At 69.7% G+C, this 56382-nt stretch carries 53 protein-coding genes and 3 pseudogenes (1 of these 56 only partly in view); 17 read left to right on the forward strand and 39 right to left on the reverse strand.

Annotated elements, in window-relative coordinates:
• Positions 1-123 precede the first annotated feature (123 nt).
• Genes ABZW60_RS39835 through ABZW60_RS39845 form a run of 3 tightly spaced genes read right to left on the reverse strand, consistent with a single transcriptional unit; the run spans position 124 to position 1936 of the window.
• Positions 124-870, reverse strand: coding sequence for a ferredoxin reductase (locus ABZW60_RS39835; RefSeq protein ID WP_355485858.1), 747 nt, complete (start codon positions 868-870; stop codon positions 124-126).
• Positions 840-1439, reverse strand: coding sequence for a sulfite oxidase-like oxidoreductase (locus ABZW60_RS39840; RefSeq protein WP_355485859.1), 600 nt, complete (start codon positions 1437-1439; stop codon positions 840-842). The genes ABZW60_RS39835 and ABZW60_RS39840 overlap by 31 nt, the downstream gene beginning before the upstream one ends.
• Complete coding sequence (locus ABZW60_RS39845) at positions 1439-1936, reverse strand: DNA starvation/stationary phase protection protein (protein ID WP_355485860.1); 498 nt, start codon at positions 1934-1936, stop codon at positions 1439-1441. Before ABZW60_RS39845 ends, ABZW60_RS39840 begins: the two co-directional genes overlap by 1 nt.
• A 304-nt stretch (positions 1937-2240) precedes the next feature.
• On the opposite strand from ABZW60_RS39845, the gene ABZW60_RS39850 reads away from it, so the two are divergent.
• Positions 2241-5072, forward strand: a complete 2832-nt coding sequence (locus ABZW60_RS39850; protein WP_355485955.1) for an AAA family ATPase — start codon at positions 2241-2243, stop codon at positions 5070-5072.
• Positions 5073-5091: 19 nt separating this feature from the next.
• Here ABZW60_RS39850 and ABZW60_RS39855 read toward each other — a convergent pair whose 3' ends face one another.
• The 3 genes from ABZW60_RS39855 to ABZW60_RS39865 form a co-directional block, all read right to left on the reverse strand.
• Positions 5092-7839, reverse strand: coding sequence for an AAA family ATPase (locus ABZW60_RS39855; RefSeq protein WP_355485861.1), 2748 nt, complete (start codon positions 7837-7839; stop codon positions 5092-5094).
• A 165-nt stretch (positions 7840-8004) separates the two neighbouring features.
• Positions 8005-8778: an SDR family oxidoreductase gene (locus ABZW60_RS39860; RefSeq protein WP_355485862.1), complete on the reverse strand. Its 774-nt coding sequence runs from the start codon at positions 8776-8778 to the stop codon at positions 8005-8007.
• Complete coding sequence (locus ABZW60_RS39865) at positions 8775-9704, reverse strand: alpha/beta hydrolase (RefSeq protein WP_355485863.1); 930 nt, start codon at positions 9702-9704, stop codon at positions 8775-8777. Before ABZW60_RS39865 ends, ABZW60_RS39860 begins: the two co-directional genes overlap by 4 nt.
• 197 nt (positions 9705-9901) lie before the next feature.
• On the opposite strand from ABZW60_RS39865, the gene ABZW60_RS39870 reads away from it, so the two are divergent.
• Positions 9902-11341, forward strand: a complete 1440-nt coding sequence (locus tag ABZW60_RS39870; protein WP_355485864.1) for an ATP-binding protein — start codon at positions 9902-9904, stop codon at positions 11339-11341.
• A gap of 27 nt (positions 11342-11368) precedes the next feature.
• Here the strand turns inward: ABZW60_RS39870 and ABZW60_RS39875 are convergent, their stop codons facing one another.
• The 10 genes and pseudogenes from ABZW60_RS39875 to ABZW60_RS39920 form a co-directional block, all read right to left on the reverse strand.
• A complete protein-coding gene (locus ABZW60_RS39875) occupies positions 11369-11923 on the reverse strand; it encodes a glutamate-cysteine ligase family protein (RefSeq protein WP_355485865.1) in 555 nt (184 codons plus the stop codon).
• Positions 11924-11930: 7 nt separating this feature from the next.
• Positions 11931-12206, reverse strand: a pseudogene (locus ABZW60_RS39880) (glutamate-cysteine ligase family protein); the annotation flags it as partial.
• Entirely contained in the window at positions 12173-12439 is a 267-nt protein-coding gene (locus ABZW60_RS39885) for a glutamate-cysteine ligase family protein (RefSeq protein WP_355485866.1), read from the reverse strand. The pseudogene ABZW60_RS39880 and the gene ABZW60_RS39885, both read right to left, overlap by 34 nt.
• A gap of 71 nt (positions 12440-12510) precedes the next feature.
• Positions 12511-13449 carry an urease accessory protein UreD gene (locus ABZW60_RS39890; RefSeq protein WP_355485867.1) on the reverse strand — a complete coding sequence of 313 codons (939 nt, stop codon included), beginning with the start codon at positions 13447-13449 and terminating at the stop codon, positions 12511-12513.
• On the reverse strand, positions 13446-14162 hold the full coding sequence (ureG, locus tag ABZW60_RS39895) for an urease accessory protein UreG (protein ID WP_355485868.1): 717 nt from the start codon (positions 14160-14162) through the stop codon (positions 13446-13448). Before ureG ends, ABZW60_RS39890 begins: the two co-directional genes overlap by 4 nt.
• 18 nt (positions 14163-14180) lie before the next feature.
• Positions 14181-14912: an urease accessory UreF family protein gene (locus ABZW60_RS39900; RefSeq protein WP_355485869.1), complete on the reverse strand. Its 732-nt coding sequence runs from the start codon at positions 14910-14912 to the stop codon at positions 14181-14183.
• Positions 14912-16630, reverse strand: a complete 1719-nt coding sequence (gene ureC / locus ABZW60_RS39905; protein ID WP_355485870.1) for an urease subunit alpha — start codon at positions 16628-16630, stop codon at positions 14912-14914. Before ureC ends, ABZW60_RS39900 begins: the two co-directional genes overlap by 1 nt.
• Positions 16631-16710: 80 nt before the next feature.
• Positions 16711-17007 (reverse strand): annotated as a pseudogene (locus ABZW60_RS39910) (urease subunit beta); the annotation flags it as partial.
• A gap of 8 nt (positions 17008-17015) precedes the next feature.
• Positions 17016-17318, reverse strand: a complete 303-nt coding sequence (locus ABZW60_RS39915) for an urease subunit gamma (RefSeq protein WP_355485956.1) — start codon at positions 17316-17318, stop codon at positions 17016-17018.
• Positions 17319-17373: 55 nt separating this feature from the next.
• Positions 17374-18600 carry a beta-propeller fold lactonase family protein gene (locus tag ABZW60_RS39920; protein ID WP_355485871.1) on the reverse strand — a complete coding sequence of 409 codons (1227 nt, stop codon included), beginning with the start codon at positions 18598-18600 and terminating at the stop codon, positions 17374-17376.
• Positions 18601-18818: 218 nt separating this feature from the next.
• On the opposite strand from ABZW60_RS39920, the gene ABZW60_RS39925 reads away from it, so the two are divergent.
• From ABZW60_RS39925 to ABZW60_RS39940, 4 genes are all read left to right on the forward strand, one after another.
• A complete protein-coding gene (locus ABZW60_RS39925; protein WP_355485872.1) occupies positions 18819-19367 on the forward strand; it encodes a carboxymuconolactone decarboxylase family protein in 549 nt (182 codons plus the stop codon).
• 113 nt (positions 19368-19480) lie between these two features.
• The gene (locus tag ABZW60_RS39930) at positions 19481-20590 is read left to right on the forward strand and encodes a beta-propeller fold lactonase family protein (RefSeq protein ID WP_355485873.1); all 1110 of its coding nucleotides are present in this window, start codon (positions 19481-19483) and stop codon (positions 20588-20590) included.
• A 544-nt stretch (positions 20591-21134) separates the two neighbouring features.
• Positions 21135-21797 carry a hypothetical protein gene (locus ABZW60_RS39935; protein WP_355485874.1) on the forward strand — a complete coding sequence of 221 codons (663 nt, stop codon included), beginning with the start codon at positions 21135-21137 and terminating at the stop codon, positions 21795-21797.
• Positions 21798-21800: 3 nt separating this feature from the next.
• Complete coding sequence (locus ABZW60_RS39940) at positions 21801-22499, forward strand: class F sortase (RefSeq protein ID WP_355485875.1); 699 nt, start codon at positions 21801-21803, stop codon at positions 22497-22499.
• Positions 22500-22508: 9 nt separating this feature from the next.
• On the opposite strand, the pseudogene ABZW60_RS39945 reads toward ABZW60_RS39940, so the two are convergent.
• The 3 genes and pseudogenes from ABZW60_RS39945 to ABZW60_RS39955 form a co-directional block, all read right to left on the reverse strand.
• Positions 22509-22814 (reverse strand): annotated as a pseudogene (locus ABZW60_RS39945) (prolyl oligopeptidase family serine peptidase); the annotation flags it as partial.
• A gap of 36 nt (positions 22815-22850) precedes the next feature.
• A complete protein-coding gene (locus ABZW60_RS39950) occupies positions 22851-24053 on the reverse strand; it encodes a sigma-70 family RNA polymerase sigma factor (RefSeq protein WP_355485876.1) in 1203 nt (400 codons plus the stop codon).
• Positions 24054-24093: 40 nt separating this feature from the next.
• A complete protein-coding gene (locus ABZW60_RS39955) occupies positions 24094-24465 on the reverse strand; it encodes a YciI family protein (RefSeq protein ID WP_355485877.1) in 372 nt (123 codons plus the stop codon).
• A gap of 183 nt (positions 24466-24648) precedes the next feature.
• On the opposite strand from ABZW60_RS39955, the gene ABZW60_RS39960 reads away from it, so the two are divergent.
• Both ABZW60_RS39960 and ABZW60_RS39965 read left to right on the forward strand, forming a co-directional pair.
• The gene (locus tag ABZW60_RS39960; protein WP_355485878.1) at positions 24649-25047 is read left to right on the forward strand and encodes a hypothetical protein; all 399 of its coding nucleotides are present in this window, start codon (positions 24649-24651) and stop codon (positions 25045-25047) included.
• A gap of 94 nt (positions 25048-25141) precedes the next feature.
• The gene (locus ABZW60_RS39965; protein WP_355485879.1) at positions 25142-25351 is read left to right on the forward strand and encodes a hypothetical protein; all 210 of its coding nucleotides are present in this window, start codon (positions 25142-25144) and stop codon (positions 25349-25351) included.
• A gap of 78 nt (positions 25352-25429) precedes the next feature.
• Here the strand turns inward: ABZW60_RS39965 and ABZW60_RS39970 are convergent, their stop codons facing one another.
• The 3 genes from ABZW60_RS39970 to ABZW60_RS39980 all read right to left on the reverse strand — a co-directional run bounded on the left by ABZW60_RS39970 (position 25430) and on the right by ABZW60_RS39980 (position 29186).
• Positions 25430-26401: a chemotaxis protein CheB gene (locus ABZW60_RS39970; protein WP_355485880.1), complete on the reverse strand. Its 972-nt coding sequence runs from the start codon at positions 26399-26401 to the stop codon at positions 25430-25432.
• A gap of 284 nt (positions 26402-26685) precedes the next feature.
• On the reverse strand, positions 26686-27888 hold the full coding sequence (locus tag ABZW60_RS39975) for an acyl-CoA dehydrogenase family protein (RefSeq protein WP_355485881.1): 1203 nt from the start codon (positions 27886-27888) through the stop codon (positions 26686-26688).
• Complete coding sequence (locus ABZW60_RS39980; protein WP_355485882.1) at positions 27888-29186, reverse strand: acyl-CoA dehydrogenase family protein; 1299 nt, start codon at positions 29184-29186, stop codon at positions 27888-27890. Before ABZW60_RS39980 ends, ABZW60_RS39975 begins: the two co-directional genes overlap by 1 nt.
• Before the next feature lie 63 nt (positions 29187-29249).
• Between ABZW60_RS39980 and ABZW60_RS39985 the strand changes: the two genes are divergently transcribed.
• Genes ABZW60_RS39985 through ABZW60_RS40000 form a run of 4 tightly spaced genes read left to right on the forward strand, consistent with a single transcriptional unit; the run spans position 29250 to position 33359 of the window.
• The gene (locus ABZW60_RS39985) at positions 29250-30233 is read left to right on the forward strand and encodes a LacI family DNA-binding transcriptional regulator (RefSeq protein ID WP_355485883.1); all 984 of its coding nucleotides are present in this window, start codon (positions 29250-29252) and stop codon (positions 30231-30233) included.
• Between the two features lie 59 nt (positions 30234-30292).
• The gene (locus ABZW60_RS39990) at positions 30293-31297 is read left to right on the forward strand and encodes an alcohol dehydrogenase catalytic domain-containing protein (protein WP_355485884.1); all 1005 of its coding nucleotides are present in this window, start codon (positions 30293-30295) and stop codon (positions 31295-31297) included.
• The gene (locus ABZW60_RS39995) at positions 31294-32271 is read left to right on the forward strand and encodes a Gfo/Idh/MocA family oxidoreductase (RefSeq protein WP_355485885.1); all 978 of its coding nucleotides are present in this window, start codon (positions 31294-31296) and stop codon (positions 32269-32271) included. Before ABZW60_RS39990 ends, ABZW60_RS39995 begins: the two co-directional genes overlap by 4 nt.
• A gap of 23 nt (positions 32272-32294) precedes the next feature.
• Positions 32295-33359, forward strand: a complete 1065-nt coding sequence (locus ABZW60_RS40000) for a methyltransferase domain-containing protein (protein ID WP_355485886.1) — start codon at positions 32295-32297, stop codon at positions 33357-33359.
• Here ABZW60_RS40000 and ABZW60_RS40005 read toward each other — a convergent pair.
• The 8 genes from ABZW60_RS40005 to ABZW60_RS40040 all read right to left on the reverse strand — a co-directional run bounded on the left by ABZW60_RS40005 (position 33349) and on the right by ABZW60_RS40040 (position 42906).
• Complete coding sequence (locus ABZW60_RS40005) at positions 33349-34581, reverse strand: sigma-70 family RNA polymerase sigma factor (RefSeq protein ID WP_355485887.1); 1233 nt, start codon at positions 34579-34581, stop codon at positions 33349-33351. The genes ABZW60_RS40000 and ABZW60_RS40005 overlap by 11 nt on opposite strands.
• 128 nt (positions 34582-34709) lie before the next feature.
• Entirely contained in the window at positions 34710-35117 is a 408-nt protein-coding gene (locus ABZW60_RS40010) for a TIGR03668 family PPOX class F420-dependent oxidoreductase (RefSeq protein WP_355485888.1), read from the reverse strand.
• Positions 35114-36706, reverse strand: a complete 1593-nt coding sequence (locus ABZW60_RS40015) for an NAD(P)/FAD-dependent oxidoreductase (RefSeq protein WP_355485889.1) — start codon at positions 36704-36706, stop codon at positions 35114-35116. Before ABZW60_RS40015 ends, ABZW60_RS40010 begins: the two co-directional genes overlap by 4 nt.
• A gap of 9 nt (positions 36707-36715) precedes the next feature.
• Positions 36716-37543: a CoA ester lyase gene (locus tag ABZW60_RS40020; RefSeq protein WP_355485890.1), complete on the reverse strand. Its 828-nt coding sequence runs from the start codon at positions 37541-37543 to the stop codon at positions 36716-36718.
• A 12-nt stretch (positions 37544-37555) separates the two neighbouring features.
• A complete protein-coding gene (locus tag ABZW60_RS40025) occupies positions 37556-38743 on the reverse strand; it encodes a CoA transferase (protein ID WP_355485891.1) in 1188 nt (395 codons plus the stop codon).
• Positions 38740-40728 (reverse strand): SUMF1/EgtB/PvdO family nonheme iron enzyme, encoded by a 1989-nt coding sequence (locus tag ABZW60_RS40030; protein WP_355485892.1) that lies wholly within the window; start codon positions 40726-40728, stop codon positions 38740-38742. The genes ABZW60_RS40025 and ABZW60_RS40030 overlap by 4 nt, the downstream gene beginning before the upstream one ends.
• Positions 40725-41606: a ribokinase gene (locus ABZW60_RS40035; protein WP_355485893.1), complete on the reverse strand. Its 882-nt coding sequence runs from the start codon at positions 41604-41606 to the stop codon at positions 40725-40727. Before ABZW60_RS40035 ends, ABZW60_RS40030 begins: the two co-directional genes overlap by 4 nt.
• Position 41607: 1 nt before the next feature.
• Positions 41608-42906: an ADP-ribosylglycohydrolase family protein gene (locus ABZW60_RS40040; RefSeq protein ID WP_355485894.1), complete on the reverse strand. Its 1299-nt coding sequence runs from the start codon at positions 42904-42906 to the stop codon at positions 41608-41610.
• A gap of 80 nt (positions 42907-42986) precedes the next feature.
• On the opposite strand from ABZW60_RS40040, the gene ABZW60_RS40045 reads away from it, so the two are divergent.
• Together ABZW60_RS40045 and ABZW60_RS40050 are read left to right on the forward strand one after the other, a co-directional pair.
• Positions 42987-44546, forward strand: coding sequence for an alkaline phosphatase D family protein (locus ABZW60_RS40045; RefSeq protein ID WP_355485895.1), 1560 nt, complete (start codon positions 42987-42989; stop codon positions 44544-44546).
• 12 nt (positions 44547-44558) lie between these two features.
• Entirely contained in the window at positions 44559-45380 is an 822-nt protein-coding gene (locus tag ABZW60_RS40050) for a hypothetical protein (RefSeq protein WP_355485896.1), read from the forward strand.
• A gap of 3 nt (positions 45381-45383) precedes the next feature.
• Here the strand turns inward: ABZW60_RS40050 and ABZW60_RS40055 are convergent, their stop codons facing one another.
• The 9 genes from ABZW60_RS40055 to ABZW60_RS40095 all read right to left on the reverse strand — a co-directional run bounded on the left by ABZW60_RS40055 (position 45384) and on the right by ABZW60_RS40095 (position 54189).
• Positions 45384-46517 (reverse strand): ADP-ribosylglycohydrolase family protein, encoded by a 1134-nt coding sequence (locus tag ABZW60_RS40055; RefSeq protein ID WP_355485897.1) that lies wholly within the window; start codon positions 46515-46517, stop codon positions 45384-45386.
• Positions 46517-47794, reverse strand: a complete 1278-nt coding sequence (locus ABZW60_RS40060; protein WP_355485898.1) for a sugar ABC transporter substrate-binding protein — start codon at positions 47792-47794, stop codon at positions 46517-46519. Before ABZW60_RS40060 ends, ABZW60_RS40055 begins: the two co-directional genes overlap by 1 nt.
• 8 nt (positions 47795-47802) lie before the next feature.
• Positions 47803-48636 (reverse strand): carbohydrate ABC transporter permease, encoded by an 834-nt coding sequence (locus ABZW60_RS40065; RefSeq protein WP_355485899.1) that lies wholly within the window; start codon positions 48634-48636, stop codon positions 47803-47805.
• Positions 48633-49553 (reverse strand): sugar ABC transporter permease, encoded by a 921-nt coding sequence (locus tag ABZW60_RS40070; protein WP_355485900.1) that lies wholly within the window; start codon positions 49551-49553, stop codon positions 48633-48635. Before ABZW60_RS40070 ends, ABZW60_RS40065 begins: the two co-directional genes overlap by 4 nt.
• Positions 49550-50539 (reverse strand): LacI family DNA-binding transcriptional regulator, encoded by a 990-nt coding sequence (locus tag ABZW60_RS40075; RefSeq protein ID WP_355485901.1) that lies wholly within the window; start codon positions 50537-50539, stop codon positions 49550-49552. Before ABZW60_RS40075 ends, ABZW60_RS40070 begins: the two co-directional genes overlap by 4 nt.
• Before the next feature lie 171 nt (positions 50540-50710).
• Positions 50711-51610: a zinc metalloprotease gene (locus ABZW60_RS40080; RefSeq protein WP_355485902.1), complete on the reverse strand. Its 900-nt coding sequence runs from the start codon at positions 51608-51610 to the stop codon at positions 50711-50713.
• 72 nt (positions 51611-51682) lie between these two features.
• The gene (locus ABZW60_RS40085; protein ID WP_355485957.1) at positions 51683-52633 is read right to left on the reverse strand and encodes a potassium channel family protein; all 951 of its coding nucleotides are present in this window, start codon (positions 52631-52633) and stop codon (positions 51683-51685) included.
• Entirely contained in the window at positions 52605-53714 is a 1110-nt protein-coding gene (locus ABZW60_RS40090; protein WP_355485903.1) for a GNAT family N-acetyltransferase, read from the reverse strand. The genes ABZW60_RS40085 and ABZW60_RS40090 overlap by 29 nt, the downstream gene beginning before the upstream one ends.
• An 82-nt stretch (positions 53715-53796) precedes the next feature.
• On the reverse strand, positions 53797-54189 hold the full coding sequence (locus ABZW60_RS40095; RefSeq protein WP_355485904.1) for a hypothetical protein: 393 nt from the start codon (positions 54187-54189) through the stop codon (positions 53797-53799).
• Positions 54190-54247: 58 nt separating this feature from the next.
• On the opposite strand from ABZW60_RS40095, the gene ABZW60_RS40100 reads away from it, so the two are divergent.
• The 3 genes from ABZW60_RS40100 to ABZW60_RS40110 all read left to right on the forward strand — a co-directional run.
• Positions 54248-54862: a hypothetical protein gene (locus ABZW60_RS40100; protein ID WP_355485905.1), complete on the forward strand. Its 615-nt coding sequence runs from the start codon at positions 54248-54250 to the stop codon at positions 54860-54862.
• Positions 54863-55230: 368 nt separating this feature from the next.
• Positions 55231-55980 carry an ABC transporter ATP-binding protein gene (locus ABZW60_RS40105; RefSeq protein WP_355485906.1) on the forward strand — a complete coding sequence of 250 codons (750 nt, stop codon included), beginning with the start codon at positions 55231-55233 and terminating at the stop codon, positions 55978-55980.
• Positions 55977-56382, forward strand: partial view of an FtsX-like permease family protein gene (locus tag ABZW60_RS40110; protein WP_355485907.1) — the 5' portion only. Its footprint extends 2255 nt past the window's final position; only the first 406 of its 2661 coding nucleotides appear in the window; its start codon is at positions 55977-55979; its stop codon lies off the right edge, out of view. Before ABZW60_RS40105 ends, ABZW60_RS40110 begins: the two co-directional genes overlap by 4 nt.

The following is a 56382-nucleotide window of genomic DNA, read 5'->3' on the forward strand; positions in this document are numbered from 1 at the left end:
GTCGGAGATGTCCAGGTCGAGCTTGTCGACCGCGGCGATATCGGTGCCCGGGTAGACCCGGGTGGCTCCCTTGAACGAGACAGTTGCCATGTCGCACTTCCTCTCCTTCGCCGGCGGCATCCTTCACGCAGCGCCGCCGAAGCGCTCGGTCCTGATCCGGCCGGGGTCGTGGCCCAGGGCCACCAAACCTCCGGACGCGGTCTCCACGAACCCGGTCGGTCCGCAGATGTAGGTGAGCGGCCGGTCGGCCGCAGGCCAGGCGACCTCGGCCAGCAACTCCTGATCCAGCCGGCCGCGATACCCGTGCCATCCACTCGGCAGTTCCCGGGTCAGGGTGACCGAGACGTCGAACTGGTCGTACGTCGCGAACTGCATCAGCTCCTCGCGGTAGATCAGCAAGTCCAGCGAACGCGCCGAACTCAGCAGCCTCACCGGCGCCCGGCTGTGCATCGCACGGTGGTGCCACAACATCGACCGCAGCGGGACCACCCCGGAACCACCCGCCACCAGGAACAGCGGGTCGCCGAGAGCCCCGTCCCAGACGAAGTAACCGCCGATCGGGCCTCGCAACTCGAGCTCGTCGCCCACCCGCAGCTCGTCCACGAGGTACGGGGACACCTCGCCGTCGTCGAGCCTCTCGACGGTCAGCATCAGCTGCGTGTCCTCGGGAGCGGACGCGATCGAGTAACTTCGCTGAGCCTGGTAGCCGTCAGGCGCGGTCAGCCGAAGATCGACGTGCTGTCCCGCACGGTGCCCGGTCCAGCCGGGAACATCGAGCGTGATCGTCTTCGCCCGAGGGGTCGCGTAGATCGTGTCGACCACTGTCGCGGTCTGCCAGCTCAGTCGCCGCTGTAGCGCTGTTCCCGCCACGGGTCTCCGTAGTTGTGATAGCCGAACATCTCCCAGAAACCGGGCTGGTCGACGGAACGCAGCTCCAGTCCCCGCACCCACTTCGCGCTCTTCCAGAAGTACAGGTGCGGTACCAGTAGCCGGGCCGGACCGCCGTGCTCGGGATCGAGCGGTTGACCGTGGTACTCGTCGACCACCCACGCCCGCCCGCCCCGCAGGTCGGCCAGAGGAAGGTTCGTCGTGTAACCACCATCGGCGAAGGCCATGGCGAACGCCGCCTCCGTCGGCGCCGCCGCCAGCAACGTGTCAAGAGAGACTCCGGACCAGGTCGTACCGAGCTTGGTCCACTTGGTCACACAATGGATGTCCACGGTGAAGGTCTCTCGCGGCAGCGAGCGGAACTCCTCCCACGACCACGCGACCGGCTCCTCGACAGCGCCGCGGATGGTGAAGCTCCACGAGTCCAGACGTGTCTGCGGCGTCGGGCCGGCCGACAGCACCGGGAAGTCCTTCGTCACGTACTGCCCCGGCGGCACCCGTCCCGTGTCCTCCGTTACGCGCCGGCCGCGAAATCCTCGGGAGATCGCCATCAGACCTTCTCCCCGAACTGGCTGCGCAGCAGCCACTGCTGCTTCTCCAGCGTGCGGACCACGTCGACGAGGACGTCCTGAGTCACCAGGTCCGCCGCGCCGATCGGTGTCAGCCGCTCACGCACCCGCTCCGCCGAACCGGCGACCCTGCGCGCGAGCTCCCAGATCACCGCATGGCCCGCCACGGAACGCACCGGCACCGGCTCGACGCGCGACCCGTCCGCCACCGCCACGGACTGACCGTCGGGAACGAACCCCAGGGTCACCGCGCGTTCGGCCACCAGGTCCGCGAGCTCCCGCCACTCCCCCACCAGCTCGTCCAAGAACAGGTGCAGGCTGTGGGACTCCGGGCCGACGACACTCCAGTGCAACTGCTTGCCGATCAAGGACAGGTCGATCAGGTCCTGAAGCACCGTCTGTAACTCGGCACCCACGGCGTCTCGCTCGTTCGGATTGTCCAACGCCGGCAGGTGGACAGCATTCGCAACGGTTTCCATCGACCCATCTCCTTGACATCGCTCCGGAACGGAGGCCCGCCCTCGTCTCCTGCGATCGGAACCGATCCCACCACTTGCGGCCGTCACTCGCCCCAGGGACCTCACCGGTCCGACCCACGGGTTGTCCTCGGCCAGGGGCCAGGTGCCGTCCATCGGGGTACGTCGTGGTCTCCGTCCAGCGCACCAGCCGCCCGCCCCGGTGACGCACGGTGAACCACGGGTGTCCCCGGTACCCGGGCCCGGGGGTACACCCGTGCTGGACTCGGGCTACAAGACAGCGCGATCACGGCACGGTAGTGACGTGATGACCTTCCTCCCCGACACCGAACGACCAACGGGTCCGTGTGAGGTGCCCCGGCTGTACGGGCGCGCCGCCGAGTGCGCTCGAATGGACCAACTGCTGCAGGACACGTCCACCGTCCGCGCCGGGGCGCTTCGGGTGCGGGGCGAACGAGGCATCGGCACGAGCTCGATGCTGGACTACGTCGCACATCGTGCCGACGGTCACCGGGTCCTGCGGGCGACCGGCGTCGCGGACGGGCTCGATCTCCCCTACGCCGGCCTGCACCTGCTGTGCGCTCCGGTGCTCGAGGACCTGGAACGACTCGAGCCCACTCAGCAGGCCGCGCTCTCCACGGCGCTCGGGCTCAGCGGCGGCGAACCGCCCGACCGCCTCCTGGTGAGCGTCGCCACCTTCAACCTGCTCACCGGCGTGGCCGAACGCGAGCCGGTGTGCTGTCTTGTCGATGACGCACAGTGGCTCGACACGGCCTCCTTGCTGGTACTGGCCTTCGTGGCTCGCCGGGCCGAACGCAGCCGCCTGCTGATCGTGTTCGGCGAACGGGATCAGCAGGGCGTCCCGGATCTCGACGGGCTTGCGGAGATGCGACTCGAGCGGTTGCCCTGGGGCGACGCACGCTCAGTGCTCCTCTCCGCTGCACCGGGCCGGATCGACGCAGCCGTGATCGAGCGGGTCCTGCTCGAGGCGCGCGGCAATCCGCGCGCGCTCCTGGGCGCCTTCGACGGGGTCACCGCGACCGAGCTCGCCGGCGGTTATGCGCTCCCGGCACCGCGCCGCGACTCCCGGGACCGGGAGCACGACTGTGTACGGCGTGCACAGCATCTGCCCGCCGACGCGCGGCAACTGCTGCTGACTGTCGCGGCCGAGCCGACCGGGGACCCGGCGCTGGCCTCGCGGGCGGCCGATTGGCTCGGCATCGGCAAGCCGGCCGCAGAGGTGCTCGAGGCAGAGAACTTGCTGACCTTCGGGCCCCGGGTCGTGTTCGGCTGCGCCACACTGCGGACAGCTGTCTACGCCAGGGCGACACCACCCGAGATCCGTCTGGCCCACCGAGCGCTGGCAGAGGCCATCACCAGTGACACGGACGCCGATCGCCGAGCGTGGCATCTGGCGCTGTCCACCAGCGGACTCGACGAGCGGATCGCAGCCGACCTGGAGCACAACGCGACGACGGCTCAACAACGTGGCGGGATCGCAGCACGCGCCGCCTTCCTCGAACGGGCCGCCCTGCTCACGGCCGATCCGGCTGCCCGTGCCCGCCGCGCGTTGTCCGCCGCACGCGCCAACCACGCAGCAGGCGGCATCTACGACGCGCAGCACCTGCTGACCATCGCGGAGGGTGGGCCCGCCGACCCGGAACGGGAGGCGCAGATCGAGTTTCAGCGGGCCCGCATCGAGTTCGCCACGCGTCGCGATGACGCAACCCCGCAGTTGCTGCTGGATGCGGCCCACCGCCTCCGGGAGCACTCGCCCGCGTTGGCCCGGGACGCACACCTCGAAGCCCTCGCGGCATCGATGTTCTCTTTTCGTGGTCCGGCTGCCCCCAGCGTTCGAGCCGTCGCACAGGCCGCACGTGACTCAGCTGCCGAAGGATCGGCTGACCCGGTCGGTCTACTGCTCGACGCGCTGACAGCCAGGGCACTCGACGCGCCTGGCGCTGCGGCTGATGCCCTCTCCCGAGCGCTCAAGACGTTCGGCGGCGACGGCCTCGACTTCGCGGCACGGGGATGGTCCTGGCTGGCCGGCATGGCTGCTGCTGACGGATGGGACGAGGGCTCCTGGGCGACGCTGACCGCCCGGAACCGTGACGAACGCGGCGATGACCGTGCCGCCGGGCACGTGGCGCCGCCACTGGGCAACCCCTTCACGCAGGCCGCTCTGATCGACCTGTTCCGTGGCCGCTTCCATGCCGCGCACGACATCATCGCTCGCGGAAACACCCGCGCACTGAGCACGGTTGGCGCGGCGCCGACCCCCGCATCTCTGGTGCTCGCCGCCTGGCAAGGAAGAAGGGACTTCCTGCGCGGGGTGCTGCCAACAATTCGCACGCAAGCTCGGCAGCGCGGCGACGCCCTGACACTGGCCGCCGCCCAACTGGCGGAGGCTGTGCTGCACAACGGCGCAGGACACTACGAGCAAGCCCTGGCGGCCGCCCGCGAAGCCGTCGAGGCCGATCAACTCGCCCTGTCCGGCTGGGCGCGCGCCGAATTGATCGAGGCGGGGACGCGCTGTGGGCGGCGCGACCTGGCTGCCGCCGCGTTGTCCCGGCTCGATGCCGATGCCGACGCCGCGCGGACTCCCTGGGTACTCGGCGTGCAAGCGGTCTCGCACGCGCTGCTCGCCGACGCGCCGGCGGCCGAGCCGCTGTACCGGGAGGCGATCGACCGGCTGTCCGAGACCGGCATCCGTGTCCAACTCGCCAGAGCCCAACTGCTCTACGGCGAGTGGCTGCGACGACAGAACAGGCGCGTCGATGCTCGCGAGCCGTTGCGAGCTGCCCAGCAGATGTTCGCAACGATCGGCGCCGAGGGGTTCGCCTTGCGTGCAAACACCGAACTGCTGGCCACCGGCGAGCGGGTCCGCAAGCGCACCGTCGAGACCGGCCGCCAGCTCACGACCCAGGAATCCCGGATCGGGTACCTGGCGCGCGACGGGCTCAGCAACTCCGAGATCGGTGCCCGCCTGTTCCTCAGCCCTCGCACGGTCGAATACCACTTGCACAAGGTCTTCGCCAAGCTCGGAATCACGTCCAGGACGGAGCTTCACCTCGTACTGCAGGCGGCTGCCGACGCCCTGTCCGGCGACGGGCCGGACGTCCTGGCCGCAGGCCGCTGAGGGAGCCGACTGCTCGGCGTCAGCGCTGCAGCTGGCGCCTGGAGGTGAGACCGAGCTTCGCGAAGACTTTCCCGAGGTGCCATTCAACCGTGCGCGGGCTGATGAACAGCCGGTCGGCGATCTCCGCGTTGGACAACCCGTCGCGCACCAGCCGCACGATCTGCGTCTCCTGGGGCGTGAGCGTGCTGGGCACCGGGTCCGGGTCCGGTTTCGCATGCACCTTCTCGCCGGTGGCGCCGAGCTCCCGTGCGGCCCGGGCAGCGAGGACGCTCATCCCCATGTCGGTCAGCATCGAGTGCGCGGTGTGCAACTGGCGGCGTGCGTCGTTGCGCCGGCCACGCCTGCGCAACCACTCCCCGTAGTGCAGGTGAGTGCGGGCCAGTTCGCCGCGGACCCGGGTGCGCGCGAGCCGCGTGATCGCTTCCTCGTAGTAGCGGTCGACGGACCCGGAGTCGGCGTCGCCCTCGGAGCCGGCGACCATCGCCCGGCAGCGGGCTGTGATACCGAGCGCCCAATCGGTGCCACTGGCCTCCGTCATACCGGCCAGCCGAACCAGCGCCCGGGCGGCCGTCGCGGGCTGGTCGGCACGGGTGGCCGCGACCACCAACTCGGCCAGGGCGCACAGCGTGACGAAGCCCATCTCCCGCTCCGGCTCGGTCGCCTGAAGCGCTGCTGTCACTGCCTCGGAGTAGCGACCCAGGTGGTTGAGCAGCAGGGCTCGCATCCACGCGGCGGCGATCAGCGTGACGCCCTCGCCACGACCCGCCGCGTCGTCGGTCATGGCATCGAGCAGAGCGGTCGCGTCCGCCGTGCGTCCGCGCCAGATCGCCAGCAGCACCCCTGCGTAAGGGGCGTCGAAGATACCTGTCGCCTGCAGGACTGCGTCGAAGTCCTCCAGCAGCGACTCGGCCCTGGACAGTTCACCCTGCATGATCACGCAGACGGTCCGCATCGTCAGCGCGATCGGCAGCGACGCGAGGCTCTCGGCCCGGGCCAGCTCCTCGTAGCGCCGGCTGATCAGGTCCCAGCCCTCGTCGTCCCACAGATCCACTGCGACGGTACCCGCGAACCACTCCAGCAGCAGGCCGGACCCACCGGCAGGTCTCACAACGCAGAACTCGTCCAACGCCTGCTTGAGGACGCCGGCCGCGGCCGCGTACCCGTCGCGGTAGCGGATCGCGAGACCATGGATCAGAACGTCCGAGGTCGTCTCCGGTCCCCGCCGAGGGGAACCGTCCGCGGCCTCGGCCATCTCGCGCAGCGTGAGACCGTCGGCGTGGTCGGCGAGGAACCAACTCGCCCGCATGGCCTCCAGATGGGTGTACCGGGCCGCCTGTGCATCGATCGGCTCGAGCCGAGTCGCGGCCTGGAAGAGCGACTCGGTCGCGTCCCGGCCCCGCCCGAGGGCGAACGCGCTCCGCGCGTGGAGTACGTCGACCTGCGCCTTCTCGAGGGCGGTCAACGGACTGGCCTGGGCCAAGGCGAGCAGGCGCGGCGCCGCGGTCGGCGTCCCGCCCTCATAGGTCGCGTGGGCTGCCGCGAGCAGCCGCCGGCCACGTTCCCCCACGTCCGGAGTCAACCCGGCGGCCCTTTCGAGAAAGGCTGCAGCGGCAGTCGCAGCCCCGCGGGCGTGCGCTCGCTGCCCGCACTGCTCCAGTTCGGCCGCGATAGCTTCGTCGGGCGCCTCGGCAGCCTGGGCACGGTGCCAGGCCCGGCGATCGGGATCCGTGCCGGCGTCCGTCACCTCGCCGAGCGCCCAGTGAACTCGTCGCCGTTCCTCGCTCGTGGCCGCGCGATAGACGGCCGACCGCAGCAACGGGTGCCGGAACCGGACTCGTACGTCGAGGTCCACGAACCGCTCCGCCGCCTCCCGCGCCGCCACTTCGGCATCCACCGCGATCCCGAGGCGATCGACCGCGCGCCACACCAGCACCGAGTCGCCGACCGGTTCCGCCGCTGCGACGAGCAGCACCTGCCGGGTCACGGGTTGCAGTGTGGCCATCTGACGCAGGAAGCTCTCTTCGATGCGCCCCGGCAGCACCACCTGGCCGAAAGACCCGAATCCGCCCGCGAGCTCGGCCCGCGTGAAGCCCCGTGGAAGCTCCAGCAGAGCCAGCGGGTTGCCGTGACTTTCCGCTACCAGGCGATCCAGTACCTGCTCGTCGGCCGGGCCCGGCGAGGCCGACTCGAGCAGCAGCCGGGCCTGGTCGTCGGACAGTCCGCCGACGCGCGCATCAGGTAGTCCGTTCAGCTCGGTGACCTCGCCACCGTCCGCGGGCTCGCGGACAGCGAAGATCATCGCCACGGACTCCGCGCGCAACCGGCGCGCCACGAATCCGAGGACCTGCGCCGATGCCTGGTCCAGCCACTGCGCGTCGTCGATCAGGCAGAGCAGCGGACGGTCCCGCGATGCCTCGCCGAGCAGTCCCAGGACCGCCAGACCGACGACGAACCGGTCCGGCGGTTTGCCGGGAGCGAGGCCGAATGCGGTGCGCAGCGCCTCCTGCTGTGGCGTGGGCAGCGTCTCCACGAACTCGAGCACCGGCGCGCACACCTGATGCAGACCGGCGAACGCAAGCTCCTGCTCGGACTCGATCCCACTGGCCCGCACCGAACGCCAGCCGGCCACCCGCGTTGCCACATATTCGATCAGGACTGTCTTGCCGATCCCCGACTCGCCGCGGAGGACAAGCGCCCGGCTCTCGCCCGAGCCCACCTCATCGACGAGGCGGTCGAGCAGATCGCACTCGCCTCGCCGGAAGCGCACCACAGGACTAACGCTTCGGAGCCGGCAGCACCGGACGCCCCAGCCGCGTCGACCTGCCCTTCATCGCGAGACCTCCTACGCTCCCTCGGCCGTGTGCCCGAGCACCCTATTGTGGCGCACAGGTGCTGTGACACGCGAAGCAGCAGGGTTTCGGCTCGCGAACGTCTAGTTGCGTCCGGCCATCACTCCGCCGTCGACGTTCAGGATCGTGCCCGTTACCCAGGCGGCCTGGTCCGAGAGCAGGTAGGTGACGGCCGCGGAGACATCCTCGGCCGAACCCACCCGGCCCAGCGGGTGGAAGCCGTTGAAGCTCTCGATGGTCGCCTCGATCTGCTCCGGCGGGACGAAGGCCCGGTAGATCGGCGTCGCCACGACTGCCGGTGCGACGGCGTTGACCCGGATCTGCTGACCACCGAGCTCGAGAGCCAGGTTGTGGGTCAGCGCGTGCAGCCCGGCCTTACCCATCGAGTAGGCACTGGACGGCGTTGCGGCGACGGCCTGGTGAGCCCACATGCTCCCGATGTTCACGATCGCACCTCCGTGACCTGCCGCGACCATCCCGCGCACCACCGTCTGGGTCAGGAAGAAGATGGCCCGGCTGAGCTCGAGGTAGGAGTCGTAGTCGTCCCCGTCGTGGTCGAGGAACGGCTTCGGGACGAAGACGCCGGCCGCGTTGACCAGAAGCGTCGCGTCGGCGTGCTCCGTCGCCAACTGGTGCTGTGCCCTGGCGACCTGGTCGCGGTCCGCCAGGTCGGCCACGATCCCCCACGCCTGGCCGTCGCCGGACAGGGTCTTCACTGTCTCGTCGACGTGGTCCTGATTGCGGCCGACGACCACCGCTGCACCGCCGCCGCGCACGACGTCGATGGCGGTCTGCCGCCCCATCCCGCTGCTCCCACCGATCACGACCAGCTTGCGACCGTCGAAGTTGTACGTCATGAGTGTTCTCCCATCCCTGTAATTTCCTGTTGTGTTGCGGTCATGGTGTGCTTCCCCAGCGGTGCGTTCCTGCGGCCGAGGAAGTCCCGCACCAGTGCGGCCACCTCGGGGCCGGCGCTCTCCAGGAGGAAATGCCCTCCCTCGAGAAGGTGGATCTCGGCGTCTACAGCGTCTTTCGCGAAGGCCTCTGCGCCGGCCGGGCCGAAGATCTCGTCGCCACGACCCCAGACCGCTAGCACGGGCACACCACTGGAGCGGAGGTACTCGTGCAGATCGGGGTACAGGGCCGGGTTCGTCTTGTAGTCCCGGAACAGCGCCAGCTGAATCTGGTCGTTGCCGGGCCGCGTGAGCAGGTTGTAGTCGTGATGCCACGTGTCCGGACTCACGAGCGTCTCGTCAGGTACCCCTGTCACGTACTGCCAGCGAGTGACCTCGAGGGTCAGTGCCGGCCTGATCGCTGCCTCGGTCTCCGGCGTCTGTTCGCGCTGGTAGTTCCAGACCGTTCGCCAGAAGCTCTCCACGAACCCGGCGTCGTACCCGTTGCCGCTCTGGGTGATGATGGCGGTGATGGCAACCGGGGCGCGCAGGGCCAGCCGCCAACCGATCGGCGCCCCGTAGTCCTGGACGTACAGCGCGTAGCGTTCGGCCCCGAGACCGGCGAGCAGGCCGGCGGTCAGGTCGGCCAGGGTGTCGAAGGTGTAGTCGAACTCGTCCGCCGACGGAGCATCTGACAGACCGAACCCAAGGTGGTCCGGAGCGATGACCCGGTAGTTCTCGGCCAGCACCGGGATGAGGTTGCGGAACATGAACGAACTGGTCGGGAATCCGTGCAGGAGGACGACAACCGGCGCGTCCGGCGGACCGGCCTCCCGGTAGAACAGTTGCCGTCCGGCTACCTCGGCGTACCGGTGGTGTACAGGTGACATGTCCGCTTCTCCTTGGAATCGCCGGTGAGGTGTCGGTGCTGACGAGCTGCACCTGCGGATCCCCTCACCATGGCGGCGGCGTCTCTCCACTCGCCTCCGGCAGTTCCCCGGTGCGCGGCAGGGCCGGTGTACCGGACCGGGTTCAGCCTGGTGTGTTCCCGGATGCGGCCGGCCCGCCCGGCCCTGACGATGTCGGCATGATGATCCGAAGCGTGCCGTGCGACGTGACCGAGCTCAGAACGCTGTTCCTGTTCGAGAGGCTCGACGAGGATCAGCTGGACTGGTTGTGCCGCAACGGGTGCGTGGAGCTCTTCGAGGCCGGCTACATCTACCGGGAGAACGACGTCGCGACCTCGTTCTATGTACTGCTGGACGGCGAACTGGTCATCTCCCGCCGGGTCGGCCACGAGGACACCGAAATCAATCGGACCAGCCAGGTCGGCGCGTACGCAGGAGCCTGGCGACCGTTCTTCGGCGACGGCGTCAGCCAGACACTGGACAACACTCTGCGAGCGACCCGGCCGTCACGGCTGTACGTCCTGGCAGCGGACAAGTTCGCCGCGATCATGCGTGAGTGGTTCCCGATGCCGCTGCACCTGCTGGAAGGCCTGTTCCTCGGCATGAAGAACACGCAGCGGGCGATCAGTGAGCATGAACGGCTGATTGCCCTGGGCTCCTTGTCGGCGAGCCTCATGCACGAGTTGAACAACCCCACCGCGGCAGCGATGCGTGCCACGGCCGCTCTGCGCGAGCGACTCGCCGGCCTGCGACGGGTGGAGTCGACCGTCCGGCAGGGTCTCGAACTTGCCGCGTGGAAGTCACTGGAAGCCCTTCAGCACAAGGCGCTCGGGCACCTTGCCGAGACGCCGTCGCTGAGCCCACTCGACGCGACCGACCGTGAGGACGAGCTGACCGGCTGGTTCGAGGTCCACGGGATCACCACTGGCTGGCGGACGGCTCCCACCTTCGTGCAGGCCGGGTGGGACGTCGAGTGGCTCGAAGCGGTCGTAGAAGCCGTCGGTGACGGCCCGGTCCTCGACGCTGCGTTCGACTGGTTGCACCACACGATCGACCTCGAGCTGTCGCTGAACGAGATCGACGACTCCACGTCCCGGATCTCCACCCTCGTCACGGCAGCACAGCAGTACTCACAGGTGGACCGTACGCCGTACCGGGAGGTCGACCTGAACCAGCTTCTGGAGAGCACCCTGATGATGCTCGCCCACACGATCGGCGACAACATCACGGTCGTCACCGATCTCGACCGCAGCCTGCCCGCCGTTCCGGTCTACGCTGCCGAAATCAACCAGGTGTGGACGAATCTCGTCGAGAACGCCGTCGACGCGATGAACGGCAGGGGCCGACTGACCGTCCGCACCACCCGCGACAACGACCAGGTCCTGGTCGAGATCGGCGACACCGGACCGGGGGTGCCCGAGGAGATCAGGAGCCGCATCTTCGAACCGTTCTTCACGACCAAGCCGGTCGGGGCGGGGCCGGGTCTGGGCCTCGACATTTCCTGGCGGATCGTGGTCGGCAAGCACCACGGCGAGCTGTCGGTCGAGTCGTCGCCAGGAGACACACGCTTTACTGCGCGCCTGCCGTTGACGGCCGAGGCGGAGCAGCTCGAAATCTGACGGGCACCGACTGTGCCCTCGAGAGAGTCAGAGATGCGCCAGCTCGGCGAGCGCGGCCCGCGGGCCGATGTGCTCGATCCGCTCGGCAAGCAGGTCACCGGGCGATCGGCGGGACTCGACCAGCTCCGCCAGCTCGGCCACCGGCGCGGCCAATTCGGCCGGTCCGCGGTCCGCGGCGATCCGCACGCACCTGCGGGCGGCTTCGGCGAGCCGCGGGTCGGTCAGACCGTCGCGTGCCGCCTCGGTCCACAGCGAACTGGTGTGCTCGGTGGCCTCAGCTGCCAAGTCGGCGGCAATCGCGTCGTCCATCAGGGTCGTGGTGACGGCCACGATGCCCGGCCACCAGCGCTGTGATGTCGCGTCCAGGAACCTCAGTTCGAGGTAGCCGCGCAGGCGGACGGGCGGGAACAGCGTAGTGAGATGAAGGTCGAGGTCCAGCGCTGTGGGCAGTCGGCCGGCCAGCAGCGCTTCGCCCCTGGCCCACTGCTCGAAAGTGACGTCCTGACGGACAGCTGAGCGTTCACCCTGGCGGGTGGCGACGAACATCACCGGCGCGCGCAGTGCGAACGTGACCGCTGCCATCGCTGGGTCACCTGTGTCGCCCACACCGCCCACGTCCAGCACGGGGACCAGTGCGCCGATGGTCGAGCTGGAGCCAGGCTCGCTGACGCGCCGACTTCCAGCCCGTCGAGCGTCCGTACAGCCAGGGCGAGTTCGTCGAGATCGCAAGTAGCACGGGACCCAGCCGGTGTGCTTGTGCGACGCGCCGGGACCACTCCGACCGCAGGCCCGCCTCGAGATTCACCTGGAGGGCGGCGGTCGAGTTCATCGTCACCGCACCGGGACCGTGAGCGCCAATCGCCGCGAAATACTCCCTCCATCGCGCGGTACCCTCGCACTCGGGTTCGTCCGGTACGACGGGCGCAGCGGATCGGCTCCGACCTGCACCAGCCCGATCCCGATTTCCGCGACTGCTGCCCGAACGCTGCCGACCTCGGAACGCAGAGCGGCGACCGCGGCGCCGGCCGAGTCGTGCGGCGGCCCCGACAACTCGAGCTTTGCTCGCAGACCTCGGGCAGCGTCAGGGCGCGACGGCACTCGCCGGCCCTGGTCGCTGCCGACTCCAGTGGTGTGGTCACAGTTCCTCCGATCGGTGCGCTGAGGATCCTTCAGGCCTTGCGAAGGTCGGGAGCGGGTGCACCGAGGAGCTCGATGCGCGCCCGCTCCCAGGTCGCACGCATCGCGGCCTGGACTGCCTTGGAGGTGCGGCCCAGAATCCGTACGGCAGCGCCACGGCCCGCAGGCAACTCCGTCACCCCGGCCAGCACCTCCGGTACGGCGGTAAGCGCGTCCCGCAGAACCGTGACCAGGTCGGACGCAGGCGTGCGGGAGCAGAGCACGTACAAGCTCGCCAGCACGTCGTAGCCACCCAGTACTCCCGGCGAGGTCGGACGGTCGAACTCACCGGGCCGCAGGCGCAGTGTGTCGGCGAACCAGAGCGAGCCGTCCGTCCCACGGACCTCGGTGTCGGCCCAGTACACGTCGTACGCATGTCGTTCGCCGCGTGCCGTCCTGCCCGGCAGGAGGACCTCTCCGAAGATGACCGTCGCGTCCGAGTCAACGGTCAGACAAGTCCTCTGGTACAGCCGAGAGCCGCGGAACGGAATGACCGGGTCAGGCAGATACTCAAGCACGCCGTCGGCACCGACGTGCAGGTTCACCAACTGCGTCGCGAAGTTGTCGTACGCCCTGAAGACCTTGGTGGCCGCCTGGGTGGTCAGGTGGACGGCGGCGCCGGGCGCGCACTCGACGTCAACGCGGTACCGGTCGCCCTGGACGAAGCCGTCGCCTTGCTGCTGCAGGAAAACAAAGGCCATGTCCGGCCGCACCGGGTCCAGATAGATCGGCCGATAGACGTACAGCGGCGAGCGCTGGTACTGCCGGACGACCCTGGTACGGCCCGCCCGCAGCGCCAGCGCCAGGTCCAGAACCCCGAGCTTTCCGGCGGCGCCGACGGCCAGCGCGTCCCGCACGTCCGCGCCGAACGCGACCACCTCGGCGGGCAACGCCGTGGGCGCGCACCAGGTCAGGTCGTCCCGTTGCGTCATGCCGGAGCGAACTCGCCGATCACCGCACGGATCCGCCCGACGACCTCGTCGAGACCGTCGCCGGTGAAGCAGTTGGTGAACACGAACGGACGGCCGCCACGGACCGCGCGGGCGTCCCGGTCCATGACCGACAGGTCGGACCGGACCAGGTCGGCCAGGTCGACCTTGTTGATGACCAGCAGATCCGAGTGCGTCACGCCCGGGCCGCGCTTGCGCGGGATCTTGTCGCCCTGGGCAACATCGATCACGAACACGAAGTAGTCGGCCAGGGCAGCGCTGAAGGTCAGAGTCAGGTTGTCGCCACCGGACTCGACGAGAACCACGTCGGCGTCGGCGAAGCGGTCGGTCAGCTCGGCGACCGCGTCGAGGTTCATGCTCGGGTCGTCGCGCACCGCGGTGTGCGGGCAGGAACCGGTCTCGACGCCGACGACCCGCTCGGGCGCCAGCACACCCGCCAGGGTGCGCCGTACGTGCAGCGCGTCCTCACTGGTGAAGATGTCGTTGGTGACGACCACGGGCCGATGGCCCGAAGCGATGAGCATCGGGACCAGGGCCTCGATCAGCGCCGTCTTGCCGGAGCCGACCGGGCCGCCGATGCCGATCCGCGGGATCCCCGGGGCGCGGACCTCGGCGAACGGCCCAGGCTCCTCGTCGTGACTGTGACCATGACCATGACCGTGGCCGTGGCCGTGCGAGTCCGTGAGTGCTTCCATCAGCCTTGTCTCCTTTTCTCAGCTGGCGAACAGCCGCAGCTCGGTTTCCTCGTGCTGCATCGCCATGACGTCCAGCAGCGGTGCGCAGCTGGAGATGTCGGGGATGTCGTTGTCAGCAGCGGAGTTCGCCGCCGCGGCCAGGTCGTCGCGTACGTCGTACAGCACCGCCTGCGCAGTCCTGTGGTCCGTCACGGCCAGCCGCACGGCGGCCGCCACCCAGCCCGCGGCGAACGCGAACAGCTCACCCGCCACCGACTGAAGGCGTGGTACACCAAGACAGGCGCTGAGGACGCCGAGCACCACAGCGTGGTTGCCCGGCGATCGTCGGCTCGCGATCTCCGACGCGAACGTGGTGAGCGCGCCGGCACCGAACACCGGGATCGCGGCCCGCAGCAGCGCACGCCCCGTACGACTCGACGTCTCCCGCGCCTCCCGGGACAGCTTCACAGCGGTCAGCCGCTGGTCAGCACGCGTGACGAGCTCCAGGTCCAACGAGTCCGGACCGGTCGTCGCGCGGTGACCGCAGGCCAGCGCGACACCCTCCGACGGCCCCACGGCCAGACGTACCTGGTCGCGAAGCAACGCTGACAACGTCGCGGGGTCGCTCGGTGTGGCCAGCCGTCCGGACTGCGCCATCGTCTCCAGGCCGTACGACAACGTATATCGGCCGCTGGGAGACGCCGAGTCGCTCAACTGCAGCACGGACAGGAAACCTGCCAGCTCTTCGCGTCCAAGCGGCTGACCGGCCATCAGACGATGTAGTACAGCTGTGACATCGGAACCTCCGCCGACGCGGGCACCACGGCCGGCCGGCCGTCGACCGTCACCTTGTACGTCTCCGGGTCGACGGCGATCTCCGGCGTCAGATCGTTACGCACCATCTGCGCCTTGCCGACCGTGCGGCAGCCGCGCACCGGTTCCGTCCACCGATCGACGCCGAGGCGTTCCACCACCTGTGCCTCCGCCGCGGCCTGCGACACGAACGTCACCGACGTACGCCCTGCTGCCTTCCCCAGTCCGGCGAACATCGGTTGCAGCAGCACCGGCTCCGGCGTCGGGATCGAGGCGTTCGCGTCCCCCATCACCGACCACGCGACGGCACCGCCCTTGATCACGTATTTCGGTTTCACCCCGAAGGTGTTGGTCGGCCACAGGACGATGTCCGCCAGCTTGCCCGGCTCCAGCGACCCGACGACGTGCCCGATCCCCTGCGTCAGCGCCGGATTGATCGTCAGCTTCGCCAGGTACCGCAGAATGCGCTGATTGTCGTCCCCCGTGGCCTCTCCGGACAGGCTCCCGGTCACCTTCTTCATCTTGTCCGCGGTGCGCCAGCAGGTCGACACCGTGTCTCCGACGCGCCCCATGGCCTGCGAGTCCGACGAGTACATGCTGAGCACGCCCATGTCGTGCAGCACGTCCTCGGCCGCCTCGGTCTCGGCGCGGATCCGCGACTGCGCGAACGCCACGTCCTCAGGATTGTCGGGGTTGAGGTGATGCGTCACGATCGTCATGTAGAACAGGTTGTCCGTCGTGTCGGTGGTGTACGGACGGGTCGGGTTGGTCGAGGACGGCAGTACGTTCGGCAGCGAGGCGATCGCCATCATGTCCGGCGCATGCCCACCGCCCGCGCCCTCGGTGTGATAGCTGTGGATCGTCCGCCCATCGATCGCATCGAGCGTGTCCCCCAGGTAGCCGCCTTCGTTGAGAGTGTCGGCATGCAGCGCGACCTGGACGTCGTACTCGTCGGCCACCGTCAGCGCACAGTCCAGCGCCGCCGGTGTGGCACCCCAGTCCTCGTGCACCTTGAGCCCGCACGCGCCCGCCTCGACCTGCTCACGCAGGGCTTCCGGCCGGCTGCTGTTTCCCTTGCCCATGAAGCCCACGTTGACCGGCAGGGTCGCGGTGGCCTCGAACATCCTGGCCAGGTTCCACGGGCCGGGGGTACACGTGGTGCCCTTGGACCCGTCGGCAGGCCCCGTGCCCCCGCCGAGCATCGTGGTCACCCCGCTGGACAGGGCATGTGGTACTTGCGCCGGCGTCAGGAAGTGCACGTGTGAGTCGATCGCGCCCGCGGTGGCGACCAGCCCCTCGCCGGAGATCACCTCGGTTCCTGGCCCGATGAGCAGGTCGGCGGACACGCCGTCCTGCACCTGCGGGTTCCCGGCCTGCCCCACCCCGACGATCCGTCCGTCCTTCACGCCGATGTCGGCCTTCACGATGCCGATCACCGCATCCATCACAAGGACCGACGTGATCACCAGATCAAGCGCCTTGTCGGAGTTGGGTAGACCCGGCACTTGCGCCATCCCGTCGCGGATCGACTTCCCACCGCCATAGATCGCCTCCTCGCCGGGCAGGATCAGGCTGCGCTCGACCCGTGCCACCAGTTCGGTGTCGGCCAGCCGGAACCGGTCGCCCACAGTCGGCCCGTACAGCGACGCGTACTGTCTTCTCGAAACTGTCGTCACGACTGCTCCTCCGCCCGGGCGAACCCGCGTTCGCGGGCCTCGGCCAGTGCCCGGGCTCGCGAACGCGGATTGGCAGCGGCACCGTCGAGCAGCCCGCTGAACCCGATCACCCGGCGGGCCCCACCGAACTCGACCAGGTCGACGTCGCGCTCGTCGCCGGGCTCGAAGCGGACCGACTGACCGGACGGCACGTCGAGCCGCATGCCCAGCGCCGCCTCCCGGTCGAAGTCCAGTGCCCGGTTGATCTCGAAGAAGTGGTAGTGCGAGCCGACCTGGATCGGCCGGTCACCGGTGTTGCGCACCGACAGGCGCGCCGTACGCCGGCCGGCGTTGATCTCGACCGGTTCCTCGGACAGCAGCCATTCGCCTGGAATCATCTCTTCCCCTAAGGAATCGGGTTCGCAACGGCCACGAGCTGGGTCCCGGTCCGGAACGTTGCCTCGACCTGGACGATGTTGACCATCTCTGGCACCCCGGGCATCACGTCGTCGCGGGAGAGGACGTGCTTGCCCAGCTCTGTCACCTCGGCCACCGACCGACCGTCCCGGGCCGCTTCGAGCAGCGCCTCGGTGATCAGTGCGATCGACTCGGGAAAGTTCAGCTTCACGCCGCGTTCCCTCCGCCGGCGAGCCAGCTCGGCGACCTGGTAGATCAGCAGCTTCTCGATCTCCCGCGGGCTCAGCATCATCGACGACACCCAGGTCTCGATGCGTGGCGCGGCAGGACCGGTCTCCGCCATCTCGTCAGAACCCGGCGAGGCCCTGCGGGCTGTTGTACGGGATCTCCACGCTGGTCACCTCGCTGAGCGAGCCGTCCGGCTGGACGGCGTACCCGATCAGCTTCGAGGCGTTCGCGTAGATCTGGTACAGGTAGCTGCCGTCCGGAGTGATCAGGTTGTCACTCGGTCCGCTGCTGACGGTCGCATTCAGCGCCCGGAACGTCCCGTCACCAGGCACCTTGGGGCAAGCCGCGTCGTGCACCAGCGAGATCACGTCACCGTCGATGCGGAAGCTGCTGATGTTGCTGTAGCCGAAGTTCGTCGCGAACACCCACTGGTCGTCCGGCGAGACAGCGAGCCAGCACAACTCCGACGGCAGGCCGGCGCTGGTGTCGATCTTGACGACGGGCCCGGTGCCGATCTTGCCGTCCTCGCCGAGCGTGGCCAGCGCGACGCCGTCCGCGACGGCGTAACCGATCGCGAACTGGTCCGGCCGGTGGTGGAGGAACGCCGGGTAGAACGGCGAACCGCCTCCGCCGTCCTGGAACATTCCCTCGCCCAGCGAGCCGTCCTGCTGCACGTGGAAGACGATGATCCCGTCCGGATCGGGTGCGTTCGACGCGACGGACTTCTTCGTGCCGTCCGGCTGGTCGGCCCAGAGGATCGGGGACCCGTCCGGGTTCGCCTTGGCCGGCTCGTCGAAGGTGGTGCCGACCAGGAGAAACCGCTCGTCCGGCGACAGCACCACCATGGTGGACACACGCCGCGGCTTGTCCGGGGTGTTCACCGTGTATCCCTCGGGGCGGGCCTTGAGCTTGCCGTCGGCATCCACCGACATGAGCCGCACGTGGTCCGGGCCGAACGAGTGCAAGACGAACAGCGTGCCGGTGCTCGGCAGGTACGCCAGCGACTTCGCGGTGCCGCTGCGGCCGGTCACGATGTTGCCCGTCCGTTTGACGTCGATCAGCGTGAGCTTGCCGTCCATACCCACGCCGAAGCTCGAGACCGAGTTGTCGCCGCCGTTGGTCGCGAACAGGAAGCGCTTGTCGGCGGTCAGGATCACGCTGCCCGCGGCCTCGAACGCGTTCGGCGCACTCTCCTGGCCGCTGATCGGCTTGTAGACACCGGATCCGGCGCCGCCGGTGGGGATCCGCTCCACTTCGCTGATCGTCCCGTCCGCCGCACGGGCGTAGTGGATGACGAAGTTCCTGAGCTCGTTCGTCTGGATGTACAGGTGGCCAGGGGCCGACATGCCTCGCTCCATCAGTGTGTCTCCAATTCTTGAGCGGTACATCGCAAGCCTGGAACGCACCAGGGCGCCTCGCATCGGGGTACACCCCGGCCTCCGACCCCAGTCACCCGCCACCCGGCGGTCCGACTCGGCGACGCCCTAGGGGAACACGGATGCGATTCGAACCACCCGCTTGCTTGGCTCGACGAAATGGCCAACAAGCCCGAAAGGAACGGTCGATGTCGACGATCCCCCAGATCGAACTCGCGGACGCCACAGGCGAGGCCGCGAAACTGTTGGGTCAGCTGAAGCAGAAGCTCGGCTCGATTCCCAACATGGCGAAGGCGATGGCGAACAGCCCCGCCACGCTGCAGGGATACATGGCCCTCTCCGACGCGCTGGCGAACGGAGCCCTCCCGGTCGCCGACCGTGAACGACTCGCGCTGGCCGCGGCCGAGTACAACCGGTGCACCTACTGCCTGTCGGCGCACACGTACCTGGGCAAGAACGTGGCGAAACTCGCCGCCGACGAGATCGAGCGCGCACGGCACGCCGAGTCGTCCGACCCCCACTCCGCCGCGCTGCTGACGCTTTCCGACGCCATCGCTCGCAGCCGGGGCGCCGTCGACGACGTCGCGTTGAAGACCGCCCGCGCGGCAGGAGTGACCGACGCGGAGATCGCCGAGGTTGTCGCCAACCTGGCACTGAACATCCTCACCAACTACTTCAACATCGTCGCCGATACCGACGCAGACCTTCCGGTCGTCACACCACACAACCACGGGTGACCTGCGCTCGGCGCTAACGGCCGGCTTACCGATCAGCCGATCCGCCCGACGCCGGCGATTCCGGATCTACTGTCAATCGCGTACATCCCTTTCTGTCAAAGGAATCAATCACCATGCGCAATCCGTTCATCCGTTCCCTGCCGCCGCTAATGGCGGTCGCGGCAGTTGCCGCCGGCGGCACCGGCGTCGCCAACGCTCAGGGGCTGACAGCAACCAACGACACGGAAGTCGTTGGACATGTCTACGAGGCAACCAACGCCGCGACCGGCAACGCCGTTCAGGTATTCGACCGGCTGCGTGACGGCCGGCTGCGTGCGGGACGCGTCGTCGCCACCGGCGGACTGGGGCTCGGAGCATCGCTGGCGTCGCAGAACGCGGTGGTCCGTCAAGGGAACCTGTTGTTCGTGGTCAACGCGGGCGACGACACCATCTCAACCCTCGCGATCACCCGACGAGGCCTCGTGAAGCGAGACGTCGAGCCGAGCGGCGGCGACCGGCCCGTCAGTGTCACGGTCCACGGAAGCACCGTGTACGTCGTCAACCAGGGCAACGGAACCATCAGCGGGCTTCGCCTCGGTCCGGACGGCGAGCTGAGCGTGCTCCAGGGCTCGACCAGGCAGCTCAGCAAGATCGGCGACGCGGACGCGGCAGCCGCGCAGGTCTCCTTCACCCCCGACGGACGCCATCTCCTAGTCACGCACAAGGGCGATCAGACCATCGACACTTTCGCTTTGTATGGCCGTTACGCGGGCCGTGCTGTTCCGAGTCGCTCCGCCGGCTCGACGCCATACGGTTTCGACTTCGACCGGCACGGTCACGCGATCGTCTCCGAGGCGGGCCCGAGCGCGGTGTCGTCGTACGCCGTCCGCTTCGGCCGGCTACACACGATCAGCCCGTCCGTGAGCGACACCCAGGCGGCCGCCTGCTGGCTCGTCACCACCCGGGACGGCCGCTACGCGTTCACGGTCAACGCGGCAAGCTCAACCATCTCGTCGTACAGGATCAGCCCCGACGGACAACTCTCCTTGCAGGAGGCCGTCGCGGCCCGCACCTCCGGCGGCGGCACTGACGCCGCCCTCAGCCCGGACGGCAAGACGCTGCAGATCCGCCTCGGCAACGGCACCATCGCGTCGTATGCCGTATCGCGGAACGGCGATCTGACGCCCCTGCAGGACACTGCCGGCGCCGCCACGAGCGGAACCGCAGGCCTCGCAGCCGACTGACGCCACCGTCTGAACCGCACTGCAACCGCTGCCCGCACACGTAATCCCAACGCGGGCAGCGGGCCGCCGGGCCGAGAGCACAGAACTATTTGCGGCTCGAGCCTATTTGAGCTCGGCGGAGGTCTTGCCGAGGAGTCTTCGGGCGACGATGAGTTGCCGGATCTGTTTGGCTTCCTTCGAAGATGTCGAGGATCTCGGTGGTGCTCATGGCGAGCAGCGGGCAGGACTCCCCGAAATGGCCTCTGACCTGGGGATTCGTTGCTCATTCTGGCTCAGAGGTGATCGACGATTGCCAGCGTTCGACGGACCAGCCCCGTCCGGTGTCCACGTGGTCGGCGAGGGCGCGGGCCTGACCGGTCGGACTGGGATCCGACCCATCTGACGTGACAGCGGCACCGAATGCCTCGTATCCATCCCTCGAGGAGAGGACCTGATGATGAGGTTCCGTCCGATGTTGCTCACGGTGACTGCGGCTGCGGCTCTGTCCGCCGCGGCTACGCTGCCCGCCAACGCGGATCAGACCGTTACATTCAAGTTGCACGAGATGAACGACAGTGGATCCCACGCGACAGCTACCCTGACCGCGCTCGACAACGGCAGTCTCCGGGTGAAGATCACCGGCTCCGGGTTCACACCCAACTCGCCGCATGCCCAGCACATCCACGGCGCTTCCGGCAGCCACGCGTTCATGTGCCCAGGTCCGGGCGCCGACAAGAACGGCGACGGCCAGGTCGCGACCGAGGAAGGCCTGGCGCAGTACGGCGACGTCTTCGTGTCGCTGACGACCAAGGGCGACACGTCGAAGGCGAGCGGACTGGCCGTCGACCGGATGCCGGTCGCCGACACCGACGGGAACCTGGACTACGAACGGACCATTCCCGCGGCCCAACTGCCGAAGGGCACTGTCGACAGCCTGCAGCATCTGCACATCGTGCAGCACGGACTCGACGCCAACGGCAACGACAAGTACGACCTCGCCGCGCTGGGCGAGTCGGTGTTCGCCAAGTCCCTCGGCGTGAAGGGTATTCCCGAGGAGGCAACCAACCCGGCGACCTGCGGCGAGGTCATGCCCAGTGGTGCGGTGGAAACCGGTGGTGCGTCGACCGACGGTATCGAGCAAGCCGGACTGCTCGCCTTCGGCGGGATCGCACTGCTCGGCGCCGGCGCGGCGCTGATCACGCGTCGCCGGATCCGGACGACCGCCTGACCGATGACCGATCCCGCCGCGAACCGCCCGCCGAGCCGGCGCGGCCGGATTCCCGGAATCGTCGCCGCGGTCCTCGGCACCGCCGGGATCGCGGCGACGGCGCTGGCGGTGGCGGCCCAACGGCCGTCACCGCCGGCTCCGGATCCGGACCAGCCACCGCCGGCGGCAGCCAAAGCAAGCAGAGGGCCAGCGCGAGCGACTCCGCCCTCGAGCGCGGCGCCGAAGCCGAGCCGCGTCCTGGAGTTGCCCCGATCGGAACCGGAGCTCATCACCGTTCCACGCCTGAAGATCTCGTCGCCGCTCGAGGATCTCCAACTCGACGACCAGGGTGCGATGCAGGTGCCGAAGAATCCGGCCAAGGCCGGCTGGTTCACCCCGTCGCCACCACCCGGGTCGATCGGCTCGTCGGTCATCGCCGGGCACGTCACCTGGAACAAGCGACCGGCCGTCTTCTTCCGGCTCGGTGAACTGCGCCCGGGCGACCAGATCAACATCCAGCGCGCCAACCGCACGACTGCGGTGTTCACCGTGGAGCGCATCGCCCAGTTCCCCAAGGACCGTTTCCCGTCCGAGAAGGTGTACGACGCCGCGCCGTACCCGGCGCTGCGCCTCATCACCTGTGGCGGCACCTACGACAACACCAACCACCGTTACCTCGACAACGTCATCGTCTGGGCGAGACTGACTGCTTCGCGCCCCTGACGCGCTCGGTCACGTGCCGATCAGCCGGACGTCGTCGCCGGCTCCGGCGGCGGCGTCGCGGTAGCGTCTGCTCTGCTCGATCGGACCGTCACTGTCGCGAGTACCGTGAACGAGGCTTACCGGGACGCCGGCCTGCGATACGGCGCCTCTGATCGCCACCCGTGGATCGGCGCCCGGCGTCCCGGCGGGCAGGCCTGCGCGAGCGGCAGCCCAGACAGCGAGCTGGCCGCCCGCCGAATGGCCGATCGTCACGACCTTGGTCAGTTCGATCCGCGGCTGCTCCGCGAGCGCGTCAACGGCCGCCGCGACATCCTCGAACGTCGCCGGTCCCCTGAATCAACGGTGCACGCCTCAGTACAGAACTGTCGAGGCAGCCTGTTCTTCGAGAAACGTCCTCGCAGGCTCGGTTCTGGCGACGGACGCGCCACGGGCGTAGGCGCTCGCAGCCTCGGCTTGCAGACCGAGTTTGCTCAGCATGCGGCCTCGGGCCGCGTGCAGCACGTGATAGTCGCCGAGCTCATCGGCAAGTGTGTCCAGGACGGCCAGCCCAGCACTCGGCCCCTGGGACTCCGCGAGAGCGATGGCCCGGTTCAAGGCGACAACAGGTGTCGGCATCACCTCGAGCAACCGGTCGTAGAAGCGGACGATCGCAGCCCAGTCGGTGTCCTCGTACCGCGCTGCCGCGCAGTGCAGCGCCTGGATCGCGGCCTGTAGCTGGAACGGTCCGAGACGTCTTCGGCGTATGCAGGAGAGCACGAGCGTCTGCCCTTCGTCGATCAGGGCGTGGTCCCACAGCGAGCGATCCTGGTCCTGGAGCAGCACTCCGATCCCCCGATCACCACGCGCGGGCTTGCGCGCGTCGTTCAGCAGCATCAGCGCGAGGAGACCGACAACCTCGGGCTCAGCGGGTACGAGTTGCACCAACAGCCGGGTCAGCCGGATCGCCTCGGCGCACAGGTAGGCGCGATCCCTGTCGTCAGCTCCGGTGTTGTAGACGAGGTACAGCACCGAGAGCACGGCACGCAACCTGCCGGGCAACTCGGCGTCACCAGGAATGCGGTAGGGGATGCGCGCTGCCTTGATCTTGTACTTCGCCCGCACCAGGCGCTTGGACATCGTCTCCTCGCTGACCAGGAAGCCCGAAGCCAGCTCCGGCAGCGTGAGACCGGCGACCAGCCGCAGCGTCAGCGCCACCTGATGCTCGCCGCGCAAGGCCGGATGGCAGCACGTGAACATCAGCCTCAGCTGGTCACCCTCGAACGCTTCGGATGCGGTGTGCAGCCGATCGGCAGCGATGTCCCTGGTCAGCTCGCGTCCGCGGGCGTTTCGCCGTACGACGTCGACGGCCCGGTTCCGAGCCGTCGTCACGATCCAGCCGGCCGGATTCACCGGCACGCCGTCCCGCGGCCAGCGATCCACCGCCGTGACGAAGGCGTCCTGTACGGCGTCCTCAGCCAGACTGATGTCACCGAACAGCCGGACCAGCGTGGCCACAGCCGGACCGCGCGCGTCACGGAACGCCCGCTCGACCTCCTCCATCCGCAGCCCCGTCATCGCCCTGTCAGTCGGCCCGATCGCCCCGTCACTGGCCCCGTCAGTGGCCGGCCTGCACGCGACCGGTCGCCCTGAACGGCCGCACCTCGATGTCGTGGTCGATCGCCTCGACGACCTTCTCCGCCCACGCCAGCGCGGCGTCCAGATCCTCGGCGTTGATGACGTAGAAGCCGCCGACATGCTCCTTCGCCTCCACGAAGGGACCATCGGTGGTCACCTTGTCGAGACCGGTCCCGCCCCGGACGACAGTCGACGCATCGGATCCATGAAGGGCTCCGCCGAAGACGAACGCGCCCGCCGCGTCCATCTCCTCCTCGAGCGCGATCACCCGGCCCATGAAGGCATGCATGTCCTCAGGCGTGGCCGACGTGCCGCCGCCACCGTCGTACACCGACAACAAGTACTGGTTCATCACCGGACCTCGACTCCGCGGGACCATCCCGCTCCGCCCTTTCGACGAACGACGGGCATGCGATCAGGACACCTCAGCATCTCAATCTTCCGCCAACACCGACATAGGGTTGTCGCGAGCAGCTGCGACTGTCGGACCGGACCGGCGCACCGGACGACGCATCGCAGAACGGAGGACCGACCCATGAACCAACCCGCTCCCGGGAGCCCCTTCGCCGATGAGCATCGGCCAGCCGGCGAGAAGTCCGGCGACGACACCGCTCGCGATCTGTACGACGATCTCACCGACGCACTGCTCTACGACCCGGCTATCGGACGCTCGACCATGATGGGCTACCCGTGCGTGCGCCTGGCCGACCGATTCCTCGCGTCGTACGACGCCACGAACGGTCTCGTCGTCAAACTCCCGGCCACTCGGGTGTCCGAACTCGTGGACTCCGGCACCGGCCTTCCGTTCGCCCCCGCCGGCAAAGTCTTCCGCGAATGGGTCGCACTCCCCACCGTCGACCGTGCCCTCTGGCGCGACCTGCTCGACGAGGCGGTGACCTTCGCCCGCGCTCAGGCTCCAGGCGGACCGTCGTGAATGCTCGCACTCTCCTCAGGGGTACCCACCTGAACACATGGGCGATGGGTACCTGTGGGCCGTAGGCAACCGTCGGATCCAAAGGGGGCGCGTGATGCCAGAAGCCAGGTCGGGCCAGTACGCGGGCAAGGAGTGGACCCCGGGCGAGGTGCAGCAGCTGAGGGAGCTGGCTGGGTCGAACACGCCGGTCGGGGTGATGAGCATCCGGCTCGGGCGCAGCGAGGATGCGATCCGGTCGAAGGCCCAGCACGAGGGAATCTCGCTGCAGCCACCGAACCGCCGTCCGTACGGCGACATGAGCTGAGCCGGCCCGAGGCCGGACTCCTCGCCGCGGCCAGTAGCGGCGCAGGACGTCGTAGGCGACACCGCGCCCGACGGCCTGCTACGGCCTGTCTGGGTCGGACCCGAGGTGGTCGCGCAGCAGTGCGGACAGTTCGGCCGCGCGCTCCGCGGCCCGTAGATGCTGTTCGGCGCCTGGCTCGGCCTGACCGGCTGAGGCGAGGTGGCGGCGCAGCGCGGCCTGCTCCTCCAGCGCTGACGCGGCGGACCACAGTCTGGTCTCGGAGGCTTCGGCCTGGGCCGCGGCCAGGGACTGCGGGGAGAACTGGTGCCCCACGTGGCAACGGAAGTAGCTGATGTGGTCCAGGTCTACCTGGGCCAGCGAACCGTCGCAGTCGGGGCAGACCAGGCGGGTCAGGTGGCTCTCGTTCTCGGCGAGGAATCCGGGGTCGTCGCTGTCGGCCATCCCCATCGTTCGGGCTCCTTCGGTCTTGCGCGGCGCGGGCTGCCAGTGCGGCACCGTCTCGATCGCGTCGACTATCTCGGCCGCAAGCCCGGCAAGCGGCCGCGCGGAGGCGGCGGGAGCCGCGGCGAGAGCCGCCCGTGGCATGCCCGGCCACGCGGCCGTGGCCGGGTCCTCCACCAGTACCCGGCCACCGGCCCGGCTCACGAGCGCGGCGCCCACCGCGCCGTCGTCGAGCGTCCCGGACAGCACCACCGCGACGGTGCTGGGACCGGCACGGCGGGCCGCACTCGCGAACATCACGTCGACCGATGGCCGGTGCCGGTTCACCCTCGGCCCGCGGCTCAGCTGGACCTCGCCACCGTCGACCAACACGTGATGGTCGGGAGGCGCGACCACGATGCTGCCCGGGCGGAGCGGCTCGCCGTCGCGGCCGTGTACGGCCGGCAGCGGGCCGGACCGGGACAGAATCGCCGGCAGCCTGCTGTCCGCGAACCTCGAGATGTGGATAGCGACCACCACCACGGCGTCCAGGCCCGCGGGCAGGCCGCCCGCCAGCTCCTGGATGGCTTCGACCGCACCAGCCGATCCGCCGATCGTCAACAGTTTCACGCGGCAGGCACCTCCTTCCAGGCCTCTGACACTACGCCCACCACGTAAGTGCCCTCTCGCAAGCGCGAAAACTCCCGCCGTTCGGCTGCACTCGCGGCAGTCGGTGTGATCCCGGCGCCGTACAAAGACAGCCGTGGACCGCCGGCTGACACGACTTCTGCGTCGGCTGACGGACCAGTCACGGACCAGGACGGGAATCAGCCCGGAGCTTGAGCCCCCCAATCCGGGTTCCGGTCTGCTGTAGTTGGGAACTCCGAGGGTGACGGAACCCCTTGTGAGCAATGCTATTTGAGTTCGGCGGAGGTCTTTCCGAGCAGCCGGCGAGCGACGATGAGCTGCTGGATCTGTTGGGTTCCTTCGAAGATGTCCAGGATCTTGCTGTCGCGGGACCACTTTTCCAGTAGGTGGTGTTCGGAGTAGCCGAGGGTGCTGGTCAGTTCTACGCAGCGGAGGGTGATGTCGTTGGCGGCGCGGCCTGCTTTGGCTTTGGCCATGGAGGCTTGGAGGGAGTTGGGCCGGGCGTTGTCGGCCATCCAGGCTGCCTGCAGGGTCAGGAGGTAGGCGGCTTCCCAGTCGGCTTCCATGGTCAGGTACGTCGCGGCCGCGGCGGGCTGCTGGTGGACCGGGCGGTCGTAGTCGATCTGTACGCCGGCCTCGGACAGCAGCTCGCGGGTCAGTTCCAGTGACGCTCGGGCGCAGCCGACCGCCATCGCGGCGACGAGTGGGCGGGTGTTGTCGAAGGTCTGCATGACCCCGGCGAAGCCCTTGTCGATGTCCGCGGTGCCGAGCAGGTTCTCGACCGGGACGCGGCAGTTGTCGAAGCGGATCGTGGCGGTGTCGGAGGCCCGGATGCCGAGTTTGTGTTCGAGGCGTTCGACCGTCATACCGGGCGTGTCCTTCATGACCACGAACGACTTGATCGCGGCCCGGCCGAGCGACTTGTCGAGGGTTGCCCAGACGACGACCGCGTCGCAGCGCCCGCCCGCGGTGACGAAGATCTTCTCGCCGTCGAGTACGTACGCGTCGCCGTCGAGCCGGGCTGTGGTCCGGATGCTCGCCGAGTCCGACCCGCAGTCCGGCTCGGTGATCGCCATCGCCGCCCACACGCCCTCGAAGCGCTGCAGCTGCTCGTCCGACGCGACGGACGCGATCGCCGAGTTGCCGAGGCCCTGGCGCGGCATCGACAGCAACAGGCCCACGTCGCCCCAGCACATCTCCATGATCGACAGCACCGACGACAGGTTCGACCCGTTCACGACGCCGTCGTCCGCGGCGGCGGTACGCCGGACGCCGGACGCGCCCGCGCCGGATCCGTTGCCCGAGGCACCCAACCCGTCGACCATCGCGGCCAGCATGTCCAGCTCGACCGGGTACTCGTGCTCGGCCAGGTCGTAGCGCCGCGAGTTCGGCCGGAGCATCTCGGCCGCGACCTGATGCGCCTGGTTGACGAAGGCCCGGAACTTCCGTGGCGTCTCGAGGTTGATCATCAGACCAGCACCGCACCTTCCATCACGCCGATCGCCCGCAGGTCGCGGTACCACCGCTCCACCGGATGCTCCTTCACGAACCCGTGCCCGCCGAGCAGCTGGACGCCGTCGGTGCCGATCCGCATGCCCTGCTCGGCGCACAGCCGCCGCGCCAGCGCCACCTCGCGGGCGAACGGAAGCCCCTGGGACGCGCGCGAAGCGGCCCGGTAGGTCACCAGCTTCATGCCCTCGAGCTCGATCCCGATGTTCGCGACCATGAACGCCACCGACTGCCGGTGGCTGATCGGCTCACCGAAGGCCTCACGCGAATTCACGTACGGCGTGACGTAGTCGAGCACTGCTCGCGCCGTACCCAGCGCCAGCGCGCACCACCCGAGCCGCGACAACCGCACGCACTCGGCATAGTCCTCGACCGATCCCAGCGGCACGGCCGGCACGTCCGTCAGCAGCACCCGACTCAGCGAAGCGGCCCGCAGCCCCATCGACGGCTCCGCCTCGATCGTCACGCCCGGATGATCCGGCTCCACAACGAACAGCCGCGGTCCCGCGTCGGTCTGCGCGCCGATGACGAACAGCTCCGCCTCGGCGGCCCTGGGCACCAGCGACTTCACGCCGTTCAGCAGGCCGCCGGTGAACCGCGTCCGCAGCTCGAAGGGATCGAACAACGCTCGTGGTTCCAGCAGTGCCAGCGCGGCAGGTGGGACGGACGAGCCGGTGAAGGCCGGCAGGTACGTCGCCTGCTGCGTCTCGTCGCCCCACAGCGAGATCGCCGTACTCACCGCGGACGGCGCCAGGCACGCGACCGCCTGCCCCATGTCGCCGTGCGCCAGCGCCTCGGCGACGAGTACGCCGGTCATCGCGGACCGCTCGGTGACGATGCCGCCGAGGTCCTCCGGCACCTCGATCAGGGTCAGCCCGAGGTCGGCCGACGACTCCAGCACCTTGGGGTCGGTCACGCAGGCGGTGTCCGCGGCGGCGGCAGCGGGTCGCAGTACGTCGGCGGCGAACTCGCGGACGACGTCGACCATCAACTGCTGGTCCTCGGTCGGCGTCAGGTCGAACCGCCCGGTCCCGCGCGCGGCGGGCAGCCGGGACGGCGCAGTCGGCTTCGAGGACGCGGCGAACCGGCGTGACAGCGCTCCCGCGGTCCGGAAGCCGGTCCTGGTCGCTTCGAAGACCGCCCGCTCGGCCGGTTTCCGCAGCCCGAACCGGTCGATCGCCCGCGATCCAGCCAACTTGTTCAGCAAGGCCACGCCGAACCCGATGGCGTCCCGCCTGGTCCGCTCTTGAAGGCTCATGCCAACACTGTAAACCGAAGTTACAACTCAGGTCACGCCTACCCCGGTTGGTAGCCTGACGCCATGGCGGTCAGCATGTCCGACGTGGCCCGGCACGCGGGCGTGTCGCAGCGCACCGTCTCCAACGTGGTGAACAACTACGTCCACGTCTCCCCCGCCACCCGCGCGCGCGTCCAGGCCAGCCTCGACGCCCTCGGGTACCGCCCGAACACGGCCGCCCGCCGGCTGCGCACCGGCCGCACCGGCACCGTGACCCTGGCCGTCCCGACCTTCCGCGAGCGGTACTTCGCCGATCTCGCCGAAGCGGTCGTCGCCGCCGCGCGCCGGCGCTCCACCACCGTCCTGGTCGAAACCACCGGCGGCCGCCGCGAGACCGAACTCGAACTGCTCCGCGGCGGCGGCGAGATCCTCACCGACGGCCTGATCATGAGCGCTGTATCCCTGGGCCGGATCGAGCACAGCAGTGCGCATCCGGTCGTCCTGATCGGCGACCGCGAACCGGGCAGCACGATCGACCACGTCGGCATCAAGAATCGCGAGGCAGCCCAGGCCGCCGTCACCCATCTGCTCGACACCGGACGCCGGCGGATCCTCCTGCTCGGCGCGAACCACGGCCCGAGGCGCTCGTACCAGTTGCGCCGCCAGGGCTACCAGGCCGCGCTCAAGCACCACGGCATCGCCCCCGATCCCGACCTGCTCGTCGACTGCGACTGGACCACGGAAGAGGCCGCCGCAGCGATCGCCAAGCACTTCGAGCACCTGAAGCCCGACGGCATTTTCGCGATGAACGACTCGGCCGGCCTCGGGGCACTACACGCACTGCGCCGAGCCGGAATCGACGTACCGGGTGACGTCTCGGTGATCGGGTTCGACGACATCGTCGAGTCGGGTCTCGCCACGCCGACGCTCAGCACGGTCGCCCCGCTCCTCGACGAGATCGCGGCCGGCGCCCTCGACCTGCTCGAGGAGCAACTCGCCGGGGACCACGTCCCGCAACACCGGATGGCCGGCTACGAACTCCGCCTCCGGGAGAGCTCCACGCGCTGACAACCAACCCCTCACGACCCCTTGTGGCCCAGATTTGCTACGTAGTAAATTCCGGCCCCATGACGCGTACCGCCCTCGCCCCCAGGTTCACCGGAGCCGGCTCCATCGAGTTCGCGGACCACGAGTACCCGGACCCCGGACCCGGCCGGCTGCTCCTCGCCGTCCAGGCCAACGCCCTGTGCGGCACCGACCGCCACCAGTACTACGACGGCTCGTCCGTCGTCCCCGGACACGAAGCCGCCGGCATCGTCCTGCAGGCAGGCCCCGGCACCAGCACGCCCGTCGGCACCCGCGGCGCCGTGTTCCTGATGGACTTCTGCGGCGAGTGCCGCAGCTGCCGCTACGGCGCGACGAACCAGTGCCAGGCCAAGCGCGCCGACATGGGCTTCACCCACGACGGCGGCTACGGCCCGTACGAACTGGTGCACGAGACCAACTTCTTCCCGGTCACCGACGACATCGAGATCGGCAACGCCACCATGCTGCTCGACGTGATGGGCACCAGCACCCACGCGCTCGGCCGCGCGGCGCTGGTCCGGCAGGACGTCGAGAGCGTCTACGTCGCGGGCGCCGGTCCGATCGGGCTCGGGCTGACCGTGATGAGCAAGCTCAAGTACGGCGACGTGCCGGTCTACATCTCCGACTTCTCCCGCTGGCGGCTCGACTTCGCGGAGTCGTTCGGCGCGATCCCCCTGCTCGCCGACGATCTCGCGGCGGCCGGGAACCCGGACCTCGCGTTCGACTCGTCCGGCAAGGAGGCCGCCCGCCGTGCCGCGCTCGACATCATCAGCCCGCGCGGTGCACTGATCTGCGTCGGCCACGGCGAATCGGTCACGCTCGACGTGTCCCGCGACCTGATCAGCCCCGAACACGCCGTCCTGGGCAGCGAGTACTTCCGGTACGACGAGATGCCCGGCAACCTCGCCCTGCTGTCCGAGCACCAGGACCTGATCGCCCGCGTGATCAGCCACCGGTTCCCTGTCGCGGACATCGCCGAGGCGTTCCGCCTGTTCCTGGCCGGCGAGACCGGCAAAGTCGTGATCACCCAGGACGGCATCGCATGAAAGACCGCCTGAAGATCGCGGTCGTCGGCGCCGGCGGCTGGGGCGAGCACCACGCGCGGATCTTCTCCCGGCGCGAGGACACCGAGCTGTGCGCGGTCGCCGGCCGCACGCCCGACAAGACCCGGCGCAGGGCCGAGCGGTACCGCGCGACGCCGTACACCGATCTCGACCTGATGCTGGAGCGCGAACGCCCCGACCTCGTCACGGTGTGCCTGCCGAACGAGGACCACTACGACGTCACGCTGCGCCTCGTGCGCACCGGCGTACCGCTGCTGGTCGAGAAGCCGCTCGTCTTCGATCTCGCCGAGGCCGACGCACTCCTCGACGCGGCCGGCGACCGGTTCTTCGCGATCAACTTCAACCACCGGTACGCCGAGCCCGTGCAGCGCGCGAAGGCCCTGATCGACGCCGGTGAACTGGGCGAGCTGATCTTCGCCACCTGGCGCTTCGGCGGCGAGGCGAACCGCGGCGGGTCCCCGCACGCGAACCTGATCGAGACCCAGTGCCACGGCTTCGACATGCTCGAGCATCTGGTCGGCCCGGTCTCCGCGGTCTCGGCGCACATGACCGACAAGACGTACGGCGCGTTCAGCACGGTCGCGCTGGCGCTCGACTTCGAGAACCGCGCGGTGGGCACGATGCTCGGCACGTACGACTCGTCGTACGCCTACCCCGACACGCAGCGGATCGAGATCAACGGCACCGAAGGGCGCGTGGTCATCCATGACACGGTCCGCGCGCTGACGTTCTCGAAGGCCGGCGATCCGGTCGAGCAGCGCTGGCACTCGACGTACTTCGACGACGAGGCGCGCAACTTCGCGGGCACCTTCGACCGCCACGTCGACGCGCTGCTCAGCGCACTCCGGGCCGGCGACCCGCCACCCGTGCACGCCCGCGCCGGCCGACGCGCCCTCGCACTCGCCTACGCCACCATCGAGTCCTACGAGACCGGTCGGCGGGTCAGCCTCACCTGACGCCCTCTCAGTACGATCGGTTCATGGACCGGACCAACGCACTCGTCGAGCGGATCTTCCGGAACGCCGGGGCGGCGCTCGAGCTCTACTCCATCTACCTCGGTGAGCGCCTGGGCCTCTACCAGTCGCTCGCCCAGCATGGTCCGGCGACGTCGGTCGAGCTGGCCGAACGGACCGGCACCAGCGAGCGCTACATCCGCGAATGGCTCGAGCATCACGCCGCCAGCGGACTGGTCGAGGTCGACGAGGTCACCGCGGCTCCCACCGAGCGGCGCTACACCCTGCCGGCCGAGCACGTCCCGGTGCTGGCTGACGCGGACGACGTCGACTACCACGGCTACAAGGGCGTCGAGCTCGCCCGGGCGGCCCGCATGCTGCCCGACCTCGTCGAGGCGTACCGCACCGGCGACGCGCCGCCGCACCAACCGTGGGAGCCCGAAGGACGAGCGGAGTTCAACCGGCCGACGTACCTGAACCTGCTCGGCAAGAAGTGGCTGCCCGCCATTCCCGAGATTGATGAGCGGCTGCGCGCCGACCCGCCGGCCCGCGTCGCCGACTTCGCCTGCGGCACCGGCTGGTCGTCGATCGCGATGGCCCAGGCCTATCCGCGCATCACCGTGCACGGTCTCGACCTCGACGAGGACGCGATCGCCGCGGCAACCCGGCACGCACTGGAAGCCGGTCTGAGCGATCGGGTCAGCTACTCGGTCGCGAACGCCTCCGACGGCTCCCAGAGCGGCCGGTTCGACCTGGTCACGATCCTGGAGGCGTTGCACGACATCCCGCGACCCGTCGACGCGCTGCGCAGTGCGCGGCAACTGCTGGCACCGGGCGGTTCGGTTCTGATCCTCGACGAACTGGTCGAGGACGAGTTCACCGCCCCGGCCTCGGAGCTGGAGCGGTACCACTACGGCTGGAGCCTGATGTCGTGCCTCCCGGACGCGATGGGCGATCCGGAGTCGGCCGCGACCGGCGCGGTGATGCGGCCCACGACGCTCCGCCGCTACGCCACCGAGGCAGGGTTCCAGGAGGTCCAGATCCTCCCGTTCCGCACGACGCTGTTCCGCTTCTACCGGCTCATCCCGTGATCGCGTCCGCCTTCGCCTGGAGGTAGCGCTGTTCGGGGAGGCTCGTCGTCCGGCGGGCCGCGGCCAGGTAGTGCTCATGGGCCTTGGCCGGGTCGCCGGCGCGCTCGTACAGGTGGGCGCGGACCGCGTCCAGGCGGTGGGTCTCGGTGATGTTCTTGTCGTCCTCGAGGGTTGCGAGCAGGTCCAGGCCGGCCTGTGGACCCTCGACCTGGGCGAGCGCGATCGCGCGGTTCAGCGTCACCATCGGGTTCGGGGCGAGCTTCTCCAGGACCAGGTACAGCGCGAGGATCTGCCGCCAGTCGGTCTCCTCCGCGCTCGGCGCCTCCGCGTGCACGGCGGCGATCGCGGCCTGCAACTGGTACGGCCCTGCCGCGCCGCGCCGGAGCGTCTCCAGGGTCAGGTCGGCGCCCTCGGTGATCTGGGCGCGGTCCCACAACGACCGGTCCTGCTCGTCGATCGGCACCAGACCGCCGTCGGGCGTCGTCCGCGCGGCCCGGCGCGAGTCGGTCAGCAACATCAACGCCAGCAGGCCCGCGACCTCACCGTCGTCGGGCAGCGCGGCCCGCAGCATCCTGGTCAGGCGGATCGCCTCGGCCGTCAGCTCGACCCGCTGCAACTCCTCGCCGGAACTGGCGGTGTAGCCCTCGTTGAAGATCAGGTACAGCACCTGCAGGACCACCCGTAGCCGCTCGGCGCGCTCGGGCTCCGGTGGCATCGCGAACCGGCTGCCCGCCGCCTTGATGCTCTTCTTCGCCCGGCTGATCCGCGGCGCCATCGTTGCCTCCGGCACCATGAACGCGCGGGCGATCTCCGCCGTCGTGAGGCCGCCGACCGCGCGCAGCGTCAGTGCGACCTGGGAGGCCGGCGTCACCGCCGGGTGGCAGCACAGGAACAACAGGGTCAGCGTATCGTCGGTGTCCGGCGCCTCGTCCACGTCGGCGGCCGGTGCGACGAGCTCCTCCGGCCCGGCCATCGCCGCGACGTTGTCCTCACGCCGGCGCCGCGCGCTCTCGCTGCGGAACGCGTCCGTGAGCCGACGAGTCGCGACGGTGATCAGCCACCCGCGCGGGTTCGCCGGTACGCCGTCCACCGGCCATTGCGTCGCCGCCGCCAGCAGCGCCTCCTGGACAGCGTCCTCACACAGGTCGAACTGCCCGTGCCGCCGCGCCAGGAACCCCAGCACCTGCGGCGCGAGCTCTCTCAACAGCGGCTCCACACTCACCCCGCCGAGCCTACGCGCCGAACAGTCTGCAGCTCGACAGTACGTATACGTCCACTACGCCCGCTCGGCGCCTCGGCTGAGCGTGACCGCCGCCGGGCCGGCCCAACACCTCCTGTCGAGCTGCCGGGTCAGGCGTACGACCAGCCCGACCACGCGTCCGCCCGGATCGTGATGACCGGGCCCTGCGGTGGATCGGCTTCGTACTGCGGGTACTTCGCCGCCAGCAGCTCGATCGCCGCCGCGTGCTCGGGCACAACCCGCCCCACCCCGTCGACGCGGACCCACCACAGGTGCGTCCAGTCCTCGTCGTACTCGTCCACCAGTACGGCGACCCGCTCGTGGGCGGCGATGTTGCGCAGCCGCTTCAGCGCGGTCGTCGACTTCGGTTTCTGGTCGACGGCGACGAACAGGTCGTCGCCGTGCACGACGTACGTCACCGGCACCACGTGCGGCCGCAGGTCCTCGCCGACGGTCGCCAGCCGCCCGACCCGGGCGGCCGCCACCCGGGCCCTGCAGGTCGCCTCGTCGAGTCTCACTTCTGCAGGTGGCGGAGGGCGGCGGCGGGCAGCTTGCGGGTGAGCGGGCCCAGCAGCGAGGCGTCGCGGAGAGCGGTCCGGGCGGCGAGATGGCCGCACGCGCCGTGGACGCCGCCACCGGGGTGGATCGCCGAGCTGCCCAGGTACAGACCGTCGACGAAGGTGCGGGCGCTGCCCAGCCCGATCGTCGGCCGGAAGATCAGCTGCTGCTGGAGCTGCATCGTGCCGCCGCCGACGGCGCCGAGGCCGAGCGAGGTGTTCCCGGACTCCAGGCCCGACGGGCGCTGCAGGTCGCGGGCGATGACCAGGTTGCCGAACCCGGGCGCGAACCGCTCGATCGCGCGCTCCATCCGGCCGGCCAGCTTCTCCGCGGACGCGTCGTCGGCGACGCCGCGCGGCAGGTGCGCGTACGCCCAGACGGCCTCGGTGCCGTCGGGTGACCGGGTCGGATCCGACTTCGTCGTCTGGCCGATCAGCAGGAACGGCTGCGACGGCACCCGCCCGGTGTCCAGGTCGGCGGACAGGTGTACGAGCTCGTCGGCCGTCCCGCCGAGGTGTACGACACCCGCGCACCGCGCTTCGGGCGTCAGCCACGGGATCGGCCCGCTCAGCCGGAAGTTCAGTTTCACCGTCGGGTAGTCCCACTCGAACCGCTCGTCGAGGTCGCGGCGCAGCCCGCCCGGAATGAGTGCCTCAGGCAACAACTCGCGGTACAGCACCGGCGCCGACGTGTCCGCGACCACGGCCCGCTCGACGGCCACGGTCTCACCGGAGGCCGTCCGGACGGCGGTCACCCGGCCTGCCGACACCTCGAGTCCGGAGACCGGCGTACCGCCGACCAGCAGCGCGCCTGCCCGCTCGGCCCGGCGGACCAGCGCGCCGGACAGCGCCGAGGATCCGCCCGCCGCGACCGGGAAGCCGACGTCCTGGGCGAGCATCGCGAGCAGCCAGCCCATGGTTCCGCTGACGGCACCCGACAGCGACGCGTCCGCGTGCAGCGCGTTCCCGGCGATGATCGCCGGGCCGTGCCGCCCGTCGAACAGCTCCTGGCCCATCCGGTGCATGGGCATCGCCATGAACCGGGCGAAGCGCAGCAACTCCCCCGCCGACCCGAGCTGGCGGGCCAGCTTCACGCCGGGGCCGACCGGCGGCCAGGTGGTGAGCAGCGCCTTCAGCAACGGCTCCCGGATGGATACGTACTGCTGATACAGCCGCAACCACGCGTCACCGTCGCCCGGGTGCTCGGCGCCGAGCGACTTCGCGGTGTCCTCCGGGTCCGGGTGGATCGCGGCCGCGGCGCCGTCGGTGTCGAGCAGGTGGACCAGCGGCAGCGGGGCGTTCGCCCACTTGAGGCCGAACTTCTCGAGCTCGAGCGCGCGGATCACCGGTGACGCGACCCCGAGCGGATAGTTCGAACTGAAACGATCGCTGATCCAGCCGCCGTCCTCGGTCGACCGGACGGCACCGCCGAACGTGTCGGCGGCCTCCAGCACCAGCACGTCCCAGCCGGCGTCGGCGAGCGTGATCGCGCTCACCAGCCCGTTCGGCCCCGAACCGATCACCACGGCATCAACACTGCGCGGGAGCATGCTTCGAGCCTAACCGGACTTCGATCGGATCTCTCGTATGAGGGTGCTCACCTCGCGGGCGCGCCCGATCATCGCCGGGTCGACCATCCGGCCGTCCGGCAGCACGATCACGCCGCCGTTCGCGACATCGGCCTTCTCGACGGCCGCCAGCAACTCCTCCGCCGCGGTGACCTGGTCGGGTGCCGGGGTGAACGCCTCGACGATGGTCGCCAGCTGCCGCGGATGGATCGCCGTCCGTCCGACGAATCCGAGCGCCCGCCCTTCGGACGACGTCTCCCGCAGGCCGTCCAGGTCGTGCACGTTGGGGTACACCGACATCATCGGCGCGCCGAGGCCCGCGGCCCGCGACGCCGAGACCAGCCGGCCACGCGCCCAGGTCAGCCCGGCCGGACCGTCCACGCCCAACGCGCTCGACAGGTCCGCCTCGCCGAGCGCGACCGCGACGACGCGCGGGTCGGCGGTGGCGATCTCGAAGGCCCGCTCGACGCCCAGCGGGGACTCGATCAACGCGGTGATCCTTGCCGACGGCACCTTTTCCAGCACCGCGTGCACGTCGGCCGCGCTCTCCACCTTCGGCACCCGCAACCGGACCTGTGGCACGGAACGGATCGCCGCCAGGTCGTCCTCGATCCACGGCGAGTTCAGCGCGTTCACCCGGATCTCGACCGGCCCGTGGGAGTTCGCGGCCACCCACGCGACCGCCCAGCCGCGGGCGTCCGCCTTGTCGGCCACCGGTACGGCGTCCTCCAGGTCGAACACCACCAGATCAGGGCGCGCGGCAACAGCCTTCGCGAACCGGTCCGGCCGGTTGGCCGGTACGTACAGTGCGGTCAGCACCTCAACGCCCCCTCACACCACTCCAGCTGCTCGCAGCGCCGCCAACTGGTCCGGCGTCACGCCGATCTCGGCGAGCACCTCGTCGGTGTTCGCGCCGTGCGGCCGGCCGGCCCACTTGATCTCCCCCGGCGACTCGGACAGCCGGAACAGGACGTTCTGCATCTGCACCGGCCCGTCGAGCTCGTCGTCGTCCACGCTGACGATCGTCCCGAGCGCGGCGTACTGCGGGTCGGTCATGATCCCGCGGATGTCGTGCACCGGCCCGACCGCGGCCTCGGCCTTCTCGAACTCGGCCATCACCTCGTCGAGCGGCCGCTGCGCGATCCACGACCCGACCGCCTCGTCCAGCTCGTCGGCGTGCTGGGCCCGCTCGCGCCCGGTCGCGAACCAGGGCTGCGCGACCAGGTCGGCCCGCCCGACCAGCGTCACCACGCGCTCGGCGATGCTCTGCGAGCTCGTCGACACCGCGACCCACCGGCCGTCACGCGTCCGGTACACGTTCCGCGGGGCGTTGTTGGACGAGCGGTTCCCCAGCCGGGGCTGCACGTACCCGGTCTGCTGGTACGCCGTGATGCCGCCGCCCAGCATCATCAGGATCGGTTCGATGATCGCCATGTCGATCACCTGCCCGGCCCCGGACCGGTCCCGTTCGCGCAGCGCGACCAGCACCGCGTACGCCGTGGCGAGCGCGGTGATCCCGTCCGCGAGACCGAACGGCGGCAGCGTCGGCGGGCCGTCCGGCTCACCGGTGACCGCCGCGAACCCGCTCATCGCCTCGGCCAGCGACCCGAAACCGGGACGCCGCGACCACGGCCCGACCTGCCCGAACGCCGTCACCCGGGCGATCACCAGCCGCGGGTTGGCCGCGAGCAGCACGTCCGGGCCGAGGCCCCAGCGCTCCAGCGTGCCGGGCCGGAAGTTCTCGACCAGGACATCGTTCTGCTTGACCAGGTCGAGGAAGACGTCCCGGCCGCGGGACAGGTCCAGCGTCGCGAGCCGCTTGTTCCGGCCGAGGGTCTTGAACCAGAGCCCGATACCGTCCTTCGAGGCGCCGTGCGTGCGCGCCGCGTCCGGCCGGGACGGGTGCTCGATCTTCGTGACGTCGGCGCCGAAGTCGCCCAGGAAGGTCGCCGCCAGCGGTCCCGCGAACAGCGTCGCCGCCTCCAGCACCTTCACCCCGTCGAGTGGAGCAGGTCTCATCCCGCACACCTGAAGCCGATGGTCTCCGAGCGGTCGAGGCCGCCGCCGGTCAGCACGAGCTTGAAGCTGACGTCCGGCTCCTGCGGCCCGCCGTCGGCGTACCAGTCGGAGCCCTCGGCAACGTAGTGCGAGCCGCCCTTGAGGATGCAGAACCGGCTCCGCCCGTCGCGGTGCTCGCTCTCGGTCAGGTTCCACACCAGCGGCTCGCGCCGGGTGAAGCCCGTGTCCTGCGCGGCGAGCTGCCACTCGTCCTCGCTGGGCAGTCGCCCGCCACGCCAGGCGGCGTACGCCCGCGCGTCCGGCAGGTCGACGTACGTCACCGGCTGGTCCTCGGTCCCGGGGACGGGCGCGCCGTCCACCCAGTGCTGCAGGAACCGGTTCGCGACGAGCGGCCGGTAGCCGGTCGCCGCCAGGAACTCGGCGTACTGCGCGTTCGTGACCTCGCTGACCGCGACGACGCATCCCGGCAGCGACACCTCGCGGGTCACCGTCTGGATGTCGTGCAGGCGAGGCGGCAGCGGCTTCCACTCCTCGACGTACGGCGCGGTGTCGTACAAGCCGGTCTCGCGCCGTCGGTGCCGGACGGTCAGCGTCCGCTCCCCCGCCGGTACGTCGACCGTCGGGCCGATCTCGGCAGGGCCGGACACCGCGGGTACGGCGACCCGCTCGGCCGGCCGCATCGGGAACGCGGACTCGTCGACATGCGCGCGCGGCATCGTGCCGAGGCGCCGCGCGGTGGCCCGGCAGGAGGCGCCGGCGGTCGCACCGACGCGAATGATGCCGGCCACACCACGACCCGGGACGACGAGATGGACGCCGTCGTCGTCCGCGGTGATCGGCACGCCCGTGGTCACGTCGTACCAGTCGCCGACCTGGTCCTCGGAGCGCAGCACGATGCCGTCGAAGTCCTCGTCGTGCCGGTTGACCAGCGTCCAGAACGTGATGTCGGCGAGGTCGAACCGGGAGCCGTAGACGCCGTGGGCGCGGGCCTTGTCCGGGATCTCCGGCGTGAGCTGGATCCAGTCGCCGTTGATCAGCACCGGCGCGAACGCCCGTTGCGCGGCGACCATCCGGCGCAGCGTCGCGCGGTCGCGGGCGTTCCATCCGACCCAGGCCGAGAACACCGACTCCCAGACCAGCATGCCGACGCCGTTCACCCAGGCGGACTGCAGCTCGTCGCTGTGGTCACGATTCCACCGGCGGGTGTGATGCATCATGTGCCGGCGCTCGAACAGGTGCGCCCGCAGGACGCCGGGCGCGTGCGTGTCGGCGAACCACTGCGCCCAGGACAGCGCGTGGTCGCCGATCCTTGCCATCGGCAACCGTGACTCGCCCTCCAGCGCGATCGCCGGGTTCGCCTGCCGGATCGCCCGGGTGAACGCCGGATCGCCCTCCTTCAGCGTGTCCAGGAACACGCCGTCGACCGCGTAGTCGGTGACCAGCGCGGCGAACTCGTCGGCGTCCGACCGGTCCGCGCGGCGGGTGCCGACGTCCCACGGGTTGTAGTCGAAGAACACCTTGAGGCCGAGCCGGTGCAGGTCGTCGATCAGCGCCCGCAGGCCGGGGACGTCGCGGTAGAAGTCGAACTGGTTGCGGTCGTCGATCCCGATCACCGGGTACGCGTGCCAGAGCACGATCGCGTCGTACCCGCCGAACTCGGCGATCCCGTGCTCGACGAACCGCTCCGGCGTGAACCGGCCGGTGTCAACGTTGTAGAGCAGGTCGTCCCAGAGCCAGACCAGCGCCACCGAGTACGCCGTCTGGGTCCACTCGCGACCGGGTTCGTCGTAGTGCGAGCCGTCGTACCGGGTCCGCTCGATGGCACCGAACCGCCACTCGGCCAGCTTGGCGCGCCACCGCGGCAGGTCGGCCGGGTCGTCCGGCGCGCCGAGGATCTTGGCGTCGTCCAGGAAGGACGGGTCGATCGCGAGCCCAAGGTCGACCCTGGCGGGTAGGTCGATGGGCCGCGGTTCGAGCGGATTCACAGGTACACCTCCGCATAACGCGCGTCGATCGCATCCCCGTGCGGCACGGAGGGAATCGCCCCCGCGGCCTGAACACTCAATGAAGCAGCAACGTTAGCGCGTCGGACCGCGTTCGTCAGGTCGCTTGCCGTAGTCGCTGACCCGGAAGCCAAAGTTGCGGCCAGCACCCCGCAGAACGTGTCCCCCGCGGCTGTCGTGTCAACGACCTCGACCGGCACGCCGGGAACCGCGATCTCATCGGCGTCCCTGGTCAGGATCACCGCGCCCTCCCCACCGAGCGTCACGATCGCGGCAGGGACTTTCTTCAGCAGCGCGGACCGGTCCGGCCCGGCGATCGCCTCGGCCTCGGTCTCGTTCACCACCAGCAGGTCGACCTCCGCGAGCAGTTCGTCGGACAGTTCCGCGGCCGGGGCCGCGTTCAGGATGAAGTACGCCGACGCGCCGGCGGCGGACCGCACGGTCGCGAACGGGATCTCCAATTGGGAAAGCACGATTTTCGCTTGCCCGATGGCGGCCACCGCGTCCTCCGACAGGGTCAGCTCGCCGTTCGCACCGGGCGCGACGACGATCGAGTTCTCGCCGCTCTCCTCGACCGTGATGATCGCCGTACCGGTCGGAGCCTTACTGGTCGTCGCCAGCGACAGATCCACGCCGTCGAGCGCGTCCCGCAGCAGCGCACCGCCGTCGTCGTCGCCGAGCGCGACGACCATCGCCGTCCGCGCACCCGCGCGCGCCGACGCCACCGCCTGGTTCGCTCCCTTGCCGCCCGGGCCGCGCGTCATCGCGCCGGCCAGGACCGTCTCCCCCGGTCGTGGAATCCGCTGGACCGGCAGCACCAGGTCCACGTTCGCACTTCCGACCACAACAACATCAGGCACGTCAGGCTCCACCCCGGGCCACCTCCACAGTCCTCCGCGCCAGCTCGTCGATCGCGATCTGGTTCATCCCCGGGAGGCTCGTGGCCACCCGATTGTCCAGTGGTGCGGACCACTCTGCCGGAACCCCGCGCGTCGCGCCAAAAACCGCGCCCACGGTGGCACCGGCCGAGTCGGTGTCCCAGCCGCCCATCACCGCGCGGCCGATCGCCGTGGTGAAGTCCGGCGCGGTCAGCGCGTAGGCGGTGAGCGCGGTGTTGTTCACCGCGTGCACCCAGTGCAGGTCACCGTACTCGGCGTGCAGCGCGTCCAGCGCGTCGTCCAGCTCGGCGTCGGCGAGGCTCAGCCCGAACCGGACCGCGCGGGCGATCGCACCCTGAGCGCCGATCACGTCGAGGCCGGCGACCGCGGCCTTGACCGGGTCGTCGAGCACCAGCGCCGCGGCGGACATCGCGGCCACCCAGAGCGCGCCGTCGACACCGGCGCCGGTGTGACTGAGCCGCGCGTCGACCAGCGCGAGCCGGGCGGCCGCGGTGCGGTCGCCGGGATGTGCCCAGCCGTACGCGTCGGTCCGGATCTGGGCCCCGATCCACTCCCGGAACGGGTTCCCGACGACGGCCGCGCGGGCCGGCTCGACCCCTTCCAGAAGGTTGCGGTAGGCAACACGCTCGGCGGTGAACACGCGTCCGGCCGGCAGGTCGCCGAGCCAGCTCTGCGCGACGTCCTCGGTCGTCATCGCGCGCCCGAAGCGCTCCATCATCACCAGCGCCAGGATCGCGAAGTTGATGTCGTCGTCCTCGGGCATGCCGTCGATGACCTCGCGCAGGCTGTTCACCTTCGACCGCCGGTTCCACGGCCAGCGCTGCTGCACCGCGTCCGGCACGCCGGCCGCGGTGATGTAGCGCGTCAACGGCCACTGACCGGAACTGGCCAGGATCTCCCGGATGCCCTCGCGCGGGATCTTCTCCACCGGCTTGCCGAGCAGGTTCCCGGCCATCCGGCCGAGCCAGGCGTTCAGCGTGCGGGCCTCGAGGTCGACCGGTTCGCCCAGCGACGGCAAGTCCGGGATCACCGGCTCGCGCCACGGCGTGGTCCGCGCGTCGAGCACGTCCAGCAATTCACGGGCGAGTGCCCGCAGCGCGGGTGTCGCGGGCTCGTCGGAGGCACCCGACACGGGCGCGTCCGTCGTACCGCCGGCGGCCAGCCAGCGGGCCTGGACGTCGGTGACGTCAGCGCCTTCCGACCGCGCCTGGACCAGTTGGTGCGGGAGGAGGTCCTCCGGCTGCACCCAGGTCAATCTCATCGACGCTCTTCCTTCCCTCGTTGCGCCAGGCGAAACACGCACCTGGATCGTTCGGTCGGCGCGGCCCGATACTTCCGGCCATGGTCACCCGCCGCAGCTTCTTGACCGGAACCGCCGCCGCGCTCGCTCTTACCGGACACCTCCCCGATCTCGTCGATGCGGTAGGGATATCGCACCGCACCGACAAAAGACCGCTGTTCACGCTCGGCGTCGCCTCCGGCGATCCGCTCCCGGACGCCGTGGTGATCTGGACCCGGCTCGCGCCCGGCCCGCTCGAACCGTTCGGCGGCATGGACGACCGCACGGTCAACGTCGAGTGGGAGGTCGCCGAGGACGCGTCGTTCCGCAGAGTGGTACGGCGCGGTACGGCGCACGCCCGCGCCGAGTACGCGCACACCGTGCATGTCGACGTTCGCGGGCTGCGGCCGTGGCGGCACTACTTCTACCGGTTCCGCGCCGCCGGACAGATCAGCCCGGTCGGTCGGACCCGAACCGCGCCGGCGCCGTCCGACGAGCCGGCCGTCACGCTGGCGGTCGCGTCCTGCCAGGCGTTCTACGACGGCTTCTACACCGCCTACCAGGACGTCGTACGCCGGGAGCACGACGTCGTGCTGTTCCTCGGCGACTACATCTACGAGGTCGGCGTCGGACCGACCGCGGGCGTCCGCAACCAGCCGGTGCCGGCCGACTTCGCCGGCGAGATCTTCACCCTCGACGAGTACCGGGCCCGGTACGCCTTGCACAAGACCGACCCCGACCTGCAGGCCGCGCACGCGGCGGCGCCGTGGATCGTCACGCTCGACGACCACGAGGTCGAGGGCAACTGGGCCGGGTACGTCTCCGAGGACGGCATCCCGCACGACGACTTCCTGGTCCGCCGGGCCAACGGCTTCCGCGCGTACTGGGAACACATGCCGCTGCGGCTCGGCCAGTCCCCCGACGGCCCGTCGATCCGCCTGCACCGCCATCTCCGGTACGGCCGCACCGCCGACCTGAGCATCCTCGACACGCGGCAGTTCCGCGACGACCAGACCAGTACGGGCGGCTGGCTGCCGCCGGACGAGGTGTCGACCGACCCGGCCCGGACGATCACCGGCGACGCGCAGGAAGCCTGGCTCCTCGACACACTCGAACGCTCCACCAGCCGCTGGAACGTCGTCGCCCAGCAGGTCGCGATGGCACAGCTCGACCGCAAGACCGGCCCGGAGCTCGAGCTCCCGATGGACACCTGGAACGGGTACGCCGCCTCGCGCGACCGGGTCTTGTCCGGCGTCCGCGACCGGGGCGTCGGCAACTTCGTCGTACTCACCGGGGACCTGCACCGCAGCGTCGCCTCCGACCTGCGGGTGAACTTCGCGGAGCCGGCCACGCCGGCGATCGGCTCCGAGTTCGTCACCACGTCGATCTCGTCGGGCAAGGACGGCGTCGACACCGACGCCACCGGGCGCGCACTGCTCGCCGAGAACCCGCACGTCAAGTACCAGAACGTCCAGCGCGGCTACCTCAGCTGCCGCCTCGACCGAACCCAGTGGACGTCGGAGTTCCGTGTCGTCGACCGCGTCGTCACTTCCGGCGGTACGGCGTCGACCCGCGCCACTCTGGTCGTCGAGGACGGCCGTCCCGGAACCCATCTCGCCTGAACGGACCAGACCATGCTCCGACGCATCGCCCTCGTCGCCGTCCCACTCACCCTGGTGGTGCCTGCCGTCGCCGTTGCCAGCGGCAACAACCAGGTCGAGATCAGCGCCACGCCACAGCCCGTCGAGGTCGTCCCGCTGCCGTGCTTCCCGGCCGGGAAGCTGACCCTCGGCATGACGAACACCGGCCGCAAACCGACGATCGCCGACATGCGTGTCTCCGGGGACGCCGCGCTCACGCTGTCCCGGCACCAGTTCTCCAGCTACCTGCCGGTCGACCAGCTCGTGAAGGCCCCGCTCGAGATCACGGTCCCGCGCGGCACCGCGCCCGCGACGCACACCGTCGACCTGAGCGTCGGCAAACAGAGCCTGCAGGTGCCGGTGGTGATCAAGCCCGTCCCCGCGCGCGACAACCTGCTGCTCGGCGAGCAGGCCGTCGCCTCCTCGACCAACGGCACCATGCGCCTGTGTGGCGGCGTCGACGGCAACGCCGACTCCGAACAGTGGGGCGCCAGCGGCTGGCACGACAACACCAAGGGCGTCTTCCCCGACACGTACGGCGTCGACTTCGTCCGACCCACCACGGTCGGCCGGATCGTCGTCCAAACCCTCGACTCGGCCAAGTACCCCGCCGCGGTGATGGGCGTCCGCGACTTCGACGTACAACTCCGGGCCAACGGCGAGTGGACAACCGTCCAGCAGTTCCGGGGAAACACCGCGGGCCGTCTCACCGTCACTTTCGGGCCCCGCGCGGTGGACGCCGTCCAACTCGTCATCCACGACTCCAACGATCACGGCTACTCGCGGATCGTGGAGCTGGAGGCGTACGCCGGCTGACATTCAGACCAGCGCGTCCAACGCGGCCGACCGCCGGGCCCACCGCTCGGCGTCGGCCGCACGGATATCCTGGACGACGGACGCCATGACGCGGCCGGGCTCCACCAGATCGGTCTTGCTCGCTTCGGCGATCTTGCCCGCCCAGTCCGCCGGTACGCCGGCCTGGCCCTGCAGTGCACCGGTGATCGCACCCGCCATCGACGCGATCGAGTCCGCGTCGCGCCCGTAGTTCGTGCCGCCGAGCACGGCCCGCCGGACGTCTCCCTCGGCGACCAGCACGAACCCGAGCGCCACCGGAAGCTCCTCGATCGCCTTCGTCCGGCTCGGGCGGCGCGCGTCCATCGACAGCTCGCGGTAGTTCGGGCCGACCGTGTCATAAGGCTCGATCGCCTGACGCAGCACGGGAATCGCCCGCTCCCAGTCCGTGAGCCCGTCAGCGGCCTCGACGACTGCCTCGACGCCCCTCCGAGTGCCGTCCTTGGCCAGCCGCAGGGCCGCGTCGACAGCGGACGCGGCCGTCGCGCCCGGTGTCATCGCGGCGGCGACGGCGGCCGCGAACACGCCGGCCGCCTCCCGCCCGTAACTCGACTGGTGTGCGCCGGCGACGTCGAGCGCCTCGGCGTACGCGCCCTCGGGATCGCCGGCGTTGGCGATCCCGACCGGCGCCATGTACATCGCCGCACCGCAGTTGACGATGTTGCCGACGCCGGCCTCGCGCGGGTCGACGTGCCCGTAGTGCAGGCGGGCGACCAGCCACTTCTCGGCCAGGAACACCCGCTGCAGCAGCAGCGCCTCCGCCTCCAGCTCGGGGACCCAGCGGGTCCCGTTCAGCATCTTCGGCACCAGCGACTCGGCGACCGCGTAGGCGTCCAGATGCGACCGGCGCTCGTCGTACACCTCGACCAGTGCGTGCGTCATCAAGGTGTCGTCGGTGATGTGCCCGTCGCCCTTGTGGTACGGCGCGATCGGGCGGGCGGTCCGCCAGTCGTCGTACCACGGGCCGACGATGCCGGTCACCCAGCCGCCGTGCCGCTCCCGGATCGCCTCCGGCGTCCAGCCCTCGACGGCTCCACCGATCGCGTCACCGACCGCGGACCCGACGAGGACCCCCGTTGCCTTCTCCTCGATCAAGGACATCAGTTGTTGACCTGACCCCATCCGTCGCTCAGTTTCTTGCCCAGCGCCGCCGCGTCGGTCTTGTTCGCCAGGTACTGCTGGAACGCCGGCGTCGCGATCTGGTCCTTCCACTGCGGGTAGTTCTCCACGCTCTGGAACGGCGCCTTGGTCAGCTCGGAGCCACTGGCCAGCATCTGCTGCCAGCCGTTCTTGCCGCCGGTCGCCTTCTGCACCGCGTCCCGGGCCGCCTGGGTGGTCGGGATCAGCCAGTCGCCCTGGCCGACCGCGGCCAGGTTCTCGGCCTTCATGAAGTAGTCGATGAACTTCGCCGACTGCTCGATGTGCTTGCCCTCGGCCGGCACCGACAGGGTCTGCGGGTTCGCGGCCTGCTTCGTGCTGATGCCCTTCAGCGGCGGCAGCACCTCCCACTGGAAGGTCTTCGGCGCCTCCTCGAGGATCTGCTGCGCGACGTAGTTACCGGCCACGACCATCCCGTACTTGCCGGCGTAGAACCCGGGCAGCACGTCCGAACCGCTCTGCGTCAGCGAGGTCGGGTCGATCGACTTGTCGTCGTAGGCCATCGCGTGGATCCGCTTCGGCACCTCGAGCTCGGCGTCGCCGATGGTCGCCTTGGCGTCCTTGCCGGAGCCGTCGAAGTACTTCGCGTCGAAGTTCAGCCCGAGGTTCAGCATCGTCGCGGTCGGGCTCTTCAGGCCCCAGCCGAGACCGAACTTGCCGCCCGCGGTCAGCTTCTTGGCGTCGGCGGCGAAGTCGTCCCAGCTCAGCGAGTCACCGGTCGCGGTGATCCCGGCCTGCTTGAGCAGGCCTGAGTTCGCGAACACGACGTACGACTGCAGCAGCGTCGGCGCGGCGTAGATCTTGCCGTCCTTCGAGACCGTGTCCCAGACGCCCTGGCTGACGGAGTCCTTGGTGTCCTGGCTCAGGTACGGCGAAAGGTCCGCGAGGTAACCCTGGTTGACGAAACCGGTGATGTCGGCGGACTCGTCGTGGATGATGTCCGGCGCGGTCCCGCCCTGGAACTGGGTGACCAGCTGGTCGTGGACGGAGTCCCAGCTGCCCTGGACGTACTCGACCTGGATGTTCGGGTTCGCGGCGTTCCAGTCCGCGACGATCTTCTTGGTCGCGGCCACGGTCGTCTTCTGGAAGGCGAGACTCTGGAACTTCAGCGTCACCTTCTCGTTCGACGACCCCGAACCGCTGTCGTCGCTGTTGCCCCCGCACGCGGCGAGCGTCACCAGCGCTCCCGCCGCGAGCAACGCGGTCAGTACCTTCTTCATTACCTCTCCTAACCTTTGACTGCGCCGCTGAGCAGGCCGGAGGTCAACCTCCGCTGCAAGAAGGCGAAGAACACGAGACTGGGGACGGTGGCCAGCACGGAGGCGGCAGCGAGCGGGCCGAACTGCACCTGGCCCTCGGCCCCGACGAAGCGGGCGAGCACCAGCGGAAGGGTCTTGAGTTGCGGGTCCTGCAACAGGACCAGGGCGAAGAAGAACTCGTTCCACGCCGAGATGAAGGTGAACATCGCGGTCGCGATCAGGCCCGGCCGGAGCAGCGGCATCACGATCGAGACGATCGTCCGGACCCGGCCGGCGCCGTCGACGGAGGCGGCCTCCTCCAGCTCGCGCGGCACCGCGGCGACGTACCCCTGCAGCATCCACAGCGCGAACGGCAGCGACCAGACCATGTACACGATCACCACGCCGGGGATCGTGTTCGTCAGGTGCAGCGGACGCAGGATCATGAACAGCGGGATCACGATCAGGATCACCGGGAACACCTGGCTGACCAGGATCCAGCCGTTCGTCAGCGGGCGCAGCCGGCTGCGGAACCGGGCCAGCGCGTACGACACCGGGAGCGCGACGATCAGCACCAGGATCGTGCTGTAGATCGAGATCTGCAGGCTGTTGCCGAGACCGCGGACCAGGCCCTGCTCGTTCAGCGCGTCGCTGTAGTTGGACAGGTCGAAGTGCTTCGGCAGCAGGCTCGGCGTGATACTGGCGAACTCCTGCGGCGACTTCAGCGAGCTGGAGATCAGCCAGAGCAGCGGGAAGCCGAGGAAGACCAGGTAGCAGACGACGGCGAGGTACTGCAGGAAGCGGGTCGCGGGACGCGTTCTCATGCCTCGCTCCTCAGCCGGTTCCGCAGGTAGAAGAAGAGGAACGCGATGATGATGACCACCATCACGTCACCCATCGCCGCGGCCATCCCGAAGTTGCCGTAGCGGAACGCCTCGTTGTACGCGAACAGCATCGGCAGCATCGTCTTGCCGCCCGGGCCGCCGGCGGTCAGGACGTACACCAGGCCGAACGAGTTGAAGTTCCAGATCATGTCCAGGCTGGTGATCGCGACGATCACGGTCCGCAGCTGCGGCAGGGTGATGTTCCAGAACTGGCTCCAGGCGCCGGCGCCGTCCACCGCGGCCGCTTCGTACAAGGTGCGGTCGATGCCCTGCAGGCCGGCCAGCAGGGTGATCGTGGTCATCGGCATGCCGACCCAGATGCCGACCACGATCACGGCGGGGAGCGCCGTGTTGAAGTCGCCGAGGAAGTTGATCGGGTGGTCCGTGAGGTGCAACTTCTGCAGGATCTCGTTGACCGGGCCGTTGGTCGGGTGCAGCAGCAGCCGCCACATGATCGCGACCACCACCGGGGGCATCGCCCACGGGATCAGCGCGAGGGTGCGGGCGACGCCGCGGAACTTCAGGTTCGTGTTCAGCAGCAGGGCGAGGCCGAGCGCGGCGACGAACTGCAGGATCGTGACCGACAGGGTCCAGATCACGCCGATCCGGAACGAGTCCCAGAACAGGTTGTTGTGCAGGAGCTTGCCGAAGTTCTCGAAGCCGACGAAGTTCGTCTCGACCCGCAGGCCGGCGCGCGCGTCGGTGAAGCCGAGCGCGATACCGCGGATCAACGGGTAGACGCTGAGGATCAGCACCGGCAGCAGGGCCGGCAGGAAGAGCAGGATCGCCTCCCGATTCGCCTTCGGCTTCCCCGCCTTCTTCTTCACCGGCGGGGGCGCCGTCAACGTTGCCGTCACGGGGTGGACCTCCTGATGCTGAGGGACGGCTGGACCACGATCCGCCGCGGAGCCCGGTCGTTGTCCTCGATCCTTGCCAGCAGCAACTCGGCCGCCCGCCGCCCGCGCTCGGCCGACCCCAGGTTCACACTCGTCAACGGCGGAAAACTCTGCTCGGCCAGCTCGCTGTCGTCCATCCCCACCACCGCAACGTCCTCCGGCACCGTCAGTCCGGCCGCGGCCAACTCGTGCATCAATCCCACGGCCAGCAAGTCGTTCGCACAGATGACGGCGTCGAACCCACGGGTGGACAAGAGCGCGGGGGCTGCAGCGCGTCCTGCGGTGAAGGTGAAGTCGTTTGCTTCGGTGACGGCGACGGGCTTGAGGTTGTGGGCCTTCAGGGCCTCGGCGAAACCCTTGGCGCGAGCTGCGCCGGGGACGGTGTCGGCGGGGCCGTTCAGGAAGGCGATGCGCTTTCGGCCGCAGGACGCCAGGTGGTCGACGGCGAGCAGCATGCCCTTGGGCGAGTTGGCGCGCACGGTGTCGACACCGGCCTTCGCCGGGACGTTACCGGCGACGACGACCGGGACCTCGCATTCACGGATCGACTTGACCAGGTCCTCGTCGACCCGCAGCGGGCTGATCAGCAGACCGTCGGCGTACCCACGCGCCATCCCCCGAACCAGCGCGACCTCGTCCACCACGTCCGGCCCCGTCGTCGTCACCACGAGCCGGTAACCGGCCGCGGCCACGACCTCCTCGACCGCGCGCATCATCGTCACGTACACCGGGTTACCGACGTCCGCGACCGCCAGCGTCAACTGGAACGTCCGCCCGACCTTCAGCGACCGGGCCCGCGCGTCAGGCACGTACCCGAGCTCGGACACCGCCCGCTGCACCCGCTCGACCATCTCCTCGGTGGCCGGCAACCCGTTCAGCACGCGCGACACCGACGCCACCGAGACCCCGGCCGCCCGGGCCACCCCAGCGATCGTCGGACGACTCACGCCGACCTCCTGTAATCGTTCTTGTAATCGTTTACAGATCAGACCATAGGTCGCCGTGGTCCTCCGGTCAACTCCGTCCGCGAGAACTGCGAGAACTGCGAGAACTGCGAGAAGTGAAAGCAAAGACCCTGACGGCTGCCTGCACAGCAGCCGTCAGGGCCCGGGTAGGACCTACGCTCGGTAGAACAGCCAGGCGTCGGCCATGCGCTGGGCCTGGCCGGGCGTGAACTGGGTGTAGCAGGAGTCGTAGGAGTAGTCCATGTAGTTGTGGATCGGGTCGAGGCCTGGTGCCTTGCAGGTGTCCTTGCCGGCCGGGCAGCCGCTGGTCGGGGTCTTCTCGGCCGGGGTGTCGTCGACGAAGTCGCCCTTCGCGTTGCAGCCGCCGTAGAACGTGTGCTCGAGGTTCAGCCAGTGGCCGACCTCGTGTGTCGTGGTCTCGCCCTGGTCGTAGCGGCCCGCGTACGTGGTCGACGTGCCCAGGAAGGACTCCCAGTCGATGACGACGCCGTCGAGGTACGCCTGGCCGGGCTTCGTGACGATGTCCGGCAGGTACGCCCACCCGAGCAGGCCCGCGCCCGCGGTGGTCGAGTAGAGGTTGAGGTCGCCGGGACCGCCGGTGTGCAGGGCGTGCTTCATGTCGTGCTCGGGCAGACCGCCCGCGCCCGCGTAGAACCAGGTCGCGTTGTCGGTCCGCGTCACGCCCGCCAGGGTGAACCTGAACCCGGTCCTGGCACCGCCTTCGCCGCCCGCGTAGGTGTTGTTGAGGACGGCGATCTGCGCCTGGATCTGCGCCGTCGTCAGCGCGCCGATCGAGCCGTCCGTGACCACATGGAAGTACACCGGAACGGTCGCCCTGAAGCCCGCCTTCGCCTTGTTCTTCGCGGCGGCCGGCAGATCCTGCGCGACCTGTCCGAGATCCGGTTCACGCCCACCGCGCGCCTGGACGACGCTGTCCTCCGAGACGCAGGCGTCGCCGCCCGGCAGGCCCGTGGCCTGACTCTGTGCCCCACTCAGTCCAGCACCGACCAACGCTGCGATCGCCGCGATCCGAGCTGCCCTGTTCAACTTCATGACCGCCCCCTGCCAGAGTCCGTCCCCCAGGCAGTTCGACTCTAAGCACGGCGACCGGACGGGCGGAAGGGCTTACTCGTCGTCCTCTTCGGCGCCCGGGCGCTCGGCCCACGGGGTCTCCTTGGCGGGGCGGACGACGATGAGCTTGTCGCCGGCGGCCAGGACCGAAACGTTCGAGTCGTAGTACCGGTGCACCTTGCCGTCGCGGACCACCGAGACGACCCGGTCCGGTACGGCGGACGGCGGCTTGCCGACCTCGCGCCCGAGGACCGGGCGTTCGGCGACCTCGAGACCCTCGCCGTAGGTGAGCAGGTCCTCCATCACCTCGCCGAGGTTCGGGCTGACCGCGGACAGGCCGAGCAGCCGGCCGACCGCTTCCGAGGAGGTGACGACGGCGTCCGCGCCGCTCTGCCGCAGCAGCGGCACGTTGTCCTCCTCGCGGACCGCGACCACGACGTGCGCGTTCGGGTTCAGCTGGCGCACCGCGAGCGTGACCAGGACGGCCGAGTCGTCCCGGTCGGTGGTCACGATCACCTCGCGCGCCGTCATCACCTCGGCGCGGCGCAGCACCGTCCGGTTCGTCGCGTCGCCGTGGAACGCGGCCATCTGGTCGTTGCCCGCGTCACCGATCGCCTGCGCGCGCGGGTCGATCACGACGATCTCGTCGCGCTTCACGCCGTTGCTGATCAGGGTCTGCACCGCGGCCCGGCCCTTGGTGCCGTAGCCGACGACGATGGTGTGGTCCTTCATCCGTTTCCTCCAGCGCGTGTCGCGCATGATCCGGCGACCCTCGTTGGCCAGCACTTCCAGTGTCGTACCGACCAGCACCACCAGGAACGAGATCCGCAGCGGCGTCACGATGAAGGCGTTCACCAGCCGGGCGGTCGGCGTCACCGGCGTGATGTCGCCGTACCCGGTCGTGGTGAGCGTAACGGTTGCGTAGTAGATCGCGTCGATCAGACCGACGTTGCCGTCGTAGCTGTCCTTGTACCCGTCACGGTCGACCACCACGATCAGCACCATCACGGTCAGCAGTCCCAGCGCGACCAGAAATCGGCTGAAGAGCTGAAAGAGCGGCGAGCGCGTGCTCGCGGGCAGGTTGACCAGCAGACCGTGGGGGTTCCGACCGGTGGGAAGGGGTGGCACGCGTCTGACGATATTGCACCGGCGGTCGATCCACCGCATGTGACAGGCTCTGGTCGGACAGTGCGACACTCACCATCAGACTGTCGCCGTCCCGAACCACCCGCGATCGCATCCGCAACCGCTCGAGGGTGCGGAGCATCGCGTGGTTCTCCGGCTGCACCATGCACACGACGCGATCGGCGCCGAGGAGCCGCGCCTCGTCCACCACCTGGCGCAGCAGCCGCAGCCCGAGGCCCTGGCCCTGCCAGCCGTCCTCGACCAGCACGGCGATCTCCATCGTCGTGCTGCCCAGCTCCTCCCACGGCGCGGCCGTCGCCATCCCGATCACGGCGTCGTCGACGCACGCGACGACCGAGACCCCGCCGGCGGGCGCCGACAGGTGCCGCGCGGTCCGGGCGGTGAGCTTCGGCATCGGCACGTGGTAGCGCCGGGTGCGGCTCTCGTACGAGCACCGGTCGTGCATCGCGACCACGGCCTCGGCGTCGTCGACGGTCGCGAGCCGAAGGTCGGGTACGCCGCTCCCGGGCCGGGGCCCCGCCGGCGTCTCGAACCGGTCGGCCAGCCGCCCGGCGATCTCGACCAGCACGTCCGCGCGGGCCCACTCGGCCGGCGTGTACTCGTCGAACCCCTGCAGGTTGCCCAGCTCGTCGTCGACCGACACCGGGTCGTCGATCAATCGCAGGACGGCGCGCAGGTACCGGGTCGGGGCGTCGCTCAGGACGTCGGCCTGGCACGGGCGGACCGTCGTACGGACGCAGCCTGCCTCGGCCGCGAGCGCGGTCAGGTCGTCGGCGGTCCAGCCGACGCCGGTGGAGACCACCAGTTCGTCGACCGCGCCGGTCTCGGCGGTGAAGACCTCGAGGCTGAGAATGTTGATGTCGTCCGCACCACACCGTGCAGCGAGTTCGGCCAGGGCACCGGGCCGGTCGGCGAGTTCGGTCCTGATCTTCCAGAGCATGCGGACGCCCTCCCTCGTGGAAACGTCCTTCCACTCTGCGTCCGGCCTGTTGCCCGGCCGGGTCCGGGATGTTACGCGCGCGTCAACGTTTGCGGCGGACCTTCGGCAGGAACTGCGCCTTACGGGCGGCCGGCACCGCGGCCGGCTCGCGGTTGTCCAGGTCCGCGTGCCGCAACAGCTCGGGATAGCTGCTCTGCGGGACGGCGGGGTACGTCGTCACGATCGCGTCGCCGGAGAACACGAAGAAGATGGCCTGCCCGTCCTTGATCACCTTCAGCAAGGAGCCCTCGCGCACGGTGAGAGCGTGCTCCGCCGCCTTGCGACGCGCGGACCGCTTCGCCCAGGCGGCCTGGAGGGCCTGCTGCGCGGGCTCGCGTCCGTGCCGGACCGCCTCGACGACGAGCGGGCCGTACCGCACGCCGTACTTGACCAAGTTCTTGGCGAGCTTCCCGTTCGCCTTCCCCGCGCCTGCCATGTGTCGAGCGTACTGACTGCGCCGGGTCGGCATGCGGCACCGCACGGCGTCAGGCACCATGGAGGCCGTGAGCACCCCCAACCCGCGTCGGCCGGTGATGCCCGGCAACAAGCTGTTCGAGTCGCTGCCCGGTGCCGCCGATCCGGCGACCGTCACCGAGGCCGCGCACCGGACGGCCGAGCTGCTGGTCCGCGGGGTGCGCAAGTCCGAGGACACCGAGGTGCACGCGCGGGTGGTCAAGCTCGCCGACGAGTACGGTCTCGACGAGCTGGCCGAGCTGTGGTCGGACTCCCCCGCCGACTCGCTGCCCGGGGCGCTCTGGAGGCTGTACGTGCTGCGCTCCTGGGTGCATACGAACGCCGAGGCGGTCTCCCGCGAGTTCGCCACCGGCCGCAAGTACGCCGAGGTGCACGCCGTCGTCGCGGGTGTCGCCGAGCCGCCCGGGCCGGCCGAGGTGCGGGACATGGTGGACGCCGTACTGCGCGGCGTCGCTACCGGTGACTTCGCGACCACGCTGGATCGCGCGGCCGCGTTCGCGCGGATCGTGGCGACCGGACGCGCCCACCTCGCCGACGACGGCCACGACCAGGTCCTGTCCGCGTCGAAACTGGTCGAGACCGCTGACCAGCTGCAGACCGCGGCCCGCGCCGAACGCGCCGGGAATCTCTGGTAGTTGCATGCGGCGCCGACGGGTGTTATAACGTCTCGCCGCCTGGAATCCCAACAGGACAAGGGGTTTGGGCACCCGCTACACTGTTCGAGGTGTCGGGCCGGTGCAAGCCCCGGGTCCCAAAATAAGCCGCTACGAGCGGCCACGCGCCGTGAGGCGCTTCCCGGTCCGGCACCCTCTTCTCCCCCACCTGGCGTTGCTTGAGGCAACGGCTTGTCCCCCGGACGGCCGGTTTCGCCGCCGCCACCCCGCCAGCCCGGCTCAGGGACCGATCGGGGTCACCCCCCTGTCGGGAACGCCCGATCGAGGTCAGACTCGAAGGACAGAGATATCCGAACAGGCTGGGGGCCGTTGGATCGCCGGGAGGGGCGATGGTCGGCATGGTGGGGACCGCGACCGAGGTCGTACAGGCACATGACGTCGTACGGGTGTACGGCGAAGGGGATACGGCAGTCCAGGCGCTGCGTGGGGTCGGCGTCCGGATCGAGCCGGGGCAACTCACGGCGGTGATGGGGCCGTCCGGATCAGGCAAATCGACGCTGATGCACATCCTGGCCGGGCTGGACCGCCCGACCTCGGGCTCGGTGCTCATCGACGGTATCGAGATCACCACGCTCGGTGACGACGCGCTCACCAAGCTCCGCCGGGAACACATCGGCTTCATCTTCCAGTTCTTCAACCTGCTGCCGATGCTCAGCGCCCGGGACAACGTCCTGCTTCCGCTGACGATCGCCGGCACGAAGCCGGACCCGCAGTACTTCGACGACCTGATCGAGCGCGTCGGTCTCACCGACCGTCTCGACCACCGGCCCGCCGAACTGTCCGGCGGCCAGCAGCAGCGGGTCGCGATCGCGCGGGCGCTGGTCTCGCGGCCGACCGTGGTGTTCGCGGACGAGCCGACCGGCAACCTCGACTCCCGGACCAGCGGCGAGATCCTCACGCTGATGCGGTCCTCGGTCGAGGAGTACGGCCAGACGCTGGTGATGGTGACCCATGACGCCCGGGCGGCCGCGCTGGCCGACCGGGTGCTCTACCTGGCCGACGGCCAGATCGTGAAGGAGACCGGCCGGACCAGCCAGCACGAGATCCTGCAGATCATCGACACGCTGGACCTGCAGTGATCAGGTTCGCGCTCCAGGGGCTGCTGGCCCGCAAGCTCCGGACGGCGCTGACCGCGATCGGCGTCGTGCTCGGCGTGGCGCTGATCTCGGGCACGTACGTCCTGACCGACTCGATCACGTCGGCGTTCGATTCGATCTTCACCGAGAACTACAAGAACACCGACGCCGCGATCACCGGGAAGACCGCGTTCGAAGCGGCCGACGACGGCACCGTCGTCACCGCGCCGCCGTTCCAGGCCGGCCTGCTGGACAAGGTCCGCGAGCTGCCCGAGGTCGGCGCGGCGGGCGGCGTGGTCAGCGGCGAGGCGCAGCTGATCGGCAAGGACGGCAAGGTCATCGTCTTCGGCGGCGCGCCGAACATCGGCTTCAGCGTCGATCCCGAGCAGCCGCAGTTCAACTCGC

Origin of the sequence: Kribbella sp. NPDC003557 (assembly GCF_040610805.1) — a bacterium.
GTDB lineage: Bacteria > Actinomycetota > Actinomycetes > Propionibacteriales > Kribbellaceae > Kribbella.

Excerpts from the sequence above, each read along its gene's own strand:
- ABZW60_RS39940 (WP_355485875.1), top strand. The coding sequence starts at position 21,801 with ATGACCGATCCCGCCGCGAACCGCCCGCCGAGCCGGCGCGGCCGGATT.
- ABZW60_RS39845 (WP_355485860.1), bottom strand. The coding sequence starts at position 1,936 with ATGGAAACCGTTGCGAATGCTGTCCACCTGCCGGCGTTGGACAATCCG.
- ABZW60_RS40090 (WP_355485903.1), bottom strand. The coding sequence starts at position 53,714 with ATGCTCTGGAAGATCAGGACCGAACTCGCCGACCGGCCCGGTGCCCTG.
- ABZW60_RS40015 (WP_355485889.1), bottom strand. The coding sequence starts at position 36,706 with ATGCTCCCGCGCAGTGTTGATGCCGTGGTGATCGGTTCGGGGCCGAAC.
- ABZW60_RS40000 (WP_355485886.1), top strand. The coding sequence starts at position 32,295 with ATGGACCGGACCAACGCACTCGTCGAGCGGATCTTCCGGAACGCCGGG.
- ABZW60_RS40050 (WP_355485896.1), top strand. The coding sequence starts at position 44,559 with ATGCTCCGACGCATCGCCCTCGTCGCCGTCCCACTCACCCTGGTGGTG.
- ABZW60_RS39890 (WP_355485867.1), bottom strand. The coding sequence starts at position 13,449 with ATGACGCAACGGGACGACCTGACCTGGTGCGCGCCCACGGCGTTGCCC.
- ABZW60_RS40095 (WP_355485904.1), bottom strand. The coding sequence starts at position 54,189 with ATGGCAGGCGCGGGGAAGGCGAACGGGAAGCTCGCCAAGAACTTGGTC.
- ABZW60_RS39980 (WP_355485882.1), bottom strand. The coding sequence starts at position 29,186 with ATGAGCCTTCAAGAGCGGACCAGGCGGGACGCCATCGGGTTCGGCGTG.
- ABZW60_RS39870 (WP_355485864.1), top strand. The coding sequence starts at position 9,902 with ATGATGATCCGAAGCGTGCCGTGCGACGTGACCGAGCTCAGAACGCTG.
- ABZW60_RS39990 (WP_355485884.1), top strand. The coding sequence starts at position 30,293 with ATGACGCGTACCGCCCTCGCCCCCAGGTTCACCGGAGCCGGCTCCATC.
- ABZW60_RS40025 (WP_355485891.1), bottom strand. The coding sequence starts at position 38,743 with ATGAGACCTGCTCCACTCGACGGGGTGAAGGTGCTGGAGGCGGCGACG.
- ABZW60_RS39860 (WP_355485862.1), bottom strand. The coding sequence starts at position 8,778 with ATGACGTACAACTTCGACGGTCGCAAGCTGGTCGTGATCGGTGGGAGC.
- ABZW60_RS39925 (WP_355485872.1), top strand. The coding sequence starts at position 18,819 with ATGTCGACGATCCCCCAGATCGAACTCGCGGACGCCACAGGCGAGGCC.
- ABZW60_RS40060 (WP_355485898.1), bottom strand. The coding sequence starts at position 47,794 with ATGAAGAAGGTACTGACCGCGTTGCTCGCGGCGGGAGCGCTGGTGACG.
- ABZW60_RS40100 (WP_355485905.1), top strand. The coding sequence starts at position 54,248 with ATGGAGGCCGTGAGCACCCCCAACCCGCGTCGGCCGGTGATGCCCGGC.
- ABZW60_RS39950 (WP_355485876.1), bottom strand. The coding sequence starts at position 24,053 with ATGACGGGGCTGCGGATGGAGGAGGTCGAGCGGGCGTTCCGTGACGCG.
- ABZW60_RS40105 (WP_355485906.1), top strand. The coding sequence starts at position 55,231 with ATGGTCGGCATGGTGGGGACCGCGACCGAGGTCGTACAGGCACATGAC.
- ABZW60_RS39985 (WP_355485883.1), top strand. The coding sequence starts at position 29,250 with ATGGCGGTCAGCATGTCCGACGTGGCCCGGCACGCGGGCGTGTCGCAG.
- ABZW60_RS39865 (WP_355485863.1), bottom strand. The coding sequence starts at position 9,704 with ATGTCACCTGTACACCACCGGTACGCCGAGGTAGCCGGACGGCAACTG.
- ABZW60_RS39920 (WP_355485871.1), bottom strand. The coding sequence starts at position 18,600 with ATGTCGGCCCCTGGCCACCTGTACATCCAGACGAACGAGCTCAGGAAC.
- ABZW60_RS39965 (WP_355485879.1), top strand. The coding sequence starts at position 25,142 with ATGCCAGAAGCCAGGTCGGGCCAGTACGCGGGCAAGGAGTGGACCCCG.
- ABZW60_RS39850 (WP_355485955.1), top strand. The coding sequence starts at position 2,241 with ATGACCTTCCTCCCCGACACCGAACGACCAACGGGTCCGTGTGAGGTG.
- ABZW60_RS39935 (WP_355485874.1), top strand. The coding sequence starts at position 21,135 with ATGAACGACAGTGGATCCCACGCGACAGCTACCCTGACCGCGCTCGAC.
- ABZW60_RS39875 (WP_355485865.1), bottom strand. The coding sequence starts at position 11,923 with ATGGCAGCGGTCACGTTCGCACTGCGCGCGCCGGTGATGTTCGTCGCC.
- ABZW60_RS39995 (WP_355485885.1), top strand. The coding sequence starts at position 31,294 with ATGAAAGACCGCCTGAAGATCGCGGTCGTCGGCGCCGGCGGCTGGGGC.
- ABZW60_RS39900 (WP_355485869.1), bottom strand. The coding sequence starts at position 14,912 with ATGGCCGGTCAGCCGCTTGGACGCGAAGAGCTGGCAGGTTTCCTGTCC.
- ABZW60_RS39915 (WP_355485956.1), bottom strand. The coding sequence starts at position 17,318 with ATGATGCTGAGCCCGCGGGAGATCGAGAAGCTGCTGATCTACCAGGTC.
- ABZW60_RS39930 (WP_355485873.1), top strand. The coding sequence starts at position 19,481 with ATGCGCAATCCGTTCATCCGTTCCCTGCCGCCGCTAATGGCGGTCGCG.
- ureG (WP_355485868.1), bottom strand. The coding sequence starts at position 14,162 with ATGGAAGCACTCACGGACTCGCACGGCCACGGCCACGGTCATGGTCAT.
- ABZW60_RS40045 (WP_355485895.1), top strand. The coding sequence starts at position 42,987 with ATGGTCACCCGCCGCAGCTTCTTGACCGGAACCGCCGCCGCGCTCGCT.
- ABZW60_RS40085 (WP_355485957.1), bottom strand. The coding sequence starts at position 52,633 with ATGGTGCTGATCGTGGTGGTCGACCGTGACGGGTACAAGGACAGCTAC.
- ABZW60_RS39840 (WP_355485859.1), bottom strand. The coding sequence starts at position 1,439 with ATGGCGATCTCCCGAGGATTTCGCGGCCGGCGCGTAACGGAGGACACG.
- ABZW60_RS40065 (WP_355485899.1), bottom strand. The coding sequence starts at position 48,636 with ATGAGAACGCGTCCCGCGACCCGCTTCCTGCAGTACCTCGCCGTCGTC.
- ABZW60_RS40080 (WP_355485902.1), bottom strand. The coding sequence starts at position 51,610 with ATGAAGTTGAACAGGGCAGCTCGGATCGCGGCGATCGCAGCGTTGGTC.
- ABZW60_RS39955 (WP_355485877.1), bottom strand. The coding sequence starts at position 24,465 with ATGAACCAGTACTTGTTGTCGGTGTACGACGGTGGCGGCGGCACGTCG.
- ABZW60_RS40055 (WP_355485897.1), bottom strand. The coding sequence starts at position 46,517 with ATGTCCTTGATCGAGGAGAAGGCAACGGGGGTCCTCGTCGGGTCCGCG.
- ABZW60_RS40040 (WP_355485894.1), bottom strand. The coding sequence starts at position 42,906 with ATGAGATTGACCTGGGTGCAGCCGGAGGACCTCCTCCCGCACCAACTG.
- ABZW60_RS39975 (WP_355485881.1), bottom strand. The coding sequence starts at position 27,888 with ATGATCAACCTCGAGACGCCACGGAAGTTCCGGGCCTTCGTCAACCAG.
- ABZW60_RS39960 (WP_355485878.1), top strand. The coding sequence starts at position 24,649 with ATGAACCAACCCGCTCCCGGGAGCCCCTTCGCCGATGAGCATCGGCCA.